Raw genomic sequence first — 54,809 nt, 5'->3', positions numbered from 1 at the left:
GCCGGGCCGGATCGTCGTCGGGGCCGATCAGGTGCTCGCCTGCGACGGCGTCGTGTTCCACAAGCCCGCCGACGCGGCGACCGCCCGCGCGCAGCTCGCGCGTCTCGCCGGGCGCACCCACCACCTGCATTCCGCCGTGGCCCTGATCGACGGGGTGCACGCGCCAGACACCTTCGTTGAGACGGCGCACCTCACCTTGCGGCCCCTCGATGCGGCGTCCATCGCGGCCTACGTGGCGCTCGCGGGACCCGGCGCCATGTCCAGCGTCGGCGCCTACCAGCTCGAGGGCCTCGGCATCCATCTGTTCGCGGAGGTCGCGGGCGACCACACCACCATCCTGGGCCTGCCCCTGCTGCCCCTGCTCGCCCGCCTGCGCGCCCGACGGCTCCTGGCGTTCTAGATGCCCGCTCCGGTCTCAGGCGGCCCGCGATGATCGGGTCCGTCCTCCTCGCCCTGGTGCCCATCGGCTTGCTGATCGCGCTGGGCGCCACATTGCGCCGCGTCGGCTTCCTCGGCGAGGGCTTCTGGCCCCAGGCCGAACGCCTCAGCTACTACGTGCTGCTGCCGTCCCTGATGGTGCACGGGCTCACGACGGCGCGGCTGGACGGCGTGCCGGTGCTGGCCCTGGTCGTGGTGCTGGTGGTCTCCACCTGCGCGGTCGCGGCGATCCTGCTCCTGGCGCGATCACGCCTCGGCTTCCAGGGGGCGTCCTTCACCTCGGTGTTCCAGGGCGGCATCCGCTTCAACAACTATGTCGGCGTCTCGGCGGCGATCGGGGTGTTCGGTGCGCAAGGGCTCGCCCTCGCGGCGGTGGCGAATGCCGCCATCGTGCCCACGGTGAACATCCTGTGCGTGCTCGTCTTCGCCCGCTTCGGCACCGGCGAACGGCCCGGACCGGCCGGCCTCGCCCGCCAGCTCGCCCTCAATCCCCTGGTGATCGCGTGCTTCGGTGGCATCCTCCTCCAGGCGTCGGGACTGCACCTCCCGCCGGGGATCGAGCCGATGCTCAAGGCGCTGGGGCAGGCGTCCCTGCCGCTGGGCCTGCTCTGTGTCGGAGCCGCCCTCGACCTGTCGGCGGCGCGGACCTGGATGCGCCCGGTCCTGGTGTCGTCGGCCGTCAAGTTCGTGCTGATGCCCGTGGCAACGGTGCTGGCCTGCCGCGCCGTCGGCCTCCACGGCCCCGCCGCCGTGACCGCCCTGATCTTCCAGGTTCTCCCCACCGCCTCGTCCTCCTACATCATGGCGCGCCAGCTCGGCGGCGACGCACCGCTGATGGCGGGGATCGTCGCGGTCCAGACCATCCTGGCCGGCCTCGCCATTCCGCTGGTCCTGACGGTGTTCCAGGGTTTCCTCGATTAGGCCTGGCTCGGCCGAGGCCATCGCGCGGACGGGACGACCGCGTCGTCATCCGCCCTGGATGGACCGACGGATCGCGGCTAAGGCCTCGTCGCGAGACGCCTCGCGCACAGGGTTTCTTCCCGGCCGCGACGGCGCCGCCGGGCAGCGCCACGGAGACCCCCATGGCCGGACACGACCACCCCCACGATCACGCCGGTCATGATCATGCGGGCCACGATCACGGGCATCGGCACAGCCACGGCGGGAGTCATCACGGCGGTGGCCATGGGGGTGGACACGTCCACGCCCCGGCCTCGTTCGGCCGGGCCTTCGCCATCGGCATCGTTCTCAACACCGGGTTCGTGATCGTCGAAGCCGGCTACGGCTTCGCCTCGCAATCCATGGCCCTCGTGGCCGATGCGGGCCACAACCTCTCCGACGTGCTCGGCCTCGTCGTCGCCTGGATCGCCTCGGTGCTGGTGAAGCGCGCTCCGAGCCCGCGCTTCACCTACGGGCTTCGCGCCTCCTCGATCCTCGCCGCCCTGTTCAACGCCGTGTTCCTGCTGGTCGCCACGGGCGCCATCATCTGGGAGGCGATCCTCCGGCTCCTGGCCCCCGAGCCCGTGGCGGGCGTCACCGTGATGGTGGTGGCCGGCATCGGTATCGTCATCAACGGCATCACCGCCTGGCTGTTCGCCTCCGGCAAGGGCAGCGACATCAACATCCGCGGCGCCTACCTGCACATGGTGGCGGATGCCGCCGTGTCCCTCGGGGTTGTGCTGGCCGGCCTCGCCATCGTGCTCACGGGAGCCGCGTGGATCGACCCCACGGTCAGTCTCGCCATCGCCGGCCTCATCGTCTGGATGACCTGGGGCCTCCTGCGCGACAGCGTGATCATGGCCCTCTCGGCGGTGCCGCCGGGGATCGACCCGGAGGCCGTGCGCGGCTTCCTCGGTGCCCGGCCGGGGGTGTCGGCGCTCCACGATCTCCACATCTGGCCGATGAGCACCACCGAGATCGCGCTGACCGTCCACCTCGTCATGCCGGGGGGCCACCCGGGCAACGCCTTCCTGCTCGGCCTCGCCGAGGACTTGCGCAAGACCTTCGGCATCGGGCACGCGACGGTGCAGATCGAAGGGGCGGACGGCCCCGCCTGTATCCTGGCTTCGGAGGACGTGGTGTGACGAAGGCCTTCGTTGTCGGGCATCCCATCGCCCATTCGCGCTCGCCCCTGATCCACGGTCACTGGCTCGCCGAGCACGGGATCGCGGGGACCTACGCGCGCGTCGACGTGGCCCCGGACGCGTTCCCGGATTTCCTGTTGACCCTGCGCGAACACGGATTCGCTGGCGGCAACGTCACGATCCCGCACAAGGAGGCGGCCTCTCGCCTCGTAGACGAACTGACGCCGCGCGCGGAGAAGATCGGCGCGGTCAACACCGTGTTCTTCGACACGCACGGACGCCTGTGGGGGGACAACACCGACGCGCCGGGCTTCATCGCCCATCTCGACCGGAGTCTCGGCGCCGATTGGGTGGAGCGCACGGGCGGCGCCGCCCTTGTGCTCGGGGCCGGGGGCGCGGCCCGCGCCATCGTGGTCGGCCTGCTGGAGCGCGGCCTGAGCCGAATCCGGGTAGCCAACCGCACCCGCGCCCGGGCGGAGGCTCTCGTCGCCCTCGATCCAGAACGGGTCGCCGCCTGCGACTGGGCCGACCTGCCCGCCGCGCTCCCCGGAACCGGGCTTCTCGTCAACACCACCTCCCTCGGCATGGCGGGCCATGGCGCCCTCGATCTCGACCTGACGCCCCTGCCCGCCACGGCATGCGTCGCCGACATCGTCTACGTGCCCCTGGAGACGCCGTTGCTCGCCGCCGCCCGTGCCCGGGGCCTGGCCGCCGTCGACGGACTCGGGATGCTGCTGCATCAGGCGGTGCCGGGTTTCGCACGCTGGTTCGGCGTGCATCCGGCCGTGACGCCGGCCCTGCGCGAGCGCCTCGTCGCCGATATCGTCGGCCCAAAAGCCGGATCGAAGGCCGGTTCGTGAGCCGCCCCCTCGTCCTCGGCCTCACCGGCTCCATCGGCATGGGGAAATCCGCCACCGCCGCGATGTTTTCCGCACGCGGCGTTCCCGTCCACGATGCGGATGCGGCGGTCCATGCCCTCTACGCACCCGGCGGCGCGGCGGCCCACGCCATCGCGGAGGAATTTCCCGGTGTTCTGGCCCCGGACGGGTCCGTCGATCGCGAGCGGCTGCGCGGCGAAGTGCTCGGCCACCCGGAGCGCCTCGCCGCCCTGGAGCGGCTGGTCCATCCTCTGGCGCGCCGGGCCGGTGCCGATTTTCTCGCCGCCCACGCGCAGGCCCCCGTCGTCGTCCTCGACATCCCGCTCCTGTTCGAGACGGGCGGGGACGCGCGCTGCGACGCGGTCCTCGTCGTCACGGCGCCGGCCGAGGTTCAGCGCGAACGGGTGCTGGCCCGGCCCGGCATGGACGCGGCGACCTTCGCGTCGATCCTCGCCAAGCAGCTGCCCGACGCCGAGAAGCGCGCCCGGGCGGATTTCGTCCTCGATACCGGCCTCGGCTTCGCCCATGCCGAGGCCGAGGTCGATGCGATCCTGGGCCGTCTGCGCGGGATGCCACCGCCGCCTTGAACCGGCCCGGTCTCCGGCGCATGGTCGTCGCGACCCCCGGCCCCACGGACCCCAAGCGATGCTGCGCGAGATCGTCCTCGACACCGAGACCACCGGCACCGACGCCAAGAACGGCGACCGCCTCATCGAGATCGGCTGCGTCGAGCTCATCAACCACGTGCAGACCGGCAAGGTCTTCCACAAACTCGTGAATCCCACCCGGCCGGTTTCCCAGGGCGCCTTCGGGGTGCACGGCATCTCGGATGCGATGCTGGCCGACAAGCCGCTCTTCGCCGACATCGTCGACGAGTTCCGCGACTTCTGCGGCGACTCCCCCCTGGTGATCCACAACGCGCCCTTCGACGTCGGCTTCCTCAACATGGAATACGCCCGCCTCGGCGCCGCGGCCCCACCGCCCATCGATCTCGCCGCCGTCATCGACACTCTGCAACTCGCGCGGCGCAAGCACACGGGCGCCTCCAACACCCTCGACGCCCTGTGCGTGCGCTACGGCATCGACACCACCCGGCGCACGAAGCACGGGGCGTTGCTCGATTCGCAGATCCTGGCGGAGGTCTATGTCGAGCTGCTCGGCGGCAAGCAGACCAGCCTCGGGCTCGCCGTCGCCGAAATTCCGGCCGAGACCGGGCCGGCGCTGGCCGAGGACGGTGCCCCCATCGGCCCGCGCCGCCTGCGCCACCGACTCACCCCGGACGAGAGCGCCCGCCACGCCGCCTTCCTCGCCACCCTCGGCCCGGCCTCCGTCTGGCGCGACTATCTCGGCGAAGACGGAACGGCCTGACCCATGCGCCTCACCCGAATCGACGACACCGTCTCGGTCGCGGGTCAGCCGGCCCTCGACGAGATCGCTGCGCTCGGACGCGCGGGCGTCACCACCCTGATCAACAACCGGCCGGACGGCGAGGAGCCCGGCCAGCCCGGCACTGAGGCGGAGGCCGCCGCCGCGCGGGAAGCGGGCCTCGCCTATCACCACCTGCCGGTGACGGGGGCCACCCTGGGGCGGCCCGAGATCGATGCGTTTCGCGCGAGCCTGCGGGCTGCCCCCGGTCCCGTCGTCGCCCATTGCCGCTCCGGCACGCGTTCCTTGACCCTCTACGCCCTCGCCGCGGTCCTCGACGGGCGCATGCGTCGCGACGCGGTGCTCGCCTTCGGCACCCGCCACGGCTTCGACCTGACGGGGGCCGTCGCCTGGCTCGATGCCAACGCACCCGACAGCTGATCCGTCCTCACGATGGTGCAGTGCCCTCTCGGTTTCGGAGCTCCTCGGCCGCGGACAAAACAATATTCTCTTCTCGTCCGGGATCGAAGAGTGTTCGTCTTCGCTCTGGGGTATCTTTGAGGGAACGTTTCATTGACCGACGGGTGACCGTGGGACATCTTTTCGTGAACACAGAGTTGCTTCGAGCGACGCTGTCTGTCCTCCGAAAAGCTGTTCGATCGGAACATTCATGACCCGCCCCCGCATCGTCGGTTTCAGCGCGAACCTGCAACGCCCCTCGAAGACGCGCAGCCTCGTCGAGGCTGTCGCCGCCCAGACCGAGACGCAGATCCAGGCCGAGATCCAGCTGTTCGACATGGTGGATGCCGGCACCGCCCTCGGCGCGGCCTGGTCGCGCCAGGACCTGTCCCTCCCGGCGCGCCGCATCGTCGAGGCCATCGAGGGCGCCGACGCCCTCATCGTCGGGTCGCCCGTCTACAAGGGCGCCTATACGGGCCTGTTCAAGCACCTGTTCGACCTCGTCGATCCGACGGCGCTCACGGGCAAGCCCGTGGCCATCGTCGCCACGGGCGGAGGCGCCCGCCATGCCCTCGTGGTCGAGCACGCCTTCCGGCCCCTGTTCGGATTCTTCGGGGCGCTCGCCCTGCCGACCGCCGTCTACGCGTCCGATGCCGACTTCACCGATGGGGCCCTGACGGATCCCGGCGTGCGCGCGCGGGTCTCCGATGCGGCGGGCCAGCTCGCGAGTCAGCTCATCCACGCCTCGGCCGCGCGTGGCGGCGTCCGTGCCGTGGCCGGCGCCGCCCGGTGATCCGAAGGCGGCCCCGCCCCGCATCGGCGCAGGCCTGACCCCGAGAAGCCCATCCGCGTCCGCGACGCCGTATGGGCGGTCCCTCCCAACGGCTGACATCCCATGGCAAGTCCCTCCCTTTCCGCGCCGCGGCTCTCCACGCGTCTGCGCGACGGCGCCGCCCAGCGCCTCGTCCCCTGGCTCCTGCCCCTCGGCATCGTGCTCGGCTGGCAGGCGGCGAGTTCGGCCGGCCTCGTCTCGACCCGGTTCATGCCGGCGCCCCTGGATGTGATCGCGGCGGGCTGGCAGCTCGGCCGCACGGGCGAACTCTGGGCCAACCTCTGGGTCAGCACCCTGCGGGCGCTGGCGGGCTTCGCCGTCGGCGGCGGCATCGGCTTCGCGCTCGGCCTCGCCAACGGCCTGTCGCGTGCCTCCGACCGGCTCACGGACACCACCGTGCAGATGGTGCGCAACGTGCCCCACCTGTCCCTCATTCCCCTGGTGATCCTGTGGTTCGGCATCGGCGAGGAGGCCAAGCTCTTCCTCGTGGCGCTCGGCGTGTTCTTCCCCGTCTACGCCAACACGCTGCACGGCATCCGCTCCGTCGATCCGCAGCTCGTGGAGATGGGCCGGGTCTACGGCCTATCGTCGTGGAGCCTGTTCACCCGCGTGGTCCTGCCCGGCGCCCTGCCGTCGATCTTCGTCGGCCTGCGCTACGCGCTCGGCATCATGTGGCTGACCCTCATCGTCGCCGAGACCATCTCGGCTTCGTCGGGGCTCGGCTACATGGCCATGCAGGCACGCGAGTTCATGCTCGTCGATGTCGTGGTACTGGCCATCGTGATCTATGCCGGCCTCGGCAAGCTCGCCGACGTGCTCACCCGCTGGCTCGAGCGCACCTGTCTCGCCTGGAATCCCGCCTACCGGACCGTCTGAGGCGCCGCCTCGCTCCAAGCCCTCGAAGAACTCCAACGGACCCGGCCATGACCGCCACCGCCCTGCGCGTCCACGACGCCGCGCCCGAAACCGTCCCCGTTCAGAAGCCCGCCGATCGGCCGGCGAAGGGTACCGCCCCCCGCGCCCGGCCGCCCGAGGCCACCGGCGGCCTCGCCGTCACCGTCCGCGACCTGTCGAAATCCTTCGACGGGCATACGGTCATCGCCGGCCTCGACCTCCATATCCCGGTCGGGCAGTTCGTCGCCGTCGTCGGCCGTTCGGGCTGCGGCAAGAGCACCCTGCTGCGCCTCATCCTCGGCCTGGAGCAGCCGAGCGCCGGCCGCGTCGTCCTCGAATCCGACGCCGTGCGGGCGCCCCCGAAGCGCATCATGTTCCAGGAGCCGCGCCTCCTGCCCTGGGCCAAGGTGGTGGACAACGTCGCGGTGGGCTTGGGCGAAACCGGCACCCGGGCCGAGCGCCGGGCGCGGGCCGCGAGCGCGCTGGCCGAGGTCGGCCTCACCGACAAGTCGGCCAACTGGCCCGCCACCCTGTCCGGTGGCCAGCGTCAGCGCGTGGCGCTCGCCCGCGCCCTCGTCTCCCGCCCCGGCCTGCTCGCCCTCGACGAGCCCCTCGGGGCCCTCGACGCCCTCACCCGCATCGACATGCAGGCGATGATCGAGGCGATCTGGCAGGCACAGGGCTTCACCGCCCTCCTCGTCACCCACGACGTCGCCGAGGCCGTGGCCATGGCCGACCGCATCCTCGTCGTCGAGAACGGGCACATCGCCCTCGACGTGAAGGTCGACGTGCCCCGCCCGCGCCGGCGCGGCGACCCGGACCTCGCGGCCCTCGAAGGCCGCATCCTCGACCATCTGCTTCAGAACCAAGCGCCGGCCTGAGCCGGGCATCCTACAGAACCAAGCGCCGGCTTCGGCCGCGCTTTCGCCCCTCATCCGAAAGAGTTTCCCATGACCGGTCAGACCGACGTCCTCTGGTTCCTGCCCACCCACGGCGACGGCCGCTACCTCGGTGCCCAGGAGGGCGCGCGCGCCGTCACGCTGCCGTATCTCCGCCAGATCGCGCAGGCGGCGGACGAGCTCGGCTATTATGGCGTGCTCCTACCCACGGGCCGCTCGTGCGAGGATTCCTGGGTGGTGGCCTCCGCCCTCGTCCCCCTGACCCAGCGCCTGCGCTTTCTCGTCGCCGTGCGCCCCGGCCTGCAGGAACCGGCCGTCGCCGCCCGCATGGCCGCCACCCTCGACCGGATCTCCGACGGCCGCCTCCTCATCAACGTGGTCACGGGCGGCGATCCGGTGGAGCTGCGCGGCGACGGCGTGTTCCTCGATCACGACGAGCGCTACGTCGTCACCGACGAGTTCCTGCACATCTGGCGCGGGCTGATGTCCGGTGAGACCGTCAGCTACGAAGGCAAGCACCTCAAGGTCGAGGAGGGCCGGGTGATCTTCCCGCCCGTGCAGAACCCCTACCCGCCGCTGTATTTCGGCGGCTCCTCCCCCGCCGGCATCGAGGTCGCGGCCGAGCATTGCGAAGTCTACCTGACCTGGGGCGAGCCCCCGGCCGGCGTGGCCGAGAAGATCGCCAAGGCCAGGGAGGCCGCCGACCGGAAAGGCAAAACATTCTCGTACGGCATCCGCCTGCACGTCATCGTCCGCGAGACCGAGGGCGAGGCCTGGGCGGCCGCCGAGAACCTGATCTCGCGCCTCGACGACGAGACCATCGCCAAGGCGCAGGCCACCCTGAAGCGCCAGGATTCCGTCGGCCAGAGCCGGATGATGGCGCTCCACGGCGGCGACCGCACCAAGCTCGAGGTCTCGCCCAACCTCTGGGCCGGCGTCGGCCTCGTGCGCGGCGGCGCCGGCACCGCCCTCGTCGGCTCCGCGGATCAGGTCGCCGACCGGATGAAGGAGTATATCGATCTGGGCATCGATCGCTTCATCCTGTCGGGCTACCCGCACCTTGAGGAAGCCTACCGCTTCGCCGAACTCGTGTTCCCGAAGCTCCCCTTGCGCGCCACCACCGGCGTCGCCCCGAGCAACGCCCGCAACGACGGGCCCTTCGGCGAGGTGATGGCCAACGACATCGTGCCCCGCCGGGTGTCGGCGCACTGAGGACGCACCTCCCTTCCCCTTGCGGGGAGGGATCGAGGGTGGGGGTGGTTCCGCCGGCCTCCGCACGGTGAAGTCCTGGCTCGATGAGGAGCGCCCGGCCACCCCCACCTCCGACTCCTCCCCGCGAGGGGGAGGAGCGCGCTTCCGGTGTCCACCGAATCCCGTCCCCTCCCCCTGTCGGAAGAACGTCCATGCCACGCGCCACCACCCATGTCCTCGTCGCCCCGAGAGTCCTATCCGTCGGCGCCTGGGCGTGGTTCGCCGCCGCCCTCTCGTTCCTGATGCTGTTCACCCTCCAGGCCCGGGCCGACGAGAAGGTGATCCGGATCGGCTACCAGAAGTACGGCACCCTCGTGCTCCTCAAGGGCAAGGGCCTGCTGGAGGAGCGTCTGAAGCCGCTCGGCTACCGCGTGACGTGGTCGGAATTCCCGTCGGGCCCGCCCCTGATGGAAGCGCTCAATGCCGGAGCCATCGATTTAGGCTCGGCCGGCGAGGCGCCGCCGATCTTCGCCCAGGCCGCGAGCCGCGACCTCGTCTACGTCGCCCACGAGCCAGCCGCGCCCCGCGGCGAAGCGATCCTGGTGGCCGCCGACAGCCCGATCCGCACCGTGGCCGACCTGCGCGGCCGGACCATCGCCCTCAACAAGGGCTCCAACGTCCACTACTTCCTGGTGCGTGCCCTCGAAGCGGCGGGCATCCCCTACGATGCGGTGAAGCTCGCCTTCCTCGGACCCGCCGACGCGGCGGCGGCCTTCGCCCGCGGCTCCGTCGACGCCTGGGCGATCTGGGACCCCTACCTCGCCTCCGGCGAGCGGGCGACGGGCGCACGCACCCTCGTCACCGGTGAGGGCCTCGTGCCGAACCGGCAGTTCTACCTCTCGCGCCGCCCCTTCGCCGACGCCGCCGTCAACCGCGCCGTCCTCGACACCACCCTGGCGGCCATCGGGACCATCGACGCCTGGGCCAAGGACAACACCGATGCGGTCGCGGCCGAACTCGCGCCGTCCGTGGGCATCCCGGCCCCGATCCTCACCGTCGCCCTCAAGCGCCTCACCTACGGGGTCACGCCCCTCGACGCCGGCACCGTGGCCGACCAGCAGGCCGTGGCCGACACCTTCCACCGCCTCGGCCTGCTGCCGAAGCCCCTGGTGGTCTCGGACGCCGTGTGGAAGCCCGGCAGCTAAAACCCGAATCCACACGGAGTGACGACGAAACGCGAAAGGGCGGGGGGATGCGTCCCCCCGCCCTTTCGCTTGGCATCGTTCACCGAGGCGGTGCCCTAGTAGTGCCGCGCCAGGACTTCGCGCACCCGCGCGACCATCTCGGCCTCCGGCACCGAGAACTGCGCCGGCCGGGCGGCCTTCCACTCGGCGTTGCTGCTGATGCCCTCGGCGGCCTTGGCGCCCTCGATGAGGTCCTTGATCTGGACCTCGCCGGCCTCGCGCTCGTTCGAGCCCTGGATGATGGCGCAGGGGGAACCCCGCCGGTCGGCATACTTCATCTGCGCCTTCATGCCGGAGCCACCGAGGTAGAGCTCGGCCCGGATGCCTTCGCCGCGCAAGGCCGCGACGAGGCGCTGGTAATCGGCGATGTTTTCACGATCCAGCACCAGCACGACCACGGGGCCGGGCTTGCTTGTGCCCTCCAGGAGCGGGCTCCCGGTGAGCTGGAGCGCCGAGAACAGGCGCGAGACGCCGATGGAGAAGCCGGTGGCCGGCACCGGCTCCGAGCGGAACCGCCCGACGAGACCGTCGTAGCGCCCGCCGCCCGCCACCGAGCCGAAGCGCACGGTCTGGCCGTCCTCGTTCACGACCGGGAAGGTCAGCTCCGCCTCGTAGACCGGGCCGGTGTAGTATTCGAGGCCGCGCACCACGCTGGGGTCGGCGCGGATCCGGTCGAAGCCGTAGCCGGCCGCCGCGCACAGGCGCATCATCGCGTGGAGTTCGGCGATCCCCTCGCGGCCGGTCACCGAATCGCCCACCACCTCGGTCCAGGTGCCGAAGAACTGCTCCCAGAACGCCATGCGGTCGGCGCCCTCCACGGGGGCGGACTGGAACGAGACGTAGGCGAGGATGCGCTCCACCGCCGCCGCATCGAGGCCGGCGCCCTTGGTGAAGTCGCCGCTCTCGTCCTTGCGGCCGGCACCGAGAAGGTCGCGCACGCCGTCGGGCCCGAGGCGGTCGAGCTTGTCGATGGCGCGCAGCACGGTGAGGCGCTGGCCCGCCTTGTCGGCGCCCGCGAGGCCGATGGCCTCCATGACGCCGTCGAGCACCTTGCGGTTGTTCACCTTGACGACGAACTGGCCGGTGAGCCCGAGCTTCTCCAGGGTGTCGGCCATGAGCATGCAGATCTCGGCATCCGCCGCGACGGTGCCGGCCCCGACGATGTCGGCGTCGAACTGCATGAACTGGCGGAAGCGCCCCGGGCCGGGCTTCTCATTGCGGAAGACGTAGCCGGCGCGGAAGCTGCGGTAGGGCTTGGGGATGGAATCGAAATGCTCGGCGACGTGGCGGGCCAGCGGCGCCGTGAGGTCGTAGCGCAGCGACAGCCAGGATTCGTCGTCGTCCTGGAACGAGAACACGCCCTCGTTCGGCCGGTCGAGGTCGGGCAGGAACTTGCCGAGCGCCTCGGTGTATTCGACGAACGGGGTCTCGAGGGCCTCGAAGCCGTAGAGTTCGAAGCTCTGGCGGATCGTCTCCAGCATCCGGTGCTGGGCGGCGATCTCGTCCGCGCGGCGGTCGACGAACCCGCGCGGCAGGCGCGGCTTCAGGGTGTCGGCCTGGTGGGAATCGGCCTTGGCCATGGTGGTTTCGCTCTGCGGAGGGTTTTTGGGGGTTGCGCGGGCTCTATCGCGGGGGGGCCGGAGCGGCAAGCGCGGCCGGCATCACGAGCGCGGCCGGCACCCGGACCGAGTGCGGCGCCGATCTACAGCTTCAGGGCGAGGAGCGCGCAAAGGCTCAGAATCGCGATGGGGATCTGGAGCGGACGCAGGCGCGCGAAGAACAGGGGCGCTTCGCCCCGGCGCGCCGCGATGGGATCGAGCACGGCGATCCCGGCGAATCCGACGATGAGCAGAATGAGCGCGGGGCCGGTCGCGCCGCCGGTCGTGAGCACGAGGGCGCAGAAGCCGAGGAGGAACAGGGCCAGCATCGTGGCGATCTGGACCCAGGTCGGACCGCCCTCCGTGCGGAAGCTAAGGCCGCGCCGGACGCCGGAGAGGAACAGCAGGATCGCGCAGCCCCACAGGGTGGTGAGGGACAGAGCCAGCTCGCCCCAGACCCCGCCGAGCCACCACGCGGCCGCCGCGCCCGCTGCGAAGGGCAGCATCGGTCCGTAGCCGAACACCACACTGAGCCACGGCACGGCCCCGGGCTCGGAGACGGTCAGTGTCCGGTTCTCCTGGTCCGTCATAGGCCCCTCCTGCGCGAAAGGCGGGTAACCGGCCGGGCGTCGTGCTGTTCCAGCTTCATTCCGGCACAGGACCACGGTCTGCGACGGGGACGATACGGCAAAGAAAAGCCCCGGCCGTGAGGCCGGGGCAAAAAGCGTTCGCTCGACGAAGCGACGTCGGGGAACCGCTCGGGCTCAGGACGAGAGCGGGCCGGTCTCGGCGCCTTGCGCTTCCATCGCCTTCTGGCGGTAGAGGCCGACGAAATCGATGGGGTCGATGTAGAGCGGCGGGAAGCCGCCATTGCGCACGGCCTCGGCGACGATCTGGCGCGCGAACGGGAACAGCAGGCGCGGGCACTCGATCATCACGGCCGGATGCAGCTGGTCCTGCGGGATGTTGCGCATGCGGAAGATGCCGGCATAGGTCAGCTCGAACGCGAACAGCACCTCGGTGCCGGTCTTGGCGTCGCCCTCCAGGGTCAGCTCGACCTCGAAGTCCTCTTCGGCGAGCTGCTTGGCGTTGACGTTGACCTGGATGTTGATCTGCGGCGCGGATTCCTGGGGCTGAAGCGAGCGCGGGGCGTTCGGATTCTCGAAGGAGAGATCCTTGGCGTATTGCCCCAGGGCGTTGATGGCGGGGAGCTGGTCCTCGGCCTGCGCCGTGGCGCCACCGTTCCCGTTCGGTGCCGATGTGTCGGCCATGGCGTTGTCGTCCTTCTCAAGAGCCCTGGGGGCGCGATCCTTGGGAGCACATGCGGGCCGGCGACCGAGCCAGTTCTTGTGTGCTTGCGACGGTTGCGACCACCCATCCGGTGCGAGAGCGCGCTATCATGCCCATCCGGTGCGAACAAGGCGCCGGCTGGCGGCGGCTGGAACCGGGCCGGGCACGCACCATATCCCGGACAACGCGGCAGGCCGAGAACGCACCACGGCGTTGCGGCGGGCGCGCTCGACGGGTCGGGTTGAACGACCCGGCTCGCTCCCGGCGCGGGCCTCGGCTAAGAGTGCTTGCAAAACTCCCGCCCATGGCCGGATCCATGGTTGGATCGGGCTCCGGGCGCGACGGTGCGACGGGAGTTTGGTGCGGGAGTTTGGTAACGGACTCGCAACGCGCGGGATGCGGGGTTTCCGGAGCCCCTCGAACTTCAGCTGTCGTGCGACGGCCACGATCAGGATCGGTGATGCAGGACTCCTTCGACTTGACGACCTTGATCTTCCTCGCCCTGGCGGTGTTCGTGATCTGGCGGCTGCGCTCGGTGCTCGGCCAGAAGACCGGAGCGGAACGCTCGCCGTTCAAGCCCGTGGACCGCAGCCGCACGGAGCCCCCGGCCAACCGGACGGAGGGCGACAACGTGGTTCGCCTGCCCGGCGCCGACCGTGCGCAGGCCGACCGGAGCCAAGCGGCCCCCAAGGCGGAGGTCCGCGACTGGCGCGGCATCGCCGAGCCGGGCTCGGCCATCGCCAACGGCCTCGAAGCGGTGGTGCAGGTGGAGCCCGGTTTCGATCCGCGCGGCTTCGTCGAGGGTGCCAAGTCGGCCTACGAGGCCATCGTGATCGCCTTCGCCAAGGGCGACCGCAAGACACTGCGCAGCCTGCTCTCGCGGGAGGTCTGCGAAGGCTTCGAGCGCGAGATCGACGCCCGCGAGGGCCGGAAGGAAGTGGTCGAGACCACCTTCGTCTCCCTCGACAAGGCCGAGATCGTCGCCGTCGACGTGAAGAACCGCGTCGCCCAGGTGACGGTGCACTTCCTGTCCCACCTCATCACCGCGACCCGCAACGCGCAGGGCCAGGTGATCGACGGCAGTGCCGAGACCGTGGTCGAGGTGCCCGACGTGTGGACCTTCGCCCGGACGCTCGGCACCCGCGACCCGAACTGGCAGCTCGTCGCCACCGAAGCCGGCGCCTGACCCCTCCGGACCGCGTGCGACCACTCGCCCTCGGCGCGGCCCTGGCCGCCCTCGCCCTCTGCCCTCCCCTCCCCGGCTCGGTCGCCCACGCGGCCGAGCCGCTGCGCTTGGGCGGAGCGGTCTCGGGCGGAGGGGTCTTGAGCGCAGTGGTCTCGGGCGGAGCGGTGCTGGAGTGGGTCGATCTCGCGCGCCTGCCGGGCTTTCCCGGTCCCGATCCGGTCCGTGCCCTCGAAGCCTTCCGCCGGACCTGCGCGGCGGCCCCCGTCCCGATGGCGCCGTCGGTCGCCGGCGATGCGGGCGATCTCGCGGCGGCCTGCGCCCGCGCCGCCGCCGTCCCGCCCGAGGGCGCGGCCGCCTTCTTCGCTACGGCGTTCGACGCCTACCGGATCGTCCGCCCCGCGGTTGACGGCGTTCCCGAGCGCCGGGCGGGATTCCTGACCGGGTATTTCGAGCCGGAACTCACGGGCTCGTCCGTCGCGGCTCCGGGCTTCACCGCGCCCGTCCTCGCCCGGCCCGACGACCTCGTGAGCCTGGAGCCCGGCGAGACCCGAACGGGCCTCGATCCGGCGCTCCGCGCCGCGCGCCGGACGGAGACGGGGCTGGCCCCCTATCCCACCCGTGCCGCCATCGAGGACGGAGCCCTGGGGGAGGTCGCCAAGGCGCTGCTCTGGCTCGACCCCGTCGACCTGTTCGTGCTGCAGGTCCAGGGCTCGGGGCGGGTGCGCCTGACCGACGGCCGGACGGTGCGGGTGCTCTATGACGGGCGCAACGGCCGGCCCTACACCTCCATCGGCAAACTCATCGTCACCGAGGGCCATCTGCCCCTGGACGGCCTCACCCTGGCGCGCTGGACGGGCTGGCTGTGGGACAACCCCGAGACGGCCCGCCGCCTGATGCGCCGCAACGAATCGTACATCTTCTTCAAGCTGGCGCCCGTCGAGGACCCGTCGCTCGGCCCCCCGGGGGCCGCCGGCGCCGCGCTGAGCCCCGGACACAGCCTCGCGGTGGATTCCACCCTGTGGCGCTACGGCCTGCCGTTCTGGCTCGAAGCCGCCGGCGATTCCCGGACCGCGCGCCTCGCCATCGCGGCCGACACCGGTTCGGCCATCGTCGGCCCGGCCCGGGGCGATCTCTACCTCGGCACCGGCGAGGCTGCGGGTGTCGCCGCCGGCAACCTACGGGCGACGGCCGGCTTCGTCGTGCTGCTGCCCCGTTCCGGCGAGGCCAAGGCCTCTCCCGAGGTCTCTTCGAAGGCCCCCGCCGAGGTCCCCCCGAAGGCCCCCGCCGAGGTCCCCCCGAAGGCCCCTGCCCTCGCCCCGACCCAACCATGAGACTCCCCCGCCGACCCCGTGGCCTCTCCGGCGAGGACGCTTACCTGTGGGGTGAGATCGCCCGCCTGATCACGCCCCTGCGCGCGAAGTCCAAGCCCAAGCCGAAAGCGCCGGACGCCAATCCGCCCGCCACGCCGCTGCCGAAGGCCGGTGCGAAGCCGGCTCACAAGCCTTCGTCCGCGACGCCTGCGAAGCCGGCCGTAAAGCCGCCGGCGAAACGCGTCACCCTGAAACCCAATCCGCCTCCGGCCCTCCCCGCTCCCGTTGTCGCCCCGCCGGTCGCGGCTCCCGCCCTGGCGCCCGGGCTCGAGCGCCGCGTCCGTCTCGCTTTTCGGCGCGGCGCGCTTCAGGTCGATGCCCGGATCGATCTCCACGGGATGTATCAGGCCCAGGCCCACGGCGCGCTGACCGGGTTCCTCATGCGGGCACGGGCAGCCGGCCACACCCATGTGCTCGTCGTCACGGGCAAGGGTGGGATGGATTACAACGACGCCTTCTCGGAGCGCGGGGTCCTGCGCCGCAGTGTTCCGCATTGGCTGCGCGCGCCCGAGCTGCGCAGCATCGTGCTCGGTTTCGAGGAAGCGGCCCGTCACCACGGCGGAGCCGGGGCCCTCTACGTTCGCCTGCGCCGCCGCTGATAGGCGCGTCCCGGGGGCGGGTCGTGCCGGTCCCGGTTGAGGGCTTGAGAAAAATCGAGAATCACGATAGGGCTGAACTCCCTCCTCGTTATGCCGTGCTGCATCCCGTGAGCCCCAAGGCTCCCTCAAGACGATGCGCGGAGCCGTCCCCCTTCGACGCTCCGACCAAAGGCGCCTTCACCGCGCCCGGCGACTCCATCCCAGAATGCATTCCGCCCTTCCGTCCGTCCTGCCGCGGTTTTGAATTCCCAGGTTTTGAATTCCCATGACAGCCTCATACGACGCCCTTGAACCCGTGGATTCGCTGGCCGAGGGCGGCCTTGCCGCCGCCGATCTCGATAGCAAGCGCGAGGTCAAGCTCCAGGATCTCAAGTCGAAGACGCCGACCGACCTGATCGCTTTCGCCGAAGAGGTCGAGGTCGAGAACGCCTCGACCATGCGCAAGCAGGAGCTGATGTTCGCCATCCTGAAGCAGCTCGCGGCCAAGGAGGTCGAGATCATCGGCGCCGGCACCGTCGAAGTGCTGCAGGACGGCTTCGGCTTCCTGCGCTCGTCCGATTCGAACTACCTGCCGGGTCCCGACGACATCTACATCTCGCCGACCCAGATCCGCCGATTCGGCCTGCGCACGGGCGACACGGTGGAGGGGCCGATCCGGGGTCCGAAGGACGGCGAGCGCTATTTCGCCCTGCTCAAGGTCAACACGATCAACTTCGAGAACCCGGAGAAGATCAAGCACAAGGTCCACTTCGACAACCTGACGCCGCTGTTCCCGACGCAGCGCTTCAAGCTCGAACTGGACAATCCGCCGAAGAAAGATTTCAGCCCTCGGATCATCGACATCGTCGCCCCCATCGGTAAGGGCCAGCGCGCCCTGATCGTGGCGCCGCCGCGCACGGGCAAGACCGTGCTGATGCAGAACATCGCTCAGTCGATCACCATCAACCACCCGGAATGCTACCTCATCGTGCTGCTCATCGACGAGCGCCCCGAGGAAGTGACCGACATGATCCGCTCGGTGAAGGGCGAGGTCATCGCCTCGACCTTCGACGAGCCGGCCACTCGTCACGTGCAGGTGGCCGAGATGGTGATCGAGAAGGCCAAGCGCCTCGTGGAGCACGGCCGCGACGTGGTCATCCTGCTCGATTCGATCACCCGCCTCGGCCGGGCCTACAACACCGTGGTGCCGTCCTCCGGCAAGGTGCTGACCGGCGGCGTCGACGCCAACGCCCTACAGCGGCCGAAGCGCTTCTTCGGTGCCGCCCGCAACATCGAGGAAGGCGGCTCGCTCTCGATCATCGCGACCGCCCTCATCGACACCGGCTCGCGCATGGATGAGGTGATCTTCGAGGAGTTCAAGGGCACTGGCAACTCCGAGATCATCCTGGACCGCAAGGTCTCGGACAAGCGCATCTTCCCGGCAATCGACATCACCCGCTCGGGCACCCGCAAGGAAGAGCTCCTGGTTCCGCCGGACTCGCTCAAGAAGACCTACGTGCTGCGCCGCATCCTCAACCCGATGGGCGTCACCGACGCCATCGAGTTCCTCATGGACAAGCTGCGCCAGACCAAGAGCAACAACGACTTCTTCGACTCGATGAACACCTGAGCTTTTCGAGAAGGCCCCCTCCTTTCCTTTGGCGTGGGAGGGGGCCGAAAAATTCGTTTCGTTCCGACCGAGTGTCAGACCGGCGCGGCACGCAAGTCATTGTTAAAAAACAACGAATTCCGCCGGAAACTATATCTCTTGCCGGCTTATGAAATTAGCCATTAAGCTTGTGACTGCCCCGTGATGGACCAGCCCCCCACGATCTTCGCGCCGGCGAGTGGCTTCGGCCGCGCTGCTGTCGCGGTGATCCGGATCAGCGGCCCCGCCTCCGCATCGGTCCTGATCCGCCTGTCGGGCTCCCTCCCCGCTCCCCGTCGCCTCGTCCTGCGAACCCTGCAGGCGCCGCAAGTGCAGGAGATCTTGGATCAGGCCCTCGTCGTGTGGATGCCGGGACCCGGCACGTTCACGGGCGAAGACATGGCCGAACTCCATCTCCATGGCGGTCCGTCCGTCCGCGCGGCGGTGCTGGGTGCCCTTGCGGCTCTTCCCGGATGCATTCCGGCCGAGCCGGGAGCCTTCACCCGGCGCGCCTTCCTCAACGGTCGCCTGGGTCTCACCGAGGCCGAGGGCATCGCCGACCTCATCGACGCCGAAACAGAAGCCCAGCGCCGCCAGGCCCTGCGCCAACTCGACGGTGCACTCGGTCGTCGGGTCGCGGCGTGGCGCGACCGCCTCATCGATCTCCTCGCCGGCGTCGAAGCCGCCCTCGATTTCTCCGACGAGGGCGATGTCGACGACGATGCCCTCGACGCCGCCCTGTTTGCCAAGGCCCGGGTGATCCGCGATGCCATCGCCGCCGCCCTCGATGACGGGGGGCGCGGCGAGCGCCTGCGCGACGGCTTCACCGTCGTCCTCGCCGGTCCACCGAACGCTGGCAAATCCACACTGCTGAATGCCCTCAGTCGGCGTGACGCGGCCATCGTCTCCCCGGTTCCCGGCACGACCCGCGACGTCATCGAGGTACGCTGCGATCTCGGCGGCTTGCCGGTTCTCTTGATCGATACGGCAGGCCTGCGCGAGGCCGGCGACGCCCTCGAAGCCGAGGGCATCCGCCGGACAAGGGCTCGCATCGCCCAAGCCGATCTCGTGCTTCTCCTGGCGGAGGCCGGTTCGACCTCCGACATGACCGATCTGTCCGTTCCGATGCCCCCGGTGCTTCGGGTCCAGACGAAGGCTGATCTGTCCGAGGGTTCGCGCTCCGCCGAGGGCCACGTCATCTCGGCGATGACCGGCGAGGGGCTCGACACCCTTCTCGATGCCATCGAACACCATGCCTCGGTGTCGATCGGGGGCGAGGCCGCGCTCATCACGCGCCAGCGGCACCGGGAGGGGCTGACGCGCTGTCGCGATCACCTCGACCGCTTGGTGCAGGGCGCTGTCCTACCCGAACTCGCTGCGGAAGATCTGCGTCTCGCCGCGCGGGCCCTGGGCGAGGTTGCGGGTCGGGTCGGTGTCGAGGAAATGCTCGATCGGCTGTTCTCCGGGTTCTGTATCGGAAAGTAGACAGGCCCGCAGTTTCACGTGAAAAACCGCCGGAATCGTTGACGGTGGCGCGCTCGGGCGCGTACTCCAGCGCCATGCTCCATTTCGTTCTGCCCTATGACGTGATCGTCGTCGGCGGTGGTCACGCCGGCACCGAAGCCGCCGCCGCTGCCGCACGGTTCGGTGCCCGCACGGCCCTGGTGACCCATAGCGCCGCGACCATCGGTGCGATGTCCTGCAACCCCGCCATCGGCGGGCTCGGCAAGGGGCATCTCGTCCGGGAAGTCGATGCCCTCGATGGTCTCATGGGACGGGTCGCCGACGCGGCCGGGATCCAGTTTCGCCTGCTCAACCGGCGCAAGGGACCGGCCGTGCGCGGCCCACGCACCCAGGCCGACCGCAAGCTCTACGCCGCCGCCATGCAGGCCGCCATCGCCGAGACGGCGAACCTCACGGTGATCGAGGGCGAAGTCGGCGACCTTACCGTTCACGACGGCCGAGTCGTGGGTGTCGTCCTGGGGGATGGACGTGCCCTCCCCTGCGCCGCCGTGGTGCTGACCACCGGCACCTTCTTGCGCGGTCTCATTCATATCGGAGAGATCCAAACCCCCGCTGGACGAGTCGGCGAAGGCCCGTCCATCGGCCTTGCCGAAACATTGGATCGTCATGGTTTCGCACTGGGGCGTCTGAAGACCGGGACACCGGCCCGCCTCGACGGGCGTACCATCGCCTGGTCCGGACTCGAGATGCAGTCGGCCGACGCCGATCCCGTGCCGTTCTCGACTTTGACCGAGCGGATCACTACGCCGCAGATTCAGTGTGGCATCACCCGCACCACCCAGGCGGTACACGACCTCATCCGGGCCAATCTCCATCGCTCGCCGATGTATTCCGGTGGAATTGCCAGTCGTGGCCCGCGCTACTGTCCGTCGATCGAGGACAAGGTCGTGCGGTTCGGCGACCGGGAGGGCCACCAGATCTTCCTCGAACCCGAAGGGCTCGACGATCCCACGGTCTATCCCAACGGAATTTCCACCGCCTTGCCGGAGGCGGTGCAGCGCGCAGTGATCGCCCTGATCCCGGGCCTGGAGCGCGCTACCATCGTGCGTCCGGGGTATGCCATCGAGTACGACTACGTCGATCCCCGCGAACTCGATACGACGCTTCAGACGCGCCGGTTGCCGGGTCTGTTCCTGGCCGGGCAGATCAACGGCACCACCGGCTACGAGGAGGCGGCAGGGCAGGGGCTGGTGGCCGGTCTCAATGCGGCGCGTTTGGCCGGTGGGGCCGAGCTCGCCACCTTCGACCGGGCGGAATCCTATCTCGGGGTCATGATCGACGACCTCGTCACCCACGGGGTGAGCGAGCCCTATCGCATGTTCACCTCGCGCTCCGAGTATCGCCTGTCCCTCCGCGTCGACAACGCCGATGAGCGGCTGACGCCGCGCGGTGCGGCGTTGGGCTGCGTCGGGACCCGCCGCGCCAGCCACTTCGCCCAGGCGCAGGGGGGGCTTCACGCGGCAAGGGCCTGTCTCGACGGCCTGAGTCTCACACCGAACGAGGCCGCTGCGCACGGCATCCCGCTCAACCAGGACGGGATCCGGCGCTCGGCGTTCCAACTGCTCTCCTACCCGGAGATCGACTGGGCCCGGCTTGCCGCGGTATGGCCGGACCTCTCGGGTGTCCCGGACCGGATCGCCGAGCGTCTCCAGACGGACGCCACCTATGCGGTCTATCTCGATCGCCAGAACGCCGACATCGCTGCGTTCCGGCGTGACGAGGCCGTCGCCCTCCCCGCCCGTCTGGATTACGGCGCGATTCCCGGCCTGTCCAACGAGATGCGGAGCAAGTTGGAAACCGTGCGTCCCGGAACCCTCGGCCAGGCGGCACGGATCGAAGGCGTGACCCCAGCGGCGCTGACCTTGCTCGCTGCTCATGCCCGGCGTGGGCACCGCCCGAGTGCCGTGCATGCAAGCTGAGTTCGGACGCGACCGCGTCCTCTCCGAGGCCGGTGTTTCACGTGAAACAGCGTCGAGGCTGGACGTTTATGTCGAGCAGCTTCGCCGGTGGCAGACGGTGAAGAACCTCGTCGGTCCCGCGACACTCGACGAAGTCTGGACCCGTCACATCGCCGACGCGCTGCAACTCGCGGCGTTGGCGCCGGATGCCACGCGCTGGCTCGACCTTGGTTCAGGGGCGGGCATTCCCGGCCTGATCCTGGCGCTGGCCGGTCACGGGCGGCCGGGCTTTCAGGTCGATCTCATCGAGAGCAACGCGCGCAAATGCGCGTTCCTCCTCGAGTCCGCGCGCCTGACTTCGGCACCCGCGCGGGTGCACAACGTCCGGATTGAGGATGCGATCGGCAGCCAGACCGGTGTCGAGATCGTGTGCGCCCGCGCGCTCGCTCCCCTCACCCAGCTGCTTGCCTGGACCGAGCCCCTGTTGAAAACCGGCACCATCGCGCTGTTTCCCAAGGGGCGTGACGTGCAATCCGAATTGACCGAGGCGGCGCAACGGTGGAGATTCGTTTACGATCTTGTGCCGAGCCGTACCGATTCTGACGCGCGGATCGTCCGCGTCACGGCCCTCTCCCGCGTGGATTCATGACCAGCGCTCCCACATCCGATCCCCTCAGCGGCGGCAGGCCGGACCGGCCCCTGCGCATCCTCGCCCTTGCCAACCAGAAGGGCGGGGTCGGCAAGACCACGACGGCGATCAACCTCGGCACGGCGCTCGCCGCCATCGGGGAGTCGGTCCTGGTGATCGACCTCGATCCGCAGGGCAACGCCTCGACCGGGCTCGGTGTCGACCGGCGCCAGCGCAAGGTCTCGACCTATCATGTGTTGGCGGGGGAGGCAGAGCTTGGAGCCGCCTGCGTGCAGACGGCCGTGCCCCGTCTCATGGTCGCCCCCTCGACCATGGATCTCCTCGGCCTGGAAATGGAGATGGCGACCGCCCCCGACCGGGCGCACCGGCTGCGCAACGTCCTGAAGGGCGTCGGCCAGAGCGGGACGACGCAGGGCGTGACCTACGTCCTCATCGATTGCCCGCCCTCGCTCAACCTCCTCACCATCAACGCCCTGGCGGCAGCCGACGCGGTGCTGGTGCCCTTGCAATGCGAGTTTTTCGCCCTGGAAGGCTTGAGCCAGTTGCTGCGCACCGTCGAGCAGGTCCGGGGCGCCCTCAACGCGCGCCTGACCATCCAGGGGATCGTCCTGACGATGTTCGATCCGCGCAACAACCTCTCCGCACAGGTGGTGGCCGACGTGCGCAGCTTCATGGGCGACAAGGTCTACGAGACCATGATTCCCCGCAACGTGCGCGTGTCGGAAGCGCCGTCGCATGGCAAACCGGTGCTACTCTACGATCTCAAATGCGCCGGCAGCCAAGCCTATCTCCGCCTCGCCTCCGAGATCATCCAGCGCGAGGGGCGTCTGCCCGTCGCGGCCTAATCCATGAAAACAGTGCGTAACGGAGTTGAGCGGGTGGCGATGGCGGATGATGTGGTGCGGCCTCGGCTCGGGCGCGGTCTCGCGGCCCTGATCGGTGATTTCGGCGACGAGGGGGCCGACGCGAACCGGTCCCAGGCCCAGCGCAAGGTCGCGGTGGAGTTCCTGCGACCGAACCCACGCAACCCGCGCCGGCGTTTCACCGAAGCCGATCTCGAGGAGCTTGCGGCATCCATCAAGGTGCGCGGCATCATCCAGCCCATCGTGGTGCGGGCCCTGTCGGGGGTGCCCGACACCTTCGAGATCGTCGCGGGCGAGCGCCGTTGGCGTGCGGCCCAGCGTGCGGGTCTGACCGAAGTCCCGGTGGTCACCGTCGAGATCGACGACCGGACCTCGTTGGAGTTCGCCATCCTGGAGAACGTCCAGCGCACGGACCTCAACGCCATCGAAGAGGCGGCCGGCTACGAGCGGCTGATGAGCGAGTTTCAGTACAACCAGAGCGAGTTGGCCGAGATCATCGGCAAGAGCCGCAGCCATCTTGCCAACACCCTGCGCCTGCTGCAGCTGTCTCCCGCGATCCAGGATCGGGTGGTCGCCGGCGAGATCACGGCGGGCCACGCTCGCGCCCTCCTGGCGGTGAAGGATCCCGAGGCCGTCGCCCGGCGGATCGTCGAGGAGGGGATGTCGGTGCGCGAGGTCGAGGCCCTGGCGTCGGCCGAGGTTCCAGATAGCGACGCCCCCCGACCCGGCCGTCCCCGCCGTGGGGCCGAGAAGGACGCCACCCTGCGGTCCTTGGAGCAGGCCATGGGCCGGGCGATCGGCATGCCGGTCTCGTTCAAGACCAAGGCCGCCGGCACGGGCGAGATCCGCATCCGGTACGAGACCGCCGAAGAGCTCGATGGTCTCTGCCGTCTGCTTCAGGTGAGCCCGCAGGGGTAAGACGATCCCCCTGCCTCGTTGAGGCGGGGTGTCCCCCTTCAGCGCCGCCGCGCAGCCTCTGAGGCGATCCGCAGGAGGGTGCTCGACGCGTTGGCGTGGGCGAGATCCGGCGGCGAGCGGCGGCAGGCCAGCACGGCCTCCTGCAGGAGCTGGATCGCGTGGCGGAGCGCCGGAGGCGTCCAGCGCGCGAGCTGGGTCTCCACCGTGGCCTTGCGGCGAAAATGCAGACCGCGCCAATTGCCGACCATCATGCTGGCGCTCTGCCCCTCCCCGGCCAGACGGGTGGCGAGGAGCGTCAGGGCGTGGCGCAGGGCCGAGCCGAGCATCACCGAGGGGTCCATGCCCTCGTGGCGAAAGCGGCGGTAATCGCGCTCGACATCGGTGGTGCGGCCCGAGAAGGCCGCGTCGATCAGTGTGTTGAGGACACTGGCGGCGACGTCGCTCACCACGGCCTCGACGTCGTCGAGGCTCACCGTGTCCTGCCCGCGGGCGTAGAGCGCCAGCTTCTCGATCTCCGACAGGCTGGCACCGCGATCTCCCCCGAGGCTCGTCGCCAGCACGTCGCGCGCCTCGCGGGCGATCCGAAGCCCCTGCTCCTGCAGGGTGCGCTCGATGAGGTCGCCGAGGGCGCGCTCGTCGTCCGGGTAGCACGGGATCGCCAGGGCCTTGGGCGACTTCTCGCAGAGGGTGCGCAGCGGCGCGGATTTCGCCAGATCCCCGGCCTCCACGACGATGCGGGCCTGGGTGATCTCGGCCTTCAGGGCGGCCTCGACGGCCGGTGCGTAGTTGCGGCTTCCCGCCCGCACCCAGATCGTGCGGTTGCCGCCGAACAGGCCGACGGTGCCGGCCTCGTCGACGAGTCGGCCGGCATCCTGCGCCAGGGTGTCGCCGTCGATCTTCACCATAGCGAACGGGTCGCCCGGATCGGAGACGAAGGCCTCGGCGAGGCGCTTGGCACGTTCGAACACCAGGCCGGTGTCCGGTCCGTAGAGGAGCAGCACCGCGATGCGCGGGTCGGGCCCGCGCCGGATCAGCGCCTCGACATCGCTGGCCTTGACGGCGGTCATGCGGGCGAGCCCGTCAGGGCTTCGTCACCAGCACGGAGGCGATGCGGGTCTTGATCTGGTCGGCCAGCACCTTGGCGAGACGGATCTCCGCATCGCGGGCAGCACGCAGGGAGGCGAAGCGCTGCACCGAGCGGTCGTAGGTCGCCGTCGAGGTCGCGACACCTTCGCTGATGATCTTGGTGCCGTCGAGATTCTCCAGGGAGTACTTCACGTTGGCGATGATGGTCCCGGCCTCGGCGCGCCCGGTCTGGGACGAGACGATGGGGGTCTGCACCGTCTCGCTGCCCTGCATCTTGAGGCGGTAGCGCTTGGTCGAGGGCTGGCCCGAGCCGTCGAGATCGAAGATCAATTCGCTGCGCAGATAGTGGCCGATGCGCTCCTGGCCCTGGGCCATGCTGACGTCGTCCACCTGCACGGACGCGAGCAGGGCCGCCATGGGCTCACCTGAAGCAGTGGGGCCGTAGAGGGGCCGGAAGCATGCGGAGAGATTGAGGCCGAGGGCGCAGACGAGCGCCACCCGGGCCGCCCGACGCGCAAGGCCGTTCCGCTCCGTCCGAATCGCCACACGCATCATCGTCGCCGCCGTTCCGACTGCCCAGTTTCGAAGGGCCGAGCTCGCTGTGTACGGCGAAGCCAGGCCCGCCGCCACCCTAGTGGCCGTGTGGTTTACGCTTCGTCTCCGGCCGGATCGTGGGCCTACACGACGAGGTTGACGATCCGGCCGGGTACGACGATCACCTTCTTCGGTGCACGGCCTTCGAGGGCCTTCCGCACGGCCTCGTCCAGGAGCGTCAGGCGTTCGACCTCAGCCTTGTCGGCGTCGCGCGGCACGGTCACGTCCGCCCGCTTCTTACCGTTGATCTGGACGGGGAGGGTTACGGAATCCTCAACCAGGAGCGCACGATCCGCTACGGGCCAGGGCGCCTGGGCCACGAGGCCGTCGCGACCGAGGGCGTGCCAGCACTCTTCGGCGAGATGCGGCATCATCGGTGCCACGAGTTGGGTGAGGATGCCGGCGGCTTCTCGGGCGGCCCCCGCGTCGACGCCGCCGCGCAGGGCTTCGTCGAGGGCGTTGGCGAGGGTGTAGATGTGCGCCACGCAGCGGTTGAAGCGCAGGCGCTCGACATCCTCCTCGACGGAGGCCAGGGCCTTGTGTGCCGCCTTGCGCAGGGCGGCGTCGTTTGCGCCCGCCGTGCCGTTCGCCCCCGCCGCGAGGGAGACGAGGCGCCAGACGCGCTGGACGAAGCGGGCTGCACCCTGGACGCCGTCCTCGGTCCAGATCACGTCGCGCTCGGGCGGTGAGTCCGAGAGCATGAACCAGCGTGCGGTATCGGCGCCGTAGCTCGCGATGATGTCGTCGGGGTCGACGACGTTCTTCTTCGACTTCGACATCTTCTCGATGGCACCGATGGCGATGAGCGCATCGGTTTTCACGTGGAACGCCTGGCGCTCACCGGACTCGGCGGTGATGCGGATGTCGGCCGGCTGAACCCAGGCGCCGGCCGCGTCCTTGTAGGTCTCGTGGACGACCATGCCCTGCGTGAACAACCCGTCGAAGGGCTCGGACACGCCGGACCAGCCGGTGGCATGCATCGCCCGCATGAAGAAGCGCGCGTAGAGCAGGTGCAGGATCGCGTGCTCGATGCCGCCGATATACTGGTCCACGGCGAGCCACTGATCGACCGCCTTGCGGTCGGTGGGCGCGTCCTGCAGCCACGGTGCGGTGAAGCGCGCGTAGTACCAGGACGAATCCACGAACGTGTCCATGGTGTCGGTCTCGCGCCGGGCCGGCTTCCCGCAGGTGGGGCAGGGGACGTCGCGCCAAGCGTGGTCGCGCTCCAGCGGATTGCCGGGCACGTCGAACGAGACCTCGTCGGGCAGGCGCACGGGCAGGTCGGCCACGGGCACCGACACGGGGCCGCAGGCGTCGCAATGGATGATCGGGATCGGGCACCCCCAGTAGCGCTGGCGCGACACGCCCCAGTCGCGCAACCGGAACTGCACCTTTCGCGATGCGATGGGGGCGCCCGAAAGGGTCTCGGATTCGAGGCGGTTCGCCACCGCATCGAACGCCTCGTCCGTGGTCATGTCGTCGAGGAAGCGCGAATTGATCATCCGGCCGTCGCCGTCATAGGCGGTGTCGGTGACGACGAAGGTTTTGGCGTCCTGCTCTTCAGGGCAGACCACCGGAGTGTTGCCGAGGCCGTACCTGTTGGCGAAATCCAGATCGCGCTGGTCGTGGGCCGGGCAGCCGAACACCGCCCCGGTGCCGTATTCCATCAGCACGAAGTTCGCGACGTAGACCGGCAGCAGCCACGACGGGTCGAGGGGGTGGCGCACCCTCAGCCCCGTGTCGAATCCGAGCTTCTCCGCCGTATCGATGGCGGCCTGGGCCGTGCCCGTGCGGCGGCACTCTTCGATGAACATCTGGAGTTCGGGGCGCGCGGGCGCGAGCGCCGCCGCGATCGGGTGGTCGGCCGCGATCGCCAAGAACTTCGCGCCGAACAGGGTGTCGGGGCGGGTGGTGTAGACTTTCACCTCCGGCCCCACGCCGGAGGGGGGCGCGTCGAGGGCGAAGCGGACCTCCAGCCCTTCCGAGCGTCCGATCCAGTTCTTCTGCATCACCCGGACTTTTTCCGGCCACCGCTCGAGGCCGTCGAGGGCGTCGTACAGGTCCTGGGCGAAGTCGGTGATCTTGAAGAACCACTGGGTCAGCTCGCGCTGCTCCACCAGGGCGCCCGAGCGCCAGCCGCGCCCGTCGATGACCTGCTCGTTGGCGAGCACCGTGTGGTCCACCGGGTCCCAGTTCACCTTGGCCGTGCGGCGCGTCACCAGTCCCTTGTCGAGGAAATCGAGGAACATGCGCTGCTGGTGCTTGTAGTAGTCGGGATCGCAGGTCGCGATCTCGCGGCTCCAGTCCAGGGACAGGCCCATGCTCTGGAGCTGGCCGCGCATGGTGGCGATGTTGGCGTAGGTCCATTCGCGCGGGTTGACCTTGCGCTCCATGGCGGCGTTCTCGGCCGGCAGGCCGAAGGCGTCCCAGCCCATGGGGTGCAGCACGTTGAAGCCGCGCGCCCGCTTGTAGCGGGCCACCACGTCGCCCATGGCGTAGTTGCGCACGTGGCCCATGTGGATGCGCCCGGACGGGTAGGGGAACATCTCCAGCACGTAGTATTTCGGCCGGCCGTCGTCGTTCCTGGTGGCGTAGATGCCGGCCTCATTCCAGGCTTGCTGCCAGCGCGGCTCGGTCTCCTTGGCGTTGTAACGCTCGGGCGCGGCGGGGCGGGCGGACTGGGTCATGGCGGGCGCCATCCAAATGGAGGAGCGGGCGGCGTCCAGGCGCGCCCGAAAGGGTTGGCCGCCGGACTACCACGCGGCGTCACCCGGTCAACACGAAGGCGCGCCTGGAAATCTTGCTGGGTCGGGAGTTCTGCCGTGTCAGCGGCTCTGCCTTGCCGGCACCCGTGTTCTTGCCGGGACCCCTGCCTTGCCGTGCGCGTTCGGAATGGTAGTCCGATCCCAGATCCCACGACCCCTCCGAGAACGAACCCCATGGCCGACGCCCCCTTCGAGTATGCCCGCCCGCCCGCCGTCGATGTCGTCGCCGGCCTGGATGCCGTGCGTGGAAAAATCCGGCAGGCGGCCGACGATGCCGAACGCGATCCGGCCTCCCTCACCCTGGTGGCCGTCTCGAAGCTGATTTCAGCCGAAGGCATCCTGCCGGCCCTGGAAGCGGGACACCGGGTATTCGGAGAGAACTACGTCCAGGAATCGAAGGCGAAGTGGCCGGCCCTGCGGGAGCGGTTCCCGGACGTGGAGTTGCACCTCGTCGGGCCGCTCCAGTCGAACAAGGCCCGCGAGGCGGTGGAGCTGTTCGACGTGATCCACGGCCTCGACCGGCTCTCCCTGGCCGCGGCACTCGGGAAGGAGATCGCGCGGAGCGGCCGGACCCCGAAGCTCCTCGTCCAGGTCAACACCGGCGACGAGCCGCAGAAGGCCGGCGTCTCGCCGGCGCATGTCGATGCCCTGCTCGCCGAGTGTCGCGACACCCACGGCCTCGCGATCGACGGGCTGATGTGCATTCCCCCGGCGGAGGACCCGCCCTCGGCCCATTTCGCCCTGCTCGCCCGCATCGCGGCACGCCACAACCTGCCGATCCTGTCCATGGGCATGAGCGCGGATTACCCGGCGGCGATCCAGATGGGCGCCACGCATATTCGCGTCGGTACGGCGATCTTCGGGGCTCGGCCCTCCAGAACCCAGTAGGACCGCGCCGTCAGAGCGTATCCACCACCCGCGCCATGGCGGCGCGAAGGGCCGCCGCCTCGGGGGGCCCGAATCCCTGCTCGAAGGCGGCCTGCGCCCCTTGCCAGAGCGGCGCCGCGGCAGCCAGGCGCTCCGCACCCGCCGGCGTCAGTGAGAGTTTGCGGGTCCGGGCATCGCGTCCGACGCCGATCGCCAGCAATCCCTCCCGCTCGAGGGGACGCAGCGCCCGGCCCAGCGTGGTGCGGTCCATCACCATCCCGGTGGCGAGGGCGTTGATCGACATCGGACCCGACCGGCCGAGCCGGGCCAGTATCGGATACTGTGTCGCCCGCAGTCCCGCCGGCGCGAGGTGCCGGTCGTAGAATTGCGTCAGTTGCCGTGCGCCCTGCCGGACGGCGAGACACGTGCAGATTGCGATGGGGGTGGGCTCCGTCATGCCGGTACTTCCAGATGTTTCGCCACGACGCGACGGGGGATGCTTGAATAAAGCGTGCATATGCGCCTATGCAACGCGCATCTGAGACGGGCGGTTCGCCCCGGAGCGATCAGGCATGGCCTTTCGGGCCCTCCACCCTTCGACGGCCCTGGCGGGCGCCTTCGCGCGCCGCGACATCCACTATGGCTGGGTGGTGGTGGCGGTCACGTTCCTGACCATGCTGGTGACGGCGGGCGCCGTGGGCGCGCCGGGCGTGCTGATCCTTCCGCTGCAGAAGGAGTTCGGCTGGGACACGGCGACGATCTCCTCGGCCCTGGCCATCCGGCTGGTGCTGTTTGGCCTGATGGGACCTTTCGCGGCCGCCCTGATGAACCGGTACGGTCCGCGCCGCGTCGTCCTGACCGCCCTGTCCCTCATCGCCGGCGGCCTCGTGGCGTCCCTTTGGATGAGCCAGGTCTGGCACCTGATCCTGCTGTGGGGCGTGGTCGTCGGGATCGGTACCGGGCTGACGGCCCTGGTTCTCGGCGCGACGGTGGCGACCCGGTGGTTCTCCCATCGCCGCGGCCTCGTTGTCGGCCTGCTCACGGCGAGTTCGGCCACGGGCCAGCTCGTGGTGCTGCCGGTCCTGGCGGCGCTGACCGAGCAGTTCGGCTGGCGGGCGTCCCTCCTGCTGATCTGCGGGCTCCTGCTCGCCGCAGGGCTCGGCGTCCTGGCCCTGATGCGCGACCGGCCGGAGGATCTCGGCCTGCTGCCCTACGGCGAGACGAGACCCCTCGCGGCCGCCTCGACCCCGACGGCGGGCGGGGCCGTCGCGGTCCTGCGCGACGCCGGACGGACGCGGGTTTTCTGGGTTCTGTTCGCCACGTTCTTCATCTGCGGGGCCAGCACCAACGGACTGATCCAGACCCACTTCATTCCCCTGTGCGCCGATTACGGCATCGGTCCAGTCCAGGGCGCCAGCGTGCTCGCCGCGATGGGGATCTTCGACTTCGTCGGCACCGTCGCGTCGGGCTGGCTGTCCGACCGCTACGACAACCGCTGGCTGCTGTTCTGGTACTACGGCCTGCGCGGCCTCTCGCTGATGTTCCTGCCGTTCTCGGACTTCTCGTTCGTCGGGCTCTCGCTGTTCGCGGCCTTCTACGGCCTCGACTGGATCGCCACCGTGCCGCCGACCGTGCGGTTGACGGCGTCGCGCTTCGGCCGGGAGCGGGCGAACCTCGTGTTCGGATGGGTGTTTGCCGGGCATCAGCTCGGCGCGGCGACGGTGGCCTACGGTGCCGGCCTGTCGCGCACGGCGCTGTCGAGCTACCTGCCGGCCTTCTTCGCCGCCGGCGCCCTGTGCCTGATCGCGGCCGGTCTGATCCTGACCCTGGCCGATCCGGAGCGGCGGGGCGACGGCGTTCCGAACGCCGTGCCGGCGCACTGACGGCGCGTACCATGAGGTTATCCGATCCACATCCGCGTGCGCGGCCCGAGACGGCGCAGGAGCCGGGCGAGATCCGCGCGCTTCAGGGCGACGCAGCCCTCCGTCGGGGTGTAGCCCGGCCGCGCGCAGTGGAAGAAGATCGCCGAACCGAGGCGCTTGCGGATCGGTCCGCGATTGTAGTCGAGGTCGATGACGAGGTCGTACAGACCGTCGTCCCGCCACATCCGTTCCGTGCTCACGGGGCAGGGCAGGGTGACGGGCCGGTTGTAGCGCCGGTCCCCGGGCTCGTCGCACCAGCCGTCGCTCGGTCGCGTCGCGCGCAGGGCAAGGGCGGTGCGCGGTCGGGCCGCGAACACGTCGGGACGGTAGGCGCCCCCCCGCAGGCGAAAGTGCCCCCGCGGCGAGCCGCCGTCGCCCTCGCGCTTGCGCTGGACCAGCCCCGAGCGCCCGAGGGCACAGGGGATGACGGCCGGACCGGCGAGAACCTGTCCACGGGTGCGGTCGCCCACGAGGGCACGGACGCGCAGGTGCGAGAGCGTCGTTCGTTTCATGGGGCACCTTATCGCCCGGGACGGCACGGGATGCCATCATCGGCAGACCTTCGGCCCCTCCGTCATTTGCCACGCGACCGGACTGAAACTTTAGGCAGTCGTCGGTCGTTTGTGGGGATATTACTGCGCATACGCGCGTCTTTTCCTGAAGACGCGCGGTCCATCAAATCGTTTTCGTTCTGCCGCCGCCTCTCTGGATTCCGCTTGAGGCGGACGCCTTAATCCCTTCCCCTGGTCTGAGGATCACGCGCTGGACGTGACCTCACTCGTGCGCGAAAGTCGTCTGGTCGATGCCCAATACCCATCGCCTGCTGGTCTGCGACGACGATGCTTCGTTGCGGGAAACCCTGACGGAGCAACTGGACCTCTACGAAGAGTTCCGGGTGATCGGCCTGGCGGATGCCACCAGCGCCATCGCCTGCGTGACCGACGATCGCATCGACCTCGTGGTGATGGATGTCGGCCTGCCCGACATGGACGGACGCGAGGCCGTGCGGGCCATGCGCCGGAACGGCTATCGCGGGCCCGTCATCATGCTCACGGGCCAGGATTCCGAGGACGACACGGTGGAGGGGCTCGAAGCCGGAGCCAACGACTACGTCACCAAGCCGTTCAAGTTCGCGGTCCTGCTCGCCCGCATCCGCGCCCACCTGCGCAGCCACGAGGCGAGTGAGGATGCGGTGTTCCAGATCGGGCCCTACACCTTCCGCCCCGGCGCCAAGCTCCTGGTCGACGCGCGCGGGTCGAAGCTGAAGCTGACCGAGAAGGAGACCGCGATCCTGCGCTTCCTCTACCGCGCCGGGTGTGCGGTGGTGGGCCGGGACACGCTGCTCGCGGAAGTCTGGGGCTACAACGCCCAGGTGACCACCCACACCCTCGAGACGCACATCTATCGCCTGCGCCAGAAGATCGAGCCGAATCCGGGACTCGCGGCGATCCTGGTGACAGAGGGCGGCGGCTACAAGCTGCTTCCGTAGCGTATCGCGCCGCCGCGCGGCTTGCGGTAAGCTCGCCCATCGACGGAAGGGATAGGGCGGCTTGGGGCTGGACGACGACATCGCGATCCTGGCCGGCGCCCCCCTGTTCGGATTCCTGGGCCGCGACGCTCTGCGCCTGCTCTCCTTCGCCGCCGAGCGGCGCAGCCTGGGCTCCGGCGACCGGCTGTTCGCCCGCGGCGACGCCTCGGATGGCGGCTTCGTCGTCCTGTCGGGCACCATCGCCCTGGCGCCCCGCGTGGCCGGCGGCGAGACCATCACCCTCGGCCGCTCCGCCCTCATCGGCCGCCTCGCCCTGCTCCTGCCCGGTGAGCGGCCGACGGACGCCCATGCGGCGGCGGCGGCGGAGGTACTCCGCATCACGCCCGTCCTGATGCGGCGGGTGCTGGCGGAATTCCCGCAGGCCGTGCAGGCCATCCACGACGAACTCGCCGACGACCTGACCTCCCTCGCGGGCGACCTCGACCGGGTTCGCCGGCGCTTCGATGCCGTGACGCCCGTGCTTCGGGGTGATGGCGGCGCGGTGGCATAGCCCGCGCGGCGCCTGAGCCAGCAACGTGAGCCCGCGCGGCGCCCGAGCGCCGGTCCCCGGAGTTCGGACGATCCTCTTTCGATCGATGTCGCGAATGCTCACGACCGCGTGAGGTCTTTCCTAAGACACGCGGGCGCAGGCTGGATCAGCGGAACGGGTGAGGGGGATCGGTGGAGTTCCGGCCTTCCTCGGAGGCTCTTCAGGACCATGCTGAACCATCTCGCGCAGGACGCGCAGGACCGGCGGGCGCAGATCGCCGGCGTGGCCTTCCTCGGCCTCGTCAGCCTGGGAGGCATCTACGCCGTCGCGGTCTATTCCGGCCGGCTCATGGTCTGCCACGAGACCAACAGCTCCCTCACCGACCAGAACTTCATCGACATCATGATCGGCAACATCGTCCGCGAGGGCGATCACGGTGGACGCGCCTACGGCAACCGTCTCGACTACCTCGACGACCGGACCGAGTGCTGCACCATCGAACGGATCACGGACCGGCTTCCGTCGGGGGCGCCGGGCAAACCGGAGGTTTCCGTCTCGGCGAAGTACTTCAACACCACGCGCAAGGACTACGTCCTGATTCAGCGCCGCTTCGACGCCTGCGGCCACGCCGCGTCGAAACCCCTGACCGCCGGCTGACTGGGTGACGCGGCCGAGGTGACAGGGCGGGCGGGCTTTTGTAAGCACGGAACCCTCGTCTCATCCCCGGAAGCCGTCATGTCCCACGCCGACCTCGCCACCACCATCGAGACCGCCTGGGAGGAGCGCGCCGGCATCGACACCGGCACCAAGGGCGCCGTGCGCGACGCCGTGGAGCACGCCCTCGACCTCCTCGATGCCGGCAAGGCCCGCGTCGCCGAGAAGGTGGACGGCGAGTGGCAGGTCAACCAGTGGCTCAAGAAGGCGGTGCTGCTGTCCTTCCGCCTCAACGACATGGAGATCATCCATGGCGGCCCCGACGGCGCGACCTGGTGGGACAAGGTCCCGTCCAAGTTCGAGGGCTGGAAGAAGAAGCATTTTCGCGAGGCCGGCTTCCGGGCGGTGCCCGGCTGCGTCGTGCGGCGCGGCTCCTACATCGCGCCCGGCGCGGTGCTGATGCCGTCCTTCATCAACCTCGGCGCCCATGTCGGCGAGGGCACCATGGTCGACACCTGGGTCACCATCGGCTCCTGCGCGCAGGTGGGAAAGAACTGCCACATCTCCGGCGGCGCCGGCATCGCCGGGGTGCTCGAGCCGCTCCAGGCCAATCCGGTCATCATCGAGGACAACTGCTTCATCGGCGCCCGCGCAGAGGTGGCCGAGGGTGTGATCGTCGGCGAGGGCAGCGTGCTCTCCATGGGCGTCTACATCGGCGCCTCCACCAAGATCATCGACCGGTCGACGGGCGAGGTCATGTACGGCCGCGTGCCGCCGTACTCCGTCGTGGTCTCCGGCACCACGCCGGGCAAGGACCTGCCCGACGGCACGCCCGGCCCGGGCCTGTACTGCGCGGTCATCGTCAAGCGCGTCGATGCCGGCACCCGCTCCAAGACCGCCATCAACGAACTGCTGCGCACCTGAATCCGTCGGTGGACCCCGGTCGAGCGCAGGCTCGGCGGGGTCCGGCCCCCCGCCGGCGGGCAGACCCGTCCGGCGGATCGCCGCGATCCCGCTTCGGAGCGGCGGGAGCACTGGTATTGTGCCGCATGTCGGGGGGAGGGGGGCGACCCCATCTTGCCGACGACGCACCCGTTGGAACTGCGCGATGATCGAGCCGGCCTGCTCCGCCCGTAGCCTGTCCCTCACCGTCGCCGGACGGCCGCTGCCGACGCCGTGCGACGTGATCGGCAACGGTCCCGATGCCCTGCTGCTCCCCGCCCTGTCGTCGATCTCGGCCCGGGCCGAGATGCGGCCGCTGGCGCGGGACCTTGGCCATGACTTCCGATGCCACGTACCGGACTGGCCGGGCTTCGGCGACCGGACGCGGCCACGGATCGCCCTGAATCCCACCACGATGCACGGGTTCCTCGACGCCCTGCTGGCGGCGGAGCGCGGCCCCTACGCGCTCGGCGTCGCCGCGGGCCACGCGGCGGGTTATCTCGTGGCGGCGGCCCGACGGCATCCCGGCCTGTTCGCGCGTCTCGTCCTCGTGGCGCCGACCTGGCGCGGCCCGTTCCCCACCATGATGGGACCGAACCGGCGCGGCCTCATCGCGGGCATCCGCCGCGCCGTCGAGCTGCCGGTGCTCGGCGAAGCCCTGTACCGCCTCAACATCAGCCCGCCGGTGATCGGCCGGATGATGCGGGCCCACGTCTACGCCGATCCCGCCCACGTCACGCCGGGTGTCATCGCCGACAAGCACGCCGTCACCCGCCACCCCGGCGGCCGCTTCGGCACCGCCGCCTTCGTCACCGGCGGCCTCGACCCGTGCGAGACCCGCAAGGACTTCCTCGACCTGTTCACCGATGACGGCCTGCCGCCGATCCTCGTCCTGCGCCCCGAACGGGCGCCGCGCCGCTCCGGCGCCGAGATGGATGCGCTCGTCGCCACCGGCCACGTCGCCCGCGCGTCGGTGCCGGGTGCCCTGAGCCCGCACGAGGAGTATCCCGGCGAAGTCGCGGCGGCGATCCGCGCGGCCTGAGGGCGCGAGGGGCGTCACGAAACGCCGGGCCAAGGTCTCAACGGCGTGCCGGCGCGGCGAGTGACAAAACACGCCGTCGGGCACCGTTCAGGCGGCGTGTGCGAAGGATCGGCCCTTGCCATAGGGCCGTTACATGGGAACCCTATGACACGAGGCTGCTCCGCCTTTCGTCCCCAGTTCCACACACGCTCTCAGAGACGCCGATGGCCCGCCTACCCTTCGCCCTCGTCCTCCTCGCCACCGTCGCTGGAATCGGGCCGGTCTGCGCCGAGGATATGCAGCCCAAAGATCCACTGGCCAAGGATGCGCCCGTCAAGGATGCACCCGGCAAGCCCGCCTCCGCCCCCTCCGTGGCCACCACGCCGGTGACGCCGGCCAAGGTGGCGCGCCAGCCTTATCTCGCCGACGCCGTGGCGCCCGACACCGTGGCGATCCTCCCCGCGCCGCCGCGCGGCCAGTCGGCGGCGGAAACCGCCGACAAGGCCGCCTTCACGGCGACCCGCTCCCTCAAGGGCACCCCCCGCTGGGTTCTGGCCACCACGGACGTCGCCGACGGCGCCTCGGCGATCCTCGACGATTTCGCCTGCGTCATCGGCCAGCGCATCGATCAGGCCCGCGCACCTGCCCTGATGACCCTGCTGGAGCGCTCGCGCCTCGACATCGCCCGCGCGACCCGGGGGCCGAAGGAACATTACCGCCGTATCCGCCCGTTCGTCGGCAACGACGCGGAGATCTGTGTCGTCCGCTCGGCCGAGATCGCCAACGCGTTCAGCTTCCCCTCGAGCCACGCGACCCAGGGCTGGACCTACGCTTCGATCATGGCCGCGCTGATGCCCGAGAAGGCGACCCAGTTCTTCGTGCGCGCCCGGTCCTACGGCGAGAGTCGCGTCGTCTGCGGTTTGCACTGGATGAGCGATGTCCAGGCCGGCCGTACCGCCGGAAGCATCGTCTTCGCGGCCCTTCAGGGGGATGCGGGGTTCCGGGCCGATCTGGAGCGGGCCCGGGCGGAAATCACCAAGCTCGTCGCCGGGGGGGGCTCGCCGCCCGATCAGGCGATCTGCAAACGCGAGGCAGCCGGCACTGAATCCATCCTCTGAGACTGTCTCCGGATGATCCATTCGGAGACGGTCTCAGGCAGCCCGCGCGGCGCCTCGGCGAAGCCCAAATCCGCATCGCGAAGCGATCGACCGGATTTGCTATAAAACCGCGCCGCTCGTCCGCCTGCGGGCGGGACGTCGTGTGCCCATACGAAGAAGGCCCGCCGGAGCGATCCGGCGGGCCTTCTTGTTTTCCCGTGAAACCGACGGGTCCTACCCCTTGGCGGGGCCGGCTGCGCCCTGCTTGGCCCTGCGGCGACGCCGGGACAGCATGTTGAGGCCTTCGACACCGGCCGAGAACGCCATGGCTGTGTAGATGTAGCCCTTGGAGACGTGGGCACCGAACCCCTCCGCGATCAGCGTCATGCCGATCATGATGAGGAAGCCCAGCGCCAGCATCACCACCGTGGGATTGGCGGCGATGAAGCGCGAGAGCGGGTTCGCCGCCACCAGCATCACCGTCACGGCGACGACGACGGCCACCACCATGATGGGCACGTGCTCGGTCATGCCCACCGCCGTGATGATGCTGTCGATGGAGAACACGAGGTCGAGGACGAGGATCTGGCCGATGGCCGTGGCGAAGCCGAGGGTCACGGCCTGCCCCAGGCCCTTGTCCTCCGGCTCCGGCTCCATGGTGTGGTGGATCTCCTTGGTGGCCTTCCACAGCAGGAAGAGACCGCCGCCGATGAGGATCAGGTCCCGCCAGGAGAAGGCGTGGCCCAGCACCGTGAAGACCGGCTGCGTCAGGGCGACGATGTAGGCGACGGTCCCGAGCAACCCGAGGCGCAGCACCAGGGCGAGGCCGATACCGATGCGCCGCGCCCGGTCCTGCTGGTGGGCCGGCAGCTTGTTCGTCAGGATCGAGATGAAGATCAGGTTGTCGATGCCGAGGACCACCTCCATCACGATGAGGGTGGCGAGGGCCGCCCAGGCGGTCGGGTCGCTGAGAAGGGGAAGGATGCTGTCCACGGGAGGGCTGTTCCGAACGTCGAGAAGGGCAGGGTACTAGAAGGCGAAGGTACTAGAAGGGCAGGGTGAAGGTAGGACGCGGGACGCCCGGGCGCTGCGAAGCCTCCGGCGCGAAGATGCGGACGGCCTTGGGGAAGACCTTGAAGTGGGCCGGCGTGTAGGTCGACAGCTCGCCGTCGGTGTTCACCGGCCGGGGCTTCTTCGTCTTCACCACGATTTCGGTGGTGTGGAAGGCACGCACGTCCGCGGCCTTCCCTTGCGTGCCCCGCCGCAGGGCCGGCAGCAGGGCGAGCAGCCGCCACCAGTGCTTCACCTCCAGGCTGTAGAAGTCGAGCTTGCCGTCGTCGACGGTGGCGGTTTCCTCCACGGTCATGCCGCCGCCGTAATGACGCCCGTTGCCCACCGAGACCTGGATGGTGGTGATCGTCTCGGTCTGCCCGTCATGCTCGAGATAGACCGTGAACGGCCGCACCCGGCGCAGGACCCGCATGGCGGCGATGCCGTAACCGACGGTGCCCCACTTCTTCTTGGATTCGGCCGTGAGGTCTCCGGCGAGCTCGGCCGAGAAGCCGATGCTGGCGACGTTGAAATAGTAGTGGCCGTTGACGCAGCCGAGATCGACCGGCCGGGCCTCCTCCGTGGCGATGAGGGTCGCGGCCGCCACCGGATCGGGGGGCAGGCCGAGGGAGCGGGCGAGGTCGTTGGCGGTTCCGAGCGGCAGGATGCCGAGGGGCAGGCCCGTCTCGACGAGGGCGGGCGCCGCCGCGTTCAGGGTCCCGTCGCCGCCGCCGAGGATCACCAGGTCGCTTTGCGCCGCATGCCGCTTGATGACGGCCGTGCAGTCGGGATCGCCCGGTGGCTCGAAGGGTTCGATGCCGCCCTCGCGCAGGGCCTCGCGCACGGCATCGAGGGAGAAGCCGCCGTTGCGGGCATTGGGGTTGACGAGGAGGAGGCCCCGGCGGGCCTGCGGACCGGCGCTCACGCGGAGGCCTTGGGAACGGTGCGACGGGAAATCTGAATCGGCATGGGGTTGGAGACCCTCCGGTGCGTTCGCGCCGCGTGAGCGCAAAGGCAGAGAAGGGGTCCGACATCACGGTCAACGCCTCGACCGCCAGAGGGGCCCGGACCCAGTACGGTCAAGGTGGGTTGCCCGCCCGGGATGGCAAGGCCGAGGGCACCGGGAAAGCGGGATCGTGAGGCTGTGACCCTGGCGCCACGGTCGCGGATCATCGTACGTTGAGCGTCGATGGCGCGAAACCGAGCGCGCTCACGAAACGTTCAACCCCCATCGACCGCTCTGCTCCGCGAACCTTTCGCATCGGTCGCGACCCCGGTGATGATGCCATGCGCTACGGTTCGTGTTCCGTCTGCTTCGCCGCGTTGATGGGCGTCCTCTGGATCGGTGGGCCGGCCCAGGCCCAGTCGGGACCGGGCTGGATCGATCCGCCGGCCAAGACCGAGGGCAAGGCCCAGGGCATGACCGAGACGAAGGGCGATGCGGCCAAGGCCGGATCCGGCAGCGAGCCCGAAGCCCGGACCGGGGCGAGGATGCAATCGGATTCCGGCACGCCGCGGGCCTCCGCCAGGGCGGAACCGAGTCCGCCGGCTGCGGTGCGCCGCCCGGCTCGTCCGTCCGCCCGGTATCGGGGGCCCGAGGATGCGCCGCCCCGCCGCCTGTCGCGTGTCCCCGCCGTGCCGGCGACGCCCATGGCGACGGCAGCCCCCGCAACGTCCATGGCCTCGGCCGACCGGTTCCCCGAATGGGCCGCCGCGGCGGAGCGCCTGAGCGACGACTATCTCGACAGCGTCTCCGCTCCGGGCCTCGGTCTCGTGACCGCCGCACCGCGCTTCTACGGCGAGCGTGTGCGCTTCCATGGCCGGGTCGTTTCCCTGGCCGCGCTGATGGCCGAGAAGCGCCGCTTCGCCGCCCGCTGGCCGGTGCGCCGCTACGAGCCGCAATCCGGCGCCACGCGCACCGCCTGCAACGCCGCCACCGCGACCTGCATCGTCCGCACCACCTTCGACTACCGCGCAGAGAACCCGGCCCGCGGCACCCGGGCACAGGGTGTGTCGGACCTCGTTCTCACCATCGACCTGTCCGGCCCCCGCCCGGTCATCGTCTCGGAAACCAGTCGCGTGCTGCGCCGCTATGGTCCGGGGCCGCTCGGCGCTATAGCGGGACGCACGCGCGGGGCGTGATCCCGCTGCGTCGTAGAATCCCTGGGAGTGGTCCACGCCTTGGAAGTGAGCGCCTTGAAACCCCGTGATCCGCGAGAGGGACCGGGCGATACCCCCGACGCGTTGGCGCGCGCCGCCCTGCGGACCCGGATCGCCGAGGAGATCGCCGCCCAGGGCGGCCATCCCCTGGCGCAGCGGACCCTCCAGCTTCTCACGGAAGCCGTGGCCGAGCCGCAGGACGCGCCGCCGGGCTACCGGATCCTCGACCGGGCCGGCCACCCGCGTCGCGGCCCCGCGGGGCCGAGCGAGGGCACGGGCAAGGCCGGCCCCGAACCGACCGTCGATTCCGAGCCGGCCATGACCCTGGCCGATTTCGTCGCGGACCTGCGCCGCCTTCACCCGGCCCTGTTCGTGCCGTCGGTGCCCGAGGCCGCCGCGCCTGCACCCGAGGCCGCGTCGGAAGGCGCCGCCGCTAGGGAATCCGCCACTCCGGTGCCGGCCGCTCCGGGCGCCGCAGCCCGGTTCGTCGAGGCCCGATCCACGCAGGCCAGACGCGCCCTCGCCCGTTCGGCCACCCGTGGTCGAGCCCTCGCCGGGCAGGCGACCGAGCGTTGGCAGGGCCTGCGCCGGCGCTTCGCTACGCCTCCTGCCGCGACGTCCACGGAGTCCGCGCTCCCATCGACGGAAACGGCGACCCGGCCGGGCGGCCTCGGCGCCTTCGCGCGCCAGGCGGCGGGGCGGGCGCGGGGCGGTTTCGCCGACACGGGCGCGCGCCTGCACGGGACCATGCGGGAGGGTGGGGTGCTTCGCGACCGCCGGGTTCTCGCCGCCGGCGCCGGCCTTCTCGGGCTCGTCGTCCTGATCGCCGTGGCGCAGCGCTCCGGCGAGGACACCCAAACGCCATCGCCGCCGCCGGTCTCCGACGCCGCCCCGTCCGCCACCGAGACGGTTCCCCCCGCCGTGAGCGAAGCGGCGAAGCCCGTCGGCGAGCGGGCCGCCGATGCCTTGACCGGTCCCGTCGAGGTCATCGACACCGCGACCCTGCGCGTGGCGGGGAAGCTCGTGCGCCTGTTCGGCGTCGAATGGGTGCGCGGGGGCCAGGCCGACGAACTCACGCGCTATCTCGCCGGACGCACGGTCACCTGCCAGCCCGTGGCGGGCAGCGAGGCGCGCCTGTGTAACGTCGACGGCCGCGACCTGTCGGAGGTGGTGCTGTTCAACGGCGGCGGCCGCGCCTCGTCGGAGGCGACGCCCGATCTCGTCGCCGCCGAGGATCGTGCCCGGACCGAACGGCTGGGCGTTTGGGCCCGCTAGGGACCGTGCCCGACCGCTCCGGACCGGATCGCCCCGCCCGAACCGCGTTGCGCCGGGGTGTCCCCCGCGAACCCGCTTCCGCTCAACCGGACGGCACGCCGGACCGAAGCTGAAAAACTGGGCTGGATTGCATCGAGCTTAAGCAATCCCTGCACACTCCATGCCCAAGGAGCATGGCTGACCCACCCGCTTTCCCTCTCGTCGTTGCAGTGCACAAACCTTACTTTCCGATCAGACGCCGCCGAACGAGACCAGGGCGGCAGAGACAAAGCCGGAAAGCAAAGCCCGTGACCCTCTCCCTCATCACCAGCCTGAAGTCCCGCTGGAAGGACAACGAAACCGCGCGCCAGATCGCCCAGCTGACCGACCGCGAACTCGCCGATATCGGCGCCCAGCAGATCGGTGGCCGGATCCTCTCGAAGGCGCAGAACTACCGCGTCGCCGACGGCCTGCGTGGCACGCAGTCGCCGCTTCGCTACGCTTCGTTCCCCTCCGCCTGACCTATCATCCCGACCCGCCCGGCCGATCCGGCCGTCGGGTTCTCGGGAGTTGCCTGAACACGCCGGCCCCTCGTGGCCGGCGTTTCCATGTGCGGGACAACACACCGCCGTCCGACTACCCGAACGCCCCGACCTCGTGCTGGATCATGCCGGAGAGCTCGCGCACCCGGGCGAAGGAGCGGCGGATCGGTTCGAACAGGGTGTTGTGCTCGGCTTCATAGGTGCCCACGTCGCGTGGCCCCGCCGGCTCGCCGAAGTTGAGACCGAGCGTCGGGTCCGGCGTCACCGGGAAGATGTCCTCCAGGAGCGTCAGGCAGCCGTCGATGTCGAGGCGCAGGAACCGCTCGATGAGGGCCTCCCGGCTGATGCCCGATTGCGGCCGGAAGCCGGGGATGTGCACGGCCAGGAACCAGATCCGGTGGATCAGGGCGAGGCGGATGGCGTGCAGCAGGGTCAGGCGGGGCGACATCTTGCCGAGGTCGGGTGCCGCCGCCTGGAGGCTGAGCCAGTCGCAGGTGAGCCGTCCGAACAGCCGGCGCAGGTCCGGGGCCAGGCGCAGGCGGTCGAGGGCCGTGGCGATGACCACGAGTTCCTCGCGGCGGCCGTCGCGCTGGGTGCGCCGCGCCCGCTCCAGCCACACCGCCGGGTCGAGGGTGTCGACGTAGGCGCGCAGCACGTCGAGGTCGCCGACGCTGGCCGCGTGCTGGACGAGGCGGAAGGCGCGGGAGAACCGCACGGAATCGCGGCGCATATCGCGAAACAGGTCCGGCGCCCGGCCGGCGGCCCGGCCGATGCCGTGCAGGGAATTGGCGAGGAAGCCGAGCTGCTGCAGGATCGCGTTGTTGGGGATCGCCCGCATCTGGCGCGGATGGGTGATCATGCTCGGGCCCCCGCCATCGGATTGGCGCGCCACGGGTCGTGAACCGGTGCGGTCGAGGAGGCTCGGGCCGAACGTGCCGAGGAGCGCCGCGTAGCCCGGGTCGTCGACGAGGGTCTCCATGTCCTGGCGCACCACCGTGAAGAACTCGGCGGAGAAGTCGGCCTCGCCGTAGATCGGGTCGTCGGCCTCGTCGGCACCATTCGTCGCATCGGACAGGACATAGTCGGCAAACGAATCGTCGTCGGTGAGATCCAGGGCGAAGACGTGCTCGGCGATGCGCTCCACCGTGGCTTTCGCGAGCGGCAGGGTGCCGAACATGAGGTAGCCGTCGGAGCCCTGGAAGCTCGATTCGAGACGGACCCGGATGCCCGCCGCCCGGTTGCGCCGGCGCGCATCCTCGGGGGCGAGATAGGCGAGGCGGTCGCGCAGGCTCGTCGGGTGGGCGCCCCGGCCGATGGATTCGCCGTGGGTGTCGAAGATGGCGAGTTCGACGCCGGTGAGGTCGTTCTGCACCATGAGTTCGGTGATGCGCAGGCGCAGGCGCTCGATCCAGAAGCTCGCGGCGAGCTGGCCGACGTAGCGGCCGGAATCCGAGTAGCCGAACTGCACCGTGAGGCGGCCGATGCGCTTGAGGTATTGCCGCCAATGCGGGTTGCGCAGGGCGTCGTCGAGGACGCGGATGCCCTGCTCCAGGGCCGAGGCGGTCTCGAACAGGGGCGTGATCTCGACCTTGTCGGCGATCCCGTAGTGCCGGGCGAGCCAGAGGGCGGCCAGCAGGGTGTAGCCCGTCTCCGTCTCGGCGATGAGGAAGCGCACGGGATGCGTGCCGTCCACGTGCTTGAGGATCTGGGTGATGGTCATCATCAGCCGGGCGGCCGAGGCCCGCTCGGCGGCGAGCGCCCCGAAATCCACGTCCACGGCGTGGACGTCGTTGAGCAGCGCGTGGATCGTCGAGAGGTGGGAGCGGCGCTGGGCCGCGTCGGTCGGCTCGCCCTCGAGGTCGGTCACCCGGCGCACGGCGTTGTGGATCTGGCTGGCGTTGAGCCGGAAATGGGGCAGGGCGTTGGAGAGGCCGTGGGTGGCGATGCCCGAGCGCAGGATCGCGATGGCGCGCCGCTCCTCGTCCGTCGCGACCCCGCCCATGGCCCCGGCGAGGCCGGCGAGGATCGCGGTGGCGTCGGTCTGGGCGCGCTCGCGCTCGATGATGAGGGCGAGGGCGAAGCGGTGGACCGCCTCGAGGGACGGCTTGGTGCCGAGGCGCGGGGCCACGGCGAGCTGGCGATTGACCGCCGCCAGCGCCCCGGCCGTGAGGTCGCGGACCACCTGGGTCGCGGGCACCTGCGGCAGGTGGCGCATCACCCGGTCGAGCTGCATGCGCTTCGATTCGATGCGGTAGCGCAGGGTGTCCCACCACCCGATATCCGTGCGCCCGTCCGTGTCGCAGCCGACCCAGCTGGCGATGGCGAAGGGTTTCGGCACGAGTTCGGTCCAGCGGTCGGGCCAGCGCTGGCGGGCGGCCTCCAGGAGGGCGTCGTTGAAGGCGTCCAGGGCCGAACGGCCGTGATTGGCCGCGACGCAGGCCTGTTCGAACTCGTCGTCGAGGGAGATGGCCGGATCGGGCCGGGTGGAGAGGGCGGCGGCCTTCTCCGTCAGGGGCCGGCGCGCGGCCGCATCCGCCTCGCTCGCGGCCTCGGCGATGAGGCCGGCGACCGCCCGGGGCATGCCGAAGGTCGGATGCGCCGTGAACACCACGGCAAAGCCCGTGCGGCCGACGAGGTCGCGAAACGCCTCGAAATCGCCCTGGCGCTTCGGGATCGCCGCGACGAGGCGTGCCGGCGTGTGGGCCTCCTGCCCGGAGGCCGCATCCCGCTCAAGGCCCACATAGGCGCGCAGGCGCTCGGCCCGTTCGGCCAGGGCCTGCGCCCGCAGCCGGGCGAACAGGCCGTCGAGGACCTCCTCGCCGATCTCACCGCGATCGAACCGCCGGGTGATGGCCAGGGTCACCGCCAGGACGGGATTGCGGAACGGATCCTCCGCCGCCTGTTCGCGGGATTCCTCGATCAGCCCGAGGAGATCCGCCTCGAGGGCCTCGGGCGCGAGGACCCCGTGGGTAGGAACCCCGTGGGCAGGAACCCCGGGGGTCGGAACCGCGTGATCCGGGCTGCGGTCGTGCATGCGCATCGATGGACCTTGGTGACGGGGTGGACGGGGACCGTCATAGGACAATCCGGTGGCGGTGGGGCGATCCCCGGGCCGGACATCCCCAGACAGGCAGGTATCCCCGCTGGGCACCTGTATCCCGCCGGGCAAGGTATGCCCCGGCGGACGGGTATGCCTGCCCGACATCGCCACCCGGACGTTCGACGCCCGTGCGGTGCCACGCAAGGACCGTTCCGGGTCCGTCTCCCAAGCCGGGCGGCGGATGCATCGCCGGCCATCCTGGGGTAACGCTGACGGCGGCATGGAAACCACCCTGATCCTGGCCGCGATCGCGGTCTTCACCCTCTCGTGCATCGTGGTGATGGCGATGATGGCCCGCGCACGGCGGCCCGAACTGCGCATGGCGCGCGAGGAGGATCTGATGGAGGACCTCATGGAGGAGGACGAGGAGACCCTGATGCGCAGCCTGCAAACGCCCCGGACCAGCCCCATCGACCGTTCCGCGACGATCCTGCCCATCGAGCCGCAACCAGATGTCCGGCGCCTGCCTCCCGGCGACGGCACCCGATGACGGATCCGCGGATGCGTCCCACCCGCCCGACCCCCACGACCCGCTCGGGTCCTGCGGCCCGCCTGGCCCTCGCCGCGCTCCTCGCCGCCTGGACGCACGCCGCCGCGGCTCAGGAGCCGGCGCCGGACGAACCGGCCGCCGCCGCCCCGGTGCGAAAGACGGTGCCCCGCAAGGTCGCGCCGGCCAAGCCGAAGCCGGTCGCGCCGCCGCCCGCCGCCAGCGCACCGGAGACCCTCACGCCGGCGGCGCCGCCACCCGCCCCGCGTGCGGACCTCACCGTCGCCTGCGGGGAGAAGGCCGCCCTCTACGAGGGACCGAAGAACTTCTCCGTCTGGGTCACCCGGACCGGGCTCATCGTGGTCGAGAACCCCCTGCTGCCGCTGACGCCGGAGACGGCGCGGGTGCTGCAGGTCGTCATCGCCGGCAAGGTCGCGACCGCCTACGGGCCGGACCTGTACGCCCTGCGCCGGGGCGGCGCGCCCGCCGCCCTGGAGGGGGCGAAGGGTGGGACCATCCGCTGGGACCCGACCCCGACGCCCCTGCCCGACACCCTCAACATCGTCTCGGAGGCGGGCCAGCCCCTGGCACAGCTCGCCTTCCAGTCCTGCGGCGAGGCGCCGACCGTCAAGGCGGCTCCCGTGGCCAGATCCAACCCGGGCACCAAGCCCAAGGCCCGTCCGAAGACGGCGCCCGAAGCCCCTCCGGGGATGCGGCTGCCGGCCTCGGCCCTGGAGCCCTGATGCCGTCTCACCCGCAACAGAACGGAATGCCCATGGGCCCTGGACCGGGCGGCCCGACCGCCGCCGAAATCATCGCCCGCTTGCGGTTGGCCCCGCACCCGGAGGGCGGGCATTACCGCGAGACCTTTCGCGATGCCCGCACCATCGACGGGCGCTCCGTCGGCAGCGCGATCTATTACCTGCTCGATACGGGCGAGGTCTCGGAGTGGCACCGGGTCGATGCCGCCGAGATCTGGCACTGGCACGCCGGCGCGCCGCTGGTGATCACCCAGAGCCCCAACGGGCACGACGCGACGGCGGCCTATCTCGGGCCCGACCTCGCGCGCGGGCAGCAGCCGCAGATCGTCGTGCCGGCCGGCCATTGGCAGACGGCCACGAGCCTCGGGGCCTGGACGCTGGTCGGCTGCACGGTCGCGCCGGCCTTCGAGTTCGCCGGCTTCGAGATGGCTCCCCCGGATTGGCGGCCGACCCCGCGGACCTAACGGTCGCCGGCCCGCGAGGCCCGGACGGCGATCCCGGCGCCCAGGATGATGAGGGCGCAGGCCAGTCCAAGGGCCGGGCTCGGGTCCGCGTAGCCGCCGGCCACGAGGGTGATGGTCGAGAGCACGGGCGCCGCATAGGCGGCGACGCCGAGGAGCCGAAGGTCGCCCCGCTTCACGCCGACGTCCCAGAGGTAGAAGGCGGCGCCCACGGGGCCGAGGCCGAGGGCGAGGACTGCGCCCCATTGCACGGCGCCCACCGGCCACAGCGTCGTCTCGAAGGCCCAATGGCAGGCGAGGCTCAGGGCGGCGGTGCCGAGGCAGAAGCCCGCCACCGCGTCCGTCGGCACCGCGCCGACCCGCGCGGAGAGCACGGAATAGGCCGACCAGACGAAGGCGGCCGCCAGAGCCGCGAGGTAGCCGGGCAGTGCCCCGGGCTGGAAATCGAGGCCGCCCCGCCCGGCGAACAGGGCCACGACGCCGGCCAAGCCCAGGGCGGCGCCGACGAGATGCCCGGCGCGCAGGCCGGCCGCGCCCGGCATCTGCGCCGACAGGAGCACGATGAGCAGGGGCCAGAGATAGTTGATCAGGCCGGCTTCCGCCGGCGGCGCGAGGCGCAGCGCGGCGAAGTAGAGGGAATGGTAGCCGAACAGGCCGCCGATGCCGAGGAGCCAGACCGGCCAGGGTTGACGCAGGGCACGAAGACCCGGCGGACGCACGATCCAGCTGGCGCAGCCCGCGAGTCCCCCGATGGCGAAGGTCATCGCGGCGAGCTGGAACGGCGGTACCGCCCCCGACAGCGCCGTCAGCAGGGCGAGCAGCGACCACAGCAGGATCGCGCCGAAGCCAAGAAGAGTCGCGGTGGACATGGAGGGCCGGGGTGGACTTGGAAGGGCCGGGGTGGCGCGCGCGGAGGCCCCTGTTCCACGCCGGCACGCCGAAAGGCAACATCGGTGCGCCACCAGTCTTTCACGGGCCGGTCACGGTTCCGGGCTACCGCTCGATACCGGTGTGAACGAAGCGTGGAGCGCAGAGAGCCATGCGGAGCATCATCCTGGGAGCGGCGCTCCTCGCCGGGCTGTCCGGTGGCGAGGCGCGCGCCGGCGAGATCGCTCAGATCGGACCGCGTCCGTTCTACCTCGTCGACAGCATGAAGCCCGGCCCGGTGCAGGATCGCCTTCGGGCCTGCGGTTCCGACAGAACCTACACGGCCCGCGCCTTCTCGATCGCGCATCGAGGCGCCCCGCTGCAATTTCCCGAGCACACCCGGGAGGGCGTCCGCGCGGCGGCCCGCATGGGGGCCGGTTCGATCGAATGCGACGTCGTCTTCACGCGGGACCGGCACCTGGTCTGCCGGCATGCGCAGTGCGACCTCCACACCACCACCGACATCCTGGCGCGGCCCGAACTCGCGGCGAAATGCAGCCGCGACTTCCAACCGGCCGATCCCGCCACCGGGCGCAAGGCGAGCGCGCGCTGCTGCACCAGCGACCTGACGCTGGCCGAGTTCCGGACCCTGAACGGAAAGATGGACGCCTTCGACGCGGAGGCCACGACCCGCGCCGCCTACATGAACGCCACCCCGCGCTGGCGTACGGACCTCTACGCCACCACCGGCACCCCGATGACCCACGGCGAGTACATCGTCCTGGTGAAATCCCTGGGGCGCCGGTTCATCCCGGAACTGAAGGCGCCCGAGGTCGCGATGCCGTTCGGGGGCTACACTCAGGATCAGTACGCGCAGGCGATGATCGATGCCTACCGCCAGGCGGGGGTGCCGGCCGCCGACGTCCGGCCGCAGAGTTTCCAGCTGCGGGACATCCTGTATTGGCTGGAGGCGGAGCCGGACTTCGGCCGGCAGGCGCTTTGGCTCGACAACCGCGACGAGACCGATCCGGGCTTCGACCCCGAGACGCCCGCGAGCTGGAAACCCGGCATGGCGGACCTCGCCGCCCTCGGCCTGCGCACGCTGGCGCCGCCGCTCTGGATGCTGGTGCGGGTGGGGGCCGGCGGGGGCATCGAGCCGTCCGCCTACGCGCGCGCGGCGAAGGCCGCCGGCCTCGATCTGATCACCTGGTCGTTGGAGCGCTCGGGACCGCTGAAGGGCGGGGGCGGATACTACTACAAGTCCATCCGGCCGCTGATCGAGCGGGACGGCGACGTGCTCGCCCTCCTCGACGTCCTGTACCGGGACGTGGGTGTGACGGGGGTCTTCTCGGACTGGCCGGCGACGACGACGTTCTACGCCAACTGCATGGGGATCGAGTGAGGGGCGCGGCTCCCCCTCGGGGAAGCCGCGCGGGAGCCGGATCAGGCGATGTACTGGCCGCCGTTGATGGTGAGCGTCGAGCCGGTGACGAAGCCCGAATCTTCCGCCGCGAGGTACTCCACCGCGCGGGCGATCTCCTCGGCCTCGCCGAGGCGGCCGACGGGGATCGTGGAGATGATCTTGTTGCGGATGTCCTCCGCCACCGCCATCACCATCTCGGTCGCGACGTAGCCCGGCGCGATCACGTTGACGGTGATGCCCTTGCCGGCGCTCTCCTGGGCGAGCGCCTTGGCGAAGCCGATGACGCCGGCCTTGGCGGCCGAGTAGTTGGTCTGGCCGGCCTGGCCCTTCTGGCCGTTGATCGACGAGATCAGGATGATGCGGCCGAAGTTGCGCGAACGCATGCCTTCGATGAGCGGACGCGTGCAGGTGAACATCGAATCGAGGTTGGTCTTGATGACCGCCTGCCACTTCTCGAAGCTCATCTTGTGGAACGCGCCGTCGCGGGTGATGCCGGCGTTGTTCACCAGGATGTCGATGGGGCCGACGTCCGATTCGATCTGCTTGATGCCGGCCTCGCAGGCGGCGTAATCGCCGACATCGAACTTGAAGACCGGAATGCCGGTCTCGGCCTTGAAGGCGTTGGCGGCTTCGTCGTTGCCGCCGTAATTGGCGGCGACCTTGTAGCCCTTGGCCTGAAGGCCCTTCGAGATGGCGGCACCGATGCCGCGCGTTCCACCCGTGACGAGGGCGACGCGTTCTTGAGCCATGATATCCTCCGGTTCGTGTTTTTTTGGCAGGTTCGCGAGTGGGTCGTGCGCGGCTTTAGCTGGCGAGGCAGCCGGCACGCGACCCATTTAAATTTGCGGCGCCATCAAGAATTATGGCGCCGCAAGGCCGTGCGATCAGACGCGCTCGATGCACATGGCGACGCCCATGCCGCCGCCGATGCACAGGGTGGCGAGACCCTTCTTGGCGTCGCGGCGCTTGAGCTCGTGCAGCAGGGTGACGAGGACGCGGGCGCCGGAGGCGCCGATGGGGTGGCCGATGGCGATGGCGCCGCCGTTGACGTTCACCTTGTCGGTGTCCCAGCCCATGTCCTTGTTCACGGCGAGCGCCTGGGCGGCGAAGGCCTCGTTGGCCTCGATCAGGTCGAGGTCGGACGGCGTCCAGCCGGCCTTGTCCAGGGCCTTGCGCGAGGCCGGGATCGGGCCGGTGCCCATCACCTTCGGGTCGACGCCGGCGGTGGCCCAGGACACGATGCGGGCGAGCGGCGTGATGCCCCGGCGCTCGGCCTCGGAGGCGGACATCAGCACGATGGCGGCGGCGCCGTCGTTGAGGCCCGAAGCGTTGGCGGCCGTCACGGTGCCGTCCTTCGAGAAGGCGGGCTTGAGCTTGGCCATCGCCTCGATGGTGGCGCCGTCACGGATGTACTCGTCGGTGTCGACGATGGTGTCGCCCTTGCGGCCCGGCACGGTGACGGGGCAGATCTCGTCCTTGAAGCGGCCTTCCTTGCGGGCGGCCTCGGCCTTGTTCTGCGACTTCGTCGCGAACTCGTCCTGCTGCTCGCGGGTGAGCTGGAAGGCCTGGGCCACGTTCTCGGCGGTGGTACCCATGTGGTAGCCGTTGAAGGCGTCCCACAGGCCGTCCTTGATCATGGTGTCGACGAGCTTGACGTCGCCCATCTTCTGGCCGCCGCGCAGGTACTGCGCGTGGGGGGAGAGCGACATCGATTCCTGGCCGCCGGCCACGATGACCGTGGCGTCGCCGTTGGCGATCTGCTGCATGCCGAGGGCGACGGTGCGAAGCCCCGAGCCGCAAACCTGGTTGACGCCCCAGGCCGTGGCCTTCTCGGGGATGCCGGCCTTGATGGCGGCCTGGCGGGCCGGGTTCTGTCCGGCGCCGGCGGTGAGCACCTGACCGAAGATCACCTCGTCCACGTCGTCGGGGGAGACGCCGGCCCGCTCCAGGGCGGCCTTGATCGCCACGGCCCCGAGGTCATGGGCGGGTACGGTGTTGAAGGCGCCGCCGAACGAACCGACGGCGGTGCGGGCCGCTCCGACGATGACGATATCTTCTGCTGCCATGGTGACGTTCTCCTCATGCCGGCCGGCGCTGCGTTGTCGCTTACGGGTGAGCGTGCGCGCCTTGTGCCGTTGCCATCGGATGAAAGCCCACGACCCCGCGAAGTCAAGGCGCTTTGGCGAGGACGCGGAGGCTCTGTCATACCCGTGGGTGCGGAGACCGGCACTATTCCGCGTGGACGGCGGTCAGATAGGTGTTTTCGTCGGCGGGCGAACGCTTTAAGATGAATCCAGGCGGATCTGGAGTGTTCACGGCTCCGTGTGCGTCGTCGAAGATCGAGCCGCAAGGATCGAGCGACCTGCATGATCGCGTTGGGAGAGGCCCCCAGAGATGGCGGACAACGGTAAGTCCAACCACACCGTTATCAAGAAGTACGCCAACCGGCGCCTCTACCATACCGGCACCTCGACCTACGTCACCCTCGAGGATCTCTCGACGATGGTCCAGAACGGTGAGGACTTCCTCGTCTACGACGCCCGTTCGGGCGACGACATCACCCGCTCGGTGCTCACCCAGATCATCTTCGAGCAGGAGAACAAGGCCGGCGACGACAACCTGCTGCCGGTCGCGTTCCTGCGCCAGCTCATTCGCTTCTACGGCGACAGCATGCGCACCATGGTGCCGAGCTTCCTCGAATTCTCCATGGCCAACTTCGCCCGCGACCAGGACGGTCTGCGCGAGAAGATGACCCAGAGCTTCGCCCCCACGGTGTTCCAGAACGCCATGGAGGAGCAGGTGCGGGCCAACATGAGCTTCTTCGGCGACGCCATGAAGATGTTCACGACCTTCGGCACGGGTCCCCTCTCGGGCATGGGCTCGCACCCCTCCGCCGCGCCGCGCCCGGCGCAGGCGGCGGTTCCGACGCCCACGGGGGCCGACCTCGACGATCTCAAGCGCCAGATGGCCGAGATGCAGTCGCGCCTCGAGGATCTCTCGAAGAAGTAGGGTCCCGCCGCCGCCCCAGGATGAAAGGTTGACGAACCGTTAACGTCGGCCCACCTCTTGCGCATCTCACCCCGGTTCACACGGGAATGGATGCGATGGGGCGATCTGGAACAGGCCGACGTCCGGAAACGGAACAGGCGCCGGTCTACGATCTCGTGGTGATTCCCGGCGGCGTCGAAGCGCAGGGCTTCCGGCGAGTCGCTTCCGCACGGGCGAATGCGGGTTTCCTCACCCACCTTCTCGTCAGCGCCGACCCGGCCATGCGCCCCGCACGGCTGGAGCGGACGCGCCTGGCCGCGGCCACCTATGCGGCTGCGGGTCGACGCATCGCCTGATCATCGGTCCAATACGAAAAACCGCGCCCGCTCTCGCAGGGCACGGTCTGTTCGCGCTCCGTCGGAACCGGTCTTCCGTCAGACCTGGTCCACGGGCGCGGTCCGTCGAACCCGGGCCGCCGGAGCGGCCATCCCGCCCGAGGGCGCGGCGTCGGGTTCAGGCCTCGGCCGACTTCACCTTGAGGACCTGACGGCCGCGGTACATGCCAGTCTTCAGGTCGATGTGGTGGGGACGGCGCAGCTCGCCCGAATCCTTGTCGGCGACGTAGGTCGGAGCCTTGAGGGCGTCGGCGGACCGGCGCATGCCGCGCCGCGAGGGGGAGGTCTTGCGCTTCGGAACGGCCATGGGATGATCCTGTCGATGGCAAAAAGGGCGCCTCAGGCGATCCCCCTCCGGGAGGACGCCTCGGCACCGTGTTCAAACGGAGATTCGAGGCCGGGCTTATAGCCGCGCGCGGTCGTCCTGGCTAGGGCACCGGGCGGAAAAGTGGAGCCGGTCTCCGCCGCGGCGATACGGGCGGAAAAGCGTACGGATCAAGATCTCGCGCGGTGATCCGGCGTTCCGCCAAGGCCTGCGCGGCGCAGTCGCATCGTTAACCAAGGCCTGCGCGGCGCAGTCGCATCGTTAACCAAGGCCTGCGCGGCGCAGTCGCATCGTTAAGCGGCGGTTCAACCGCGTTTGTCTAGGTCTTCGAAGGTTGGCGCGGCACCGCGATCACGCCATCGACCCGGGAGTGTCCCATGCCGTCATCCCTTCTTCGCAGCCTCGTCGTCCTGGCCGGCCTCGCCACCGTTCCCGCACTGGCGCAGGCTCCGAGCCCTTCTGCCCCGAGCCCCACAATCCCCACGACGAAGCCTGCCCCGGCGGTGCCGGCGCCCTCGAATCCCACTCCCCCCACCGTCACGCCGCCGAAGGCGCCGACGACGGCCGCCCAGCCCGAGTCGGGCAAGGCCGAGACGGGCAAGCACGAGACGGGCAAGGCCGCCCTCATCGACCTCAACAGCGCCAGTCCCGCCGAACTCGATGCCCTGCCGGGCATCGGCGCGGCCCGCGCCGCCGCCATCGTCAAGGGCCGGCCCTATCGCGGCAAGGACGAGCTCGTCTCGAAGAAGGTCCTGTCGCAGGGCGTCTACGACGGTATCAAGGACAAGGTGATCGCCAAGCAGAAGTAAGCGCTCATGGCGCGCGGCGGATCGGGTATCCGCCGCGCTTGTCCGCCCGGGGGCCGGGTGTTACGCGCGGAGCCGTCTGTCTCCATCCGCGAAGTCCCCCATGCCGCCCCAACCCCTCGTGCGCGTCCATCGTGGCGACCTGCCCGCCGATTACGTCGCCGGCCCCGCCATCGCCATCGACACGGAGACCCTCGGGCTGAACCCGCACCGGGACCGGCTCTGCGTGGTTCAGATCTCGCGGGGGGACGGCAGCGCCGACGTGGTGCAGATCATCCCCGGCGGCCCGGTGCCGGAGGTCCTCGCCCGGGTGATGGGCGATCCCGGCACCCTCAAGATCTTCCATTTCGGCCGGTTCGACCTCGCCGTGCTGTTCAACGCGCTCGGGGTGATGCCTGCCCCGGTCTACTGCACCAAGATCGCCTCGAAGCTCGCGCGGACCTACACCGACCGCCATGGGCTCAAGGATGTGGTCCGCGAACTCGTCGGCGTCGACCTGTCGAAGCAGCAGCAATCCTCCGACTGGGGCGCCGAGACCCTGAGTCAGGCGCAGATCGACTACGCGGCCTCCGACGTCCTCTATCTCCACGCCGCCCGTGGCCGCCTCGACGCGATGCTGGCCCGCGAGGGGCGGACGGAGATGGCCCAGGCCTGCTTCGACTTCCTGCCGACCCGCGCTCGCCTCGACCTCGCCGGCTGGCCGGAGACCGACATCTTCGCCCACACCTGACGGAATTCTTCGCCGAGCCTTCGTCTTCGGCAAGTCTCTGTCTTCGCCGAGCCTTCGTCTTGGACAGGGCCTCGCTTCCATGGGGCGGTGCGTCCTCGCACATGAGCGCGGCCGGGCGTGCGGGCGCCCTTGATGATTTGGCAACGGGGTGGTCATAACTTCGCCATGGCCCGCGCGCATCCGGCGGCATGTTTGGGACTGTCATGCAGGTGGGCGAGGCCATCGAGACCGAGACATCCGGCGGCCCGCGCGCCGATGCGCGCCGCACCCGCGCCCATGCGCGCGCCCGCAGCCACAGCACCCGCGTCCGAACCCTGCGGCGGGTCATCCCCCTGGTGGCCGGCACGGCGGTGCTGGCCCTCGCGGCCGTCCTGTTCAATCCGTTCGGCACGAGCCTGCCGGGCGTGAGCGTCGGCCCCGTCAGCCTGTCCGGCACCAAGGTGAAGATGGAGAGCCCGCGCCTGTCCGGCTTCCGCCAGGGCGAGCGCGGCTACGAGGTCACGGCCACGGCGGCGTTCCAGGACGTGCGCAAGCCGACCCTCATCGAATTGCAGGCCATGAAGGGCCGCCTCAACACCGACGACAAGGGCGGCCGCGCCCATCTCGAGGCGGCGTCGGGCCTGTTCGACACGGCCCGGGAAGCCCTGACCCTGGAGCAGGACATCCGGATCTGGACCGACAAGGGCGA

The 54,809-nt window shown here is 70.1% G+C and carries 56 protein-coding genes (2 of these 56 running past the window's edge); 41 read left to right on the top strand and 15 right to left on the bottom strand.

The annotated features are described in order from the left end of the window. The 12 genes from ASF52_RS12965 to ASF52_RS12910 form a co-directional block, all read left to right on the top strand. A protein-coding gene (locus ASF52_RS12965; RefSeq protein WP_056172566.1) for a Maf family protein crosses the window boundary here: on the top strand, positions 1-400 show its 3' portion. Its footprint begins 221 nt before the window's first position; the window shows 400 of its 621 coding nt (coding positions 222-621); its start codon lies off the left edge, out of view; it ends in the stop codon at positions 398-400. A gap of 29 nt (positions 401-429) precedes the next feature. Next, positions 430-1,359 (top strand): AEC family transporter, encoded by a 930-nt coding sequence (locus ASF52_RS12960; protein WP_056172564.1) that lies wholly within the window; start codon positions 430-432, stop codon positions 1,357-1,359. A 161-nt stretch (positions 1,360-1,520) separates the two neighbouring features. Continuing rightward, positions 1,521-2,522 (top strand): cation diffusion facilitator family transporter, encoded by a 1,002-nt coding sequence (locus tag ASF52_RS12955; protein WP_056172561.1) that lies wholly within the window; start codon positions 1,521-1,523, stop codon positions 2,520-2,522. Continuing rightward, positions 2,519-3,382 carry a shikimate dehydrogenase gene (locus ASF52_RS12950; RefSeq protein WP_056172557.1) on the top strand — a complete coding sequence of 288 codons (864 nt, stop codon included), beginning with the start codon at positions 2,519-2,521 and terminating at the stop codon, positions 3,380-3,382. The genes ASF52_RS12955 and ASF52_RS12950 overlap by 4 nt, the downstream gene beginning before the upstream one ends. Then, positions 3,379-3,987: a dephospho-CoA kinase gene (coaE, locus tag ASF52_RS12945; protein WP_056172555.1), complete on the top strand. Its 609-nt coding sequence runs from the start codon at positions 3,379-3,381 to the stop codon at positions 3,985-3,987. Before ASF52_RS12950 ends, coaE begins: the two co-directional genes overlap by 4 nt. A gap of 58 nt (positions 3,988-4,045) precedes the next feature. Further along, positions 4,046-4,768, top strand: a complete 723-nt coding sequence (dnaQ, locus tag ASF52_RS12940) for a DNA polymerase III subunit epsilon (protein WP_056172552.1) — start codon at positions 4,046-4,048, stop codon at positions 4,766-4,768. 3 nt (positions 4,769-4,771) lie between these two features. Beyond that, positions 4,772-5,206 (top strand): TIGR01244 family sulfur transferase, encoded by a 435-nt coding sequence (locus tag ASF52_RS12935; protein ID WP_056172549.1) that lies wholly within the window; start codon positions 4,772-4,774, stop codon positions 5,204-5,206. Positions 5,207-5,435: 229 nt separating this feature from the next. Further along, positions 5,436-6,017: an FMN reductase gene (gene msuE / locus ASF52_RS12930; protein ID WP_056172546.1), complete on the top strand. Its 582-nt coding sequence runs from the start codon at positions 5,436-5,438 to the stop codon at positions 6,015-6,017. 102 nt (positions 6,018-6,119) lie between these two features. Next, positions 6,120-6,932, top strand: a complete 813-nt coding sequence (ssuC, locus tag ASF52_RS12925; RefSeq protein ID WP_056172542.1) for an aliphatic sulfonate ABC transporter permease SsuC — start codon at positions 6,120-6,122, stop codon at positions 6,930-6,932. A gap of 47 nt (positions 6,933-6,979) precedes the next feature. Then, on the top strand, positions 6,980-7,831 hold the full coding sequence (locus ASF52_RS12920; protein WP_056172539.1) for an ATP-binding cassette domain-containing protein: 852 nt from the start codon (positions 6,980-6,982) through the stop codon (positions 7,829-7,831). Positions 7,832-7,900: 69 nt separating this feature from the next. Beyond that, on the top strand, positions 7,901-9,061 hold the full coding sequence (gene ssuD, locus ASF52_RS12915; protein WP_056172534.1) for an FMNH2-dependent alkanesulfonate monooxygenase: 1,161 nt from the start codon (positions 7,901-7,903) through the stop codon (positions 9,059-9,061). A gap of 191 nt (positions 9,062-9,252) precedes the next feature. Then, the gene (locus tag ASF52_RS12910; RefSeq protein WP_056172531.1) at positions 9,253-10,245 is read left to right on the top strand and encodes a sulfonate ABC transporter substrate-binding protein; all 993 of its coding nucleotides are present in this window, start codon (positions 9,253-9,255) and stop codon (positions 10,243-10,245) included. Between the two features lie 95 nt (positions 10,246-10,340). Here ASF52_RS12910 and hisS read toward each other — a convergent pair whose 3' ends face one another. From hisS to secB, 3 genes are all read right to left on the bottom strand, one after another. Then, positions 10,341-11,864, bottom strand: a complete 1,524-nt coding sequence (gene hisS, locus ASF52_RS12905; RefSeq protein WP_056172527.1) for a histidine--tRNA ligase — start codon at positions 11,862-11,864, stop codon at positions 10,341-10,343. Between the two features lie 122 nt (positions 11,865-11,986). Next, positions 11,987-12,472 carry a DUF3429 domain-containing protein gene (locus ASF52_RS12900; protein ID WP_056172524.1) on the bottom strand — a complete coding sequence of 162 codons (486 nt, stop codon included), beginning with the start codon at positions 12,470-12,472 and terminating at the stop codon, positions 11,987-11,989. Between the two features lie 174 nt (positions 12,473-12,646). Further along, a complete protein-coding gene (gene secB, locus ASF52_RS12895; RefSeq protein ID WP_056172521.1) occupies positions 12,647-13,153 on the bottom strand; it encodes a protein-export chaperone SecB in 507 nt (168 codons plus the stop codon). A 479-nt stretch (positions 13,154-13,632) separates the two neighbouring features. Between secB and ASF52_RS12890 the strand changes: the two genes are divergently transcribed. The 9 genes from ASF52_RS12890 to ASF52_RS12850 all read left to right on the top strand — a co-directional run bounded on the left by ASF52_RS12890 (position 13,633) and on the right by ASF52_RS12850 (position 23,806). After that, positions 13,633-14,358, top strand: coding sequence for a Tim44/TimA family putative adaptor protein (locus ASF52_RS12890; RefSeq protein ID WP_056172518.1), 726 nt, complete (start codon positions 13,633-13,635; stop codon positions 14,356-14,358). Positions 14,359-14,459: 101 nt separating this feature from the next. Beyond that, positions 14,460-15,689 carry an MltA domain-containing protein gene (locus ASF52_RS12885; RefSeq protein ID WP_082515325.1) on the top strand — a complete coding sequence of 410 codons (1,230 nt, stop codon included), beginning with the start codon at positions 14,460-14,462 and terminating at the stop codon, positions 15,687-15,689. Further along, entirely contained in the window at positions 15,686-16,327 is a 642-nt protein-coding gene (locus tag ASF52_RS12880; RefSeq protein ID WP_056172512.1) for a Smr/MutS family protein, read from the top strand. The genes ASF52_RS12885 and ASF52_RS12880 overlap by 4 nt, the downstream gene beginning before the upstream one ends. Before the next feature lie 265 nt (positions 16,328-16,592). Beyond that, the gene (gene rho, locus ASF52_RS12875) at positions 16,593-17,936 is read left to right on the top strand and encodes a transcription termination factor Rho (protein ID WP_056172508.1); all 1,344 of its coding nucleotides are present in this window, start codon (positions 16,593-16,595) and stop codon (positions 17,934-17,936) included. A gap of 183 nt (positions 17,937-18,119) precedes the next feature. Further along, positions 18,120-19,439 carry a tRNA uridine-5-carboxymethylaminomethyl(34) synthesis GTPase MnmE gene (gene mnmE / locus ASF52_RS12870; RefSeq protein ID WP_056172505.1) on the top strand — a complete coding sequence of 440 codons (1,320 nt, stop codon included), beginning with the start codon at positions 18,120-18,122 and terminating at the stop codon, positions 19,437-19,439. 74 nt (positions 19,440-19,513) lie between these two features. Next, positions 19,514-21,397 (top strand): tRNA uridine-5-carboxymethylaminomethyl(34) synthesis enzyme MnmG, encoded by a 1,884-nt coding sequence (mnmG, locus tag ASF52_RS12865; protein ID WP_056172989.1) that lies wholly within the window; start codon positions 19,514-19,516, stop codon positions 21,395-21,397. Next, positions 21,387-22,025, top strand: a complete 639-nt coding sequence (gene rsmG, locus ASF52_RS12860; RefSeq protein WP_056172502.1) for a 16S rRNA (guanine(527)-N(7))-methyltransferase RsmG — start codon at positions 21,387-21,389, stop codon at positions 22,023-22,025. Before mnmG ends, rsmG begins: the two co-directional genes overlap by 11 nt. Then, positions 22,022-22,870 (top strand): ParA family protein, encoded by an 849-nt coding sequence (locus ASF52_RS12855; protein ID WP_056172499.1) that lies wholly within the window; start codon positions 22,022-22,024, stop codon positions 22,868-22,870. The genes rsmG and ASF52_RS12855 overlap by 4 nt, the downstream gene beginning before the upstream one ends. Positions 22,871-22,909: 39 nt before the next feature. Next, positions 22,910-23,806: a ParB/RepB/Spo0J family partition protein gene (locus ASF52_RS12850; RefSeq protein WP_056172496.1), complete on the top strand. Its 897-nt coding sequence runs from the start codon at positions 22,910-22,912 to the stop codon at positions 23,804-23,806. Between the two features lie 38 nt (positions 23,807-23,844). Here the strand turns inward: ASF52_RS12850 and holA are convergent, their stop codons facing one another. The 3 genes from holA to leuS form a co-directional block, all read right to left on the bottom strand. After that, complete coding sequence (gene holA / locus ASF52_RS12845; RefSeq protein ID WP_056172494.1) at positions 23,845-24,873, bottom strand: DNA polymerase III subunit delta; 1,029 nt, start codon at positions 24,871-24,873, stop codon at positions 23,845-23,847. A 13-nt stretch (positions 24,874-24,886) separates the two neighbouring features. After that, positions 24,887-25,444, bottom strand: a complete 558-nt coding sequence (gene lptE, locus ASF52_RS12840) for an LPS assembly lipoprotein LptE (protein WP_056172987.1) — start codon at positions 25,442-25,444, stop codon at positions 24,887-24,889. 125 nt (positions 25,445-25,569) lie between these two features. Next, positions 25,570-28,173, bottom strand: a complete 2,604-nt coding sequence (gene leuS, locus ASF52_RS12835) for a leucine--tRNA ligase (RefSeq protein WP_056172490.1) — start codon at positions 28,171-28,173, stop codon at positions 25,570-25,572. Positions 28,174-28,425: 252 nt separating this feature from the next. On the opposite strand from leuS, the gene ASF52_RS12830 reads away from it, so the two are divergent. Then, positions 28,426-29,139 (top strand): YggS family pyridoxal phosphate-dependent enzyme, encoded by a 714-nt coding sequence (locus ASF52_RS12830; RefSeq protein WP_056172486.1) that lies wholly within the window; start codon positions 28,426-28,428, stop codon positions 29,137-29,139. A 10-nt stretch (positions 29,140-29,149) separates the two neighbouring features. On the opposite strand, the gene ASF52_RS12825 is transcribed toward ASF52_RS12830, so the two are convergent. Further along, positions 29,150-29,575: a MarR family winged helix-turn-helix transcriptional regulator gene (locus tag ASF52_RS12825; protein WP_056172483.1), complete on the bottom strand. Its 426-nt coding sequence runs from the start codon at positions 29,573-29,575 to the stop codon at positions 29,150-29,152. 115 nt (positions 29,576-29,690) lie between these two features. On the opposite strand from ASF52_RS12825, the gene ASF52_RS12820 reads away from it, so the two are divergent. Continuing rightward, positions 29,691-31,001 carry an MFS transporter gene (locus tag ASF52_RS12820; RefSeq protein ID WP_056172480.1) on the top strand — a complete coding sequence of 437 codons (1,311 nt, stop codon included), beginning with the start codon at positions 29,691-29,693 and terminating at the stop codon, positions 30,999-31,001. A gap of 17 nt (positions 31,002-31,018) precedes the next feature. On the opposite strand, the gene ASF52_RS12815 is transcribed toward ASF52_RS12820, so the two are convergent. After that, entirely contained in the window at positions 31,019-31,552 is a 534-nt protein-coding gene (locus ASF52_RS12815; protein WP_056172476.1) for a L,D-transpeptidase family protein, read from the bottom strand. A gap of 290 nt (positions 31,553-31,842) precedes the next feature. On the opposite strand from ASF52_RS12815, the gene ASF52_RS12810 reads away from it, so the two are divergent. From ASF52_RS12810 to ASF52_RS12785, 6 genes are all read left to right on the top strand, one after another. After that, positions 31,843-32,529: a response regulator transcription factor gene (locus tag ASF52_RS12810; RefSeq protein ID WP_056172474.1), complete on the top strand. Its 687-nt coding sequence runs from the start codon at positions 31,843-31,845 to the stop codon at positions 32,527-32,529. A gap of 61 nt (positions 32,530-32,590) precedes the next feature. Further along, positions 32,591-33,079, top strand: coding sequence for a cyclic nucleotide-binding domain-containing protein (locus tag ASF52_RS12805; RefSeq protein WP_056172471.1), 489 nt, complete (start codon positions 32,591-32,593; stop codon positions 33,077-33,079). Between the two features lie 207 nt (positions 33,080-33,286). Next, entirely contained in the window at positions 33,287-33,715 is a 429-nt protein-coding gene (locus ASF52_RS12800) for a hypothetical protein (protein WP_056172468.1), read from the top strand. Between the two features lie 78 nt (positions 33,716-33,793). Further along, a complete protein-coding gene (gene dapD, locus ASF52_RS12795) occupies positions 33,794-34,636 on the top strand; it encodes a 2,3,4,5-tetrahydropyridine-2,6-dicarboxylate N-succinyltransferase (protein WP_056172465.1) in 843 nt (280 codons plus the stop codon). A gap of 184 nt (positions 34,637-34,820) precedes the next feature. Continuing rightward, entirely contained in the window at positions 34,821-35,696 is an 876-nt protein-coding gene (locus tag ASF52_RS12790) for an alpha/beta fold hydrolase (protein ID WP_056172462.1), read from the top strand. 203 nt (positions 35,697-35,899) lie between these two features. Then, complete coding sequence (locus ASF52_RS12785) at positions 35,900-36,793, top strand: acid phosphatase (RefSeq protein WP_082479087.1); 894 nt, start codon at positions 35,900-35,902, stop codon at positions 36,791-36,793. A 213-nt stretch (positions 36,794-37,006) separates the two neighbouring features. On the opposite strand, the gene ASF52_RS12780 is transcribed toward ASF52_RS12785, so the two are convergent. Together ASF52_RS12780 and ASF52_RS12775 are read right to left on the bottom strand one after the other, a co-directional pair. Then, positions 37,007-37,765 carry a TerC family protein gene (locus tag ASF52_RS12780; protein ID WP_056172459.1) on the bottom strand — a complete coding sequence of 253 codons (759 nt, stop codon included), beginning with the start codon at positions 37,763-37,765 and terminating at the stop codon, positions 37,007-37,009. Positions 37,766-37,817: 52 nt separating this feature from the next. Further along, positions 37,818-38,747, bottom strand: a complete 930-nt coding sequence (locus ASF52_RS12775; RefSeq protein ID WP_056172456.1) for a lipid kinase — start codon at positions 38,745-38,747, stop codon at positions 37,818-37,820. Positions 38,748-39,109: 362 nt separating this feature from the next. On the opposite strand from ASF52_RS12775, the gene ASF52_RS12770 reads away from it, so the two are divergent. From ASF52_RS12770 to ASF52_RS12760, 3 genes are all read left to right on the top strand, one after another. After that, entirely contained in the window at positions 39,110-39,964 is an 855-nt protein-coding gene (locus ASF52_RS12770) for a hypothetical protein (protein WP_056172453.1), read from the top strand. 54 nt (positions 39,965-40,018) lie between these two features. Then, the gene (locus tag ASF52_RS12765; protein WP_082515318.1) at positions 40,019-41,257 is read left to right on the top strand and encodes a thermonuclease family protein; all 1,239 of its coding nucleotides are present in this window, start codon (positions 40,019-40,021) and stop codon (positions 41,255-41,257) included. 287 nt (positions 41,258-41,544) lie between these two features. After that, positions 41,545-41,757, top strand: coding sequence for a DUF1127 domain-containing protein (locus tag ASF52_RS12760; RefSeq protein WP_056172448.1), 213 nt, complete (start codon positions 41,545-41,547; stop codon positions 41,755-41,757). A 115-nt stretch (positions 41,758-41,872) separates the two neighbouring features. On the opposite strand, the gene ASF52_RS12755 is transcribed toward ASF52_RS12760, so the two are convergent. Beyond that, entirely contained in the window at positions 41,873-44,818 is a 2,946-nt protein-coding gene (locus ASF52_RS12755; protein ID WP_244473806.1) for a phosphoenolpyruvate carboxylase, read from the bottom strand. Between the two features lie 280 nt (positions 44,819-45,098). On the opposite strand from ASF52_RS12755, the gene ASF52_RS12750 reads away from it, so the two are divergent. Genes ASF52_RS12750 through ASF52_RS12740 form a run of 3 tightly spaced genes read left to right on the top strand, consistent with a single transcriptional unit; the run spans position 45,099 to position 46,590 of the window. Further along, positions 45,099-45,368 carry a hypothetical protein gene (locus ASF52_RS12750; protein WP_056172445.1) on the top strand — a complete coding sequence of 90 codons (270 nt, stop codon included), beginning with the start codon at positions 45,099-45,101 and terminating at the stop codon, positions 45,366-45,368. 11 nt (positions 45,369-45,379) lie between these two features. Beyond that, entirely contained in the window at positions 45,380-46,108 is a 729-nt protein-coding gene (locus ASF52_RS23505; RefSeq protein WP_056172442.1) for a hypothetical protein, read from the top strand. A gap of 32 nt (positions 46,109-46,140) precedes the next feature. Next, positions 46,141-46,590 carry a cupin domain-containing protein gene (locus tag ASF52_RS12740; RefSeq protein ID WP_056172440.1) on the top strand — a complete coding sequence of 150 codons (450 nt, stop codon included), beginning with the start codon at positions 46,141-46,143 and terminating at the stop codon, positions 46,588-46,590. On the opposite strand, the gene yddG is transcribed toward ASF52_RS12740, so the two are convergent. Then, positions 46,587-47,456: an aromatic amino acid exporter YddG gene (gene yddG / locus ASF52_RS12735; RefSeq protein ID WP_056172437.1), complete on the bottom strand. Its 870-nt coding sequence runs from the start codon at positions 47,454-47,456 to the stop codon at positions 46,587-46,589. The genes ASF52_RS12740 and yddG overlap by 4 nt on opposite strands. Positions 47,457-47,626: 170 nt before the next feature. Between yddG and ASF52_RS12730 the strand changes: the two genes are divergently transcribed. Continuing rightward, the gene (locus ASF52_RS12730) at positions 47,627-48,856 is read left to right on the top strand and encodes a glycerophosphodiester phosphodiesterase family protein (protein ID WP_056172433.1); all 1,230 of its coding nucleotides are present in this window, start codon (positions 47,627-47,629) and stop codon (positions 48,854-48,856) included. 41 nt (positions 48,857-48,897) lie between these two features. Here the strand turns inward: ASF52_RS12730 and phbB are convergent, their stop codons facing one another. Together phbB and ASF52_RS12720 are read right to left on the bottom strand one after the other, a co-directional pair. Continuing rightward, positions 48,898-49,626: an acetoacetyl-CoA reductase gene (gene phbB, locus ASF52_RS12725; RefSeq protein ID WP_056172430.1), complete on the bottom strand. Its 729-nt coding sequence runs from the start codon at positions 49,624-49,626 to the stop codon at positions 48,898-48,900. 135 nt (positions 49,627-49,761) lie between these two features. Then, positions 49,762-50,943, bottom strand: coding sequence for an acetyl-CoA C-acetyltransferase (locus ASF52_RS12720; RefSeq protein ID WP_056172427.1), 1,182 nt, complete (start codon positions 50,941-50,943; stop codon positions 49,762-49,764). A gap of 328 nt (positions 50,944-51,271) precedes the next feature. Between ASF52_RS12720 and phaR the strand changes: the two genes are divergently transcribed. After that, complete coding sequence (gene phaR, locus ASF52_RS12715; RefSeq protein ID WP_056172424.1) at positions 51,272-51,886, top strand: polyhydroxyalkanoate synthesis repressor PhaR; 615 nt, start codon at positions 51,272-51,274, stop codon at positions 51,884-51,886. Between the two features lie 95 nt (positions 51,887-51,981). Then, complete coding sequence (locus ASF52_RS12710) at positions 51,982-52,221, top strand: hypothetical protein (RefSeq protein ID WP_082479079.1); 240 nt, start codon at positions 51,982-51,984, stop codon at positions 52,219-52,221. A 157-nt stretch (positions 52,222-52,378) separates the two neighbouring features. Here ASF52_RS12710 and rpmF read toward each other — a convergent pair whose 3' ends face one another. After that, the gene (gene rpmF, locus ASF52_RS12705; protein WP_018046018.1) at positions 52,379-52,567 is read right to left on the bottom strand and encodes a 50S ribosomal protein L32; all 189 of its coding nucleotides are present in this window, start codon (positions 52,565-52,567) and stop codon (positions 52,379-52,381) included. A gap of 395 nt (positions 52,568-52,962) precedes the next feature. Here rpmF and ASF52_RS12700 point away from each other — a divergent pair, with 395 nt between their 5' ends. The 3 genes from ASF52_RS12700 to lptC all read left to right on the top strand — a co-directional run. Beyond that, positions 52,963-53,394, top strand: a complete 432-nt coding sequence (locus tag ASF52_RS12700; RefSeq protein ID WP_056172419.1) for a ComEA family DNA-binding protein — start codon at positions 52,963-52,965, stop codon at positions 53,392-53,394. A gap of 100 nt (positions 53,395-53,494) precedes the next feature. Next, positions 53,495-54,121 carry a ribonuclease D gene (locus ASF52_RS12695; protein WP_056172414.1) on the top strand — a complete coding sequence of 209 codons (627 nt, stop codon included), beginning with the start codon at positions 53,495-53,497 and terminating at the stop codon, positions 54,119-54,121. Between the two features lie 203 nt (positions 54,122-54,324). Continuing rightward, positions 54,325-54,809: the 5' portion of an LPS export ABC transporter periplasmic protein LptC gene (gene lptC, locus ASF52_RS12690; protein ID WP_056172411.1), read on the top strand. Its footprint extends 256 nt past the window's final position; the window shows 485 of its 741 coding nt (coding positions 1-485); it begins with the start codon at positions 54,325-54,327; its stop codon lies beyond the right edge, outside the window.

The organism is Methylobacterium sp. Leaf112, from assembly GCF_001423295.1.
Classification (GTDB): Bacteria; Pseudomonadota; Alphaproteobacteria; order Rhizobiales; family Beijerinckiaceae; genus Methylobacterium.
The sequence above is the reverse complement of the archived record's forward strand: the minus strand, read 5'-3'. Positions and strand labels throughout refer to the sequence as shown.

Coding starts and splice junctions, on each gene's coding strand:
- ASF52_RS12960 (WP_056172564.1), top strand. CDS start 430: ATGATCGGGTCCGTCCTCCTCGCCCTGGTGCCCATCGGCTTGCTGATC.
- ASF52_RS12955 (WP_056172561.1), top strand. CDS start 1,521: ATGGCCGGACACGACCACCCCCACGATCACGCCGGTCATGATCATGCG.
- dnaQ (WP_056172552.1), top strand. CDS start 4,046: ATGCTGCGCGAGATCGTCCTCGACACCGAGACCACCGGCACCGACGCC.
- ASF52_RS12935 (WP_056172549.1), top strand. CDS start 4,772: ATGCGCCTCACCCGAATCGACGACACCGTCTCGGTCGCGGGTCAGCCG.
- msuE (WP_056172546.1), top strand. CDS start 5,436: ATGACCCGCCCCCGCATCGTCGGTTTCAGCGCGAACCTGCAACGCCCC.
- ssuC (WP_056172542.1), top strand. CDS start 6,120: ATGGCAAGTCCCTCCCTTTCCGCGCCGCGGCTCTCCACGCGTCTGCGC.
- ASF52_RS12920 (WP_056172539.1), top strand. CDS start 6,980: ATGACCGCCACCGCCCTGCGCGTCCACGACGCCGCGCCCGAAACCGTC.
- ssuD (WP_056172534.1), top strand. CDS start 7,901: ATGACCGGTCAGACCGACGTCCTCTGGTTCCTGCCCACCCACGGCGAC.
- ASF52_RS12910 (WP_056172531.1), top strand. CDS start 9,253: ATGCCACGCGCCACCACCCATGTCCTCGTCGCCCCGAGAGTCCTATCC.
- hisS (WP_056172527.1), bottom strand. CDS start 11,864: ATGGCCAAGGCCGATTCCCACCAGGCCGACACCCTGAAGCCGCGCCTG.
- ASF52_RS12900 (WP_056172524.1), bottom strand. CDS start 12,472: ATGACGGACCAGGAGAACCGGACACTGACCGTCTCCGAGCCCGGGGCC.
- secB (WP_056172521.1), bottom strand. CDS start 13,153: ATGGCCGACACATCGGCACCGAACGGGAACGGTGGCGCCACGGCGCAG.
- ASF52_RS12890 (WP_056172518.1), top strand. CDS start 13,633: ATGCAGGACTCCTTCGACTTGACGACCTTGATCTTCCTCGCCCTGGCG.
- ASF52_RS12880 (WP_056172512.1), top strand. CDS start 15,686: ATGAGACTCCCCCGCCGACCCCGTGGCCTCTCCGGCGAGGACGCTTAC.
- rho (WP_056172508.1), top strand. CDS start 16,593: ATGACAGCCTCATACGACGCCCTTGAACCCGTGGATTCGCTGGCCGAG.
- mnmE (WP_056172505.1), top strand. CDS start 18,120: ATGGACCAGCCCCCCACGATCTTCGCGCCGGCGAGTGGCTTCGGCCGC.
- mnmG (WP_056172989.1), top strand. CDS start 19,514: ATGCTCCATTTCGTTCTGCCCTATGACGTGATCGTCGTCGGCGGTGGT.
- rsmG (WP_056172502.1), top strand. CDS start 21,387: ATGCAAGCTGAGTTCGGACGCGACCGCGTCCTCTCCGAGGCCGGTGTT.
- ASF52_RS12855 (WP_056172499.1), top strand. CDS start 22,022: ATGACCAGCGCTCCCACATCCGATCCCCTCAGCGGCGGCAGGCCGGAC.
- ASF52_RS12850 (WP_056172496.1), top strand. CDS start 22,910: ATGGCGGATGATGTGGTGCGGCCTCGGCTCGGGCGCGGTCTCGCGGCC.
- holA (WP_056172494.1), bottom strand. CDS start 24,873: ATGACCGCCGTCAAGGCCAGCGATGTCGAGGCGCTGATCCGGCGCGGG.
- lptE (WP_056172987.1), bottom strand. CDS start 25,444: ATGCGTGTGGCGATTCGGACGGAGCGGAACGGCCTTGCGCGTCGGGCG.
- leuS (WP_056172490.1), bottom strand. CDS start 28,173: ATGACCCAGTCCGCCCGCCCCGCCGCGCCCGAGCGTTACAACGCCAAG.
- ASF52_RS12830 (WP_056172486.1), top strand. CDS start 28,426: ATGGCCGACGCCCCCTTCGAGTATGCCCGCCCGCCCGCCGTCGATGTC.
- ASF52_RS12825 (WP_056172483.1), bottom strand. CDS start 29,575: ATGACGGAGCCCACCCCCATCGCAATCTGCACGTGTCTCGCCGTCCGG.
- ASF52_RS12820 (WP_056172480.1), top strand. CDS start 29,691: ATGGCCTTTCGGGCCCTCCACCCTTCGACGGCCCTGGCGGGCGCCTTC.
- ASF52_RS12815 (WP_056172476.1), bottom strand. CDS start 31,552: ATGAAACGAACGACGCTCTCGCACCTGCGCGTCCGTGCCCTCGTGGGC.
- ASF52_RS12810 (WP_056172474.1), top strand. CDS start 31,843: ATGCCCAATACCCATCGCCTGCTGGTCTGCGACGACGATGCTTCGTTG.
- ASF52_RS12800 (WP_056172468.1), top strand. CDS start 33,287: ATGCTGAACCATCTCGCGCAGGACGCGCAGGACCGGCGGGCGCAGATC.
- dapD (WP_056172465.1), top strand. CDS start 33,794: ATGTCCCACGCCGACCTCGCCACCACCATCGAGACCGCCTGGGAGGAG.
- ASF52_RS12790 (WP_056172462.1), top strand. CDS start 34,821: ATGATCGAGCCGGCCTGCTCCGCCCGTAGCCTGTCCCTCACCGTCGCC.
- ASF52_RS12785 (WP_082479087.1), top strand. CDS start 35,900: ATGGCCCGCCTACCCTTCGCCCTCGTCCTCCTCGCCACCGTCGCTGGA.
- ASF52_RS12770 (WP_056172453.1), top strand. CDS start 39,110: ATGCGCTACGGTTCGTGTTCCGTCTGCTTCGCCGCGTTGATGGGCGTC.
- ASF52_RS12755 (WP_244473806.1), bottom strand. CDS start 44,818: ATGCGCATGCACGACCGCAGCCCGGATCACGCGGTTCCGACCCCCGGG.
- ASF52_RS12750 (WP_056172445.1), top strand. CDS start 45,099: ATGGAAACCACCCTGATCCTGGCCGCGATCGCGGTCTTCACCCTCTCG.
- ASF52_RS23505 (WP_056172442.1), top strand. CDS start 45,380: ATGCGTCCCACCCGCCCGACCCCCACGACCCGCTCGGGTCCTGCGGCC.
- ASF52_RS12740 (WP_056172440.1), top strand. CDS start 46,141: ATGGGCCCTGGACCGGGCGGCCCGACCGCCGCCGAAATCATCGCCCGC.
- yddG (WP_056172437.1), bottom strand. CDS start 47,456: ATGTCCACCGCGACTCTTCTTGGCTTCGGCGCGATCCTGCTGTGGTCG.
- ASF52_RS12730 (WP_056172433.1), top strand. CDS start 47,627: ATGCGGAGCATCATCCTGGGAGCGGCGCTCCTCGCCGGGCTGTCCGGT.
- phbB (WP_056172430.1), bottom strand. CDS start 49,626: ATGGCTCAAGAACGCGTCGCCCTCGTCACGGGTGGAACGCGCGGCATC.
- ASF52_RS12720 (WP_056172427.1), bottom strand. CDS start 50,943: ATGGCAGCAGAAGATATCGTCATCGTCGGAGCGGCCCGCACCGCCGTC.
- phaR (WP_056172424.1), top strand. CDS start 51,272: ATGGCGGACAACGGTAAGTCCAACCACACCGTTATCAAGAAGTACGCC.
- ASF52_RS12710 (WP_082479079.1), top strand. CDS start 51,982: ATGGGGCGATCTGGAACAGGCCGACGTCCGGAAACGGAACAGGCGCCG.
- rpmF (WP_018046018.1), bottom strand. CDS start 52,567: ATGGCCGTTCCGAAGCGCAAGACCTCCCCCTCGCGGCGCGGCATGCGC.
- ASF52_RS12700 (WP_056172419.1), top strand. CDS start 52,963: ATGCCGTCATCCCTTCTTCGCAGCCTCGTCGTCCTGGCCGGCCTCGCC.
- ASF52_RS12695 (WP_056172414.1), top strand. CDS start 53,495: ATGCCGCCCCAACCCCTCGTGCGCGTCCATCGTGGCGACCTGCCCGCC.